At 68.5% G+C, this 57,671-nt stretch carries 48 protein-coding genes (2 of these 48 only partly in view); 31 read left to right on the forward strand and 17 right to left on the reverse strand.

Annotated elements, in window-relative coordinates; translation table 11 throughout:
* From M8A51_RS17635 to M8A51_RS17645, 3 genes are all read right to left on the reverse strand, one after another.
* Positions 1–715: the 5' portion of a FecR family protein gene (locus M8A51_RS17635; protein ID WP_251779838.1), read on the reverse strand. The gene continues 683 nt to the left of window position 1, outside the view; only the first 715 of its 1,398 coding nucleotides appear in the window; its start codon is at positions 713–715; its stop codon lies beyond the left edge, outside the window.
* Positions 702–5,540, reverse strand: coding sequence for a two-partner secretion domain-containing protein (locus M8A51_RS17640; protein ID WP_251779839.1), 4,839 nt, complete (start codon positions 5,538–5,540; stop codon positions 702–704). Before M8A51_RS17640 ends, M8A51_RS17635 begins: the two co-directional genes overlap by 14 nt.
* A 169-nt stretch (positions 5,541–5,709) precedes the next feature.
* Entirely contained in the window at positions 5,710–6,213 is a 504-nt protein-coding gene (locus M8A51_RS17645) for an HIT family protein (protein ID WP_251779840.1), read from the reverse strand.
* Here M8A51_RS17645 and M8A51_RS17650 point away from each other — a divergent pair.
* A complete protein-coding gene (locus M8A51_RS17650) occupies positions 6,203–7,954 on the forward strand; it encodes an O-linked N-acetylglucosamine transferase family protein (RefSeq protein WP_251779841.1) in 1,752 nt (583 codons plus the stop codon). The two genes, M8A51_RS17645 and M8A51_RS17650, sit on opposite strands and share 11 nt — an antisense overlap.
* 147 nt (positions 7,955–8,101) lie before the next feature.
* Here M8A51_RS17650 and M8A51_RS17655 read toward each other — a convergent pair whose 3' ends face one another.
* Complete coding sequence (locus M8A51_RS17655) at positions 8,102–11,995, reverse strand: DUF3683 domain-containing protein (RefSeq protein ID WP_251779842.1); 3,894 nt, start codon at positions 11,993–11,995, stop codon at positions 8,102–8,104.
* A 259-nt stretch (positions 11,996–12,254) separates the two neighbouring features.
* Here M8A51_RS17655 and ugpB point away from each other — a divergent pair, with 259 nt between their 5' ends.
* The 7 genes from ugpB (at position 12,255) to M8A51_RS17690 (ending at position 19,847) form a co-directional block, all read left to right on the forward strand.
* On the forward strand, positions 12,255–13,568 hold the full coding sequence (gene ugpB, locus M8A51_RS17660; RefSeq protein ID WP_251779843.1) for a sn-glycerol-3-phosphate ABC transporter substrate-binding protein UgpB: 1,314 nt from the start codon (positions 12,255–12,257) through the stop codon (positions 13,566–13,568).
* 89 nt (positions 13,569–13,657) lie between these two features.
* Complete coding sequence (ugpA, locus tag M8A51_RS17665) at positions 13,658–14,539, forward strand: sn-glycerol-3-phosphate ABC transporter permease UgpA (RefSeq protein ID WP_251779844.1); 882 nt, start codon at positions 13,658–13,660, stop codon at positions 14,537–14,539.
* 211 nt (positions 14,540–14,750) lie between these two features.
* A complete protein-coding gene (ugpE, locus tag M8A51_RS17670) occupies positions 14,751–15,605 on the forward strand; it encodes a sn-glycerol-3-phosphate ABC transporter permease UgpE (protein WP_251779845.1) in 855 nt (284 codons plus the stop codon).
* Positions 15,606–15,621: 16 nt separating this feature from the next.
* Positions 15,622–16,695 (forward strand): sn-glycerol-3-phosphate import ATP-binding protein UgpC, encoded by a 1,074-nt coding sequence (locus tag M8A51_RS17675; protein WP_251779846.1) that lies wholly within the window; start codon positions 15,622–15,624, stop codon positions 16,693–16,695.
* Complete coding sequence (gene ugpQ, locus M8A51_RS17680; protein WP_251779847.1) at positions 16,692–17,459, forward strand: glycerophosphodiester phosphodiesterase; 768 nt, start codon at positions 16,692–16,694, stop codon at positions 17,457–17,459. Before M8A51_RS17675 ends, ugpQ begins: the two co-directional genes overlap by 4 nt.
* 160 nt (positions 17,460–17,619) lie before the next feature.
* Positions 17,620–19,077: an NfeD family protein gene (locus tag M8A51_RS17685; RefSeq protein WP_251779848.1), complete on the forward strand. Its 1,458-nt coding sequence runs from the start codon at positions 17,620–17,622 to the stop codon at positions 19,075–19,077.
* A gap of 2 nt (positions 19,078–19,079) precedes the next feature.
* Positions 19,080–19,847 (forward strand): slipin family protein, encoded by a 768-nt coding sequence (locus M8A51_RS17690; protein ID WP_251779849.1) that lies wholly within the window; start codon positions 19,080–19,082, stop codon positions 19,845–19,847.
* A 4-nt stretch (positions 19,848–19,851) separates the two neighbouring features.
* Here M8A51_RS17690 and M8A51_RS17695 read toward each other — a convergent pair whose 3' ends face one another.
* Complete coding sequence (locus M8A51_RS17695; RefSeq protein WP_251779850.1) at positions 19,852–20,325, reverse strand: YqaA family protein; 474 nt, start codon at positions 20,323–20,325, stop codon at positions 19,852–19,854.
* Between the two features lie 178 nt (positions 20,326–20,503).
* Here M8A51_RS17695 and dusB point away from each other — a divergent pair, with 178 nt between their 5' ends.
* The 6 genes from dusB (at position 20,504) to ruvC (ending at position 25,919) form a co-directional block, all read left to right on the forward strand.
* On the forward strand, positions 20,504–21,544 hold the full coding sequence (gene dusB / locus M8A51_RS17700; RefSeq protein WP_251779851.1) for a tRNA dihydrouridine synthase DusB: 1,041 nt from the start codon (positions 20,504–20,506) through the stop codon (positions 21,542–21,544).
* Entirely contained in the window at positions 21,541–21,777 is a 237-nt protein-coding gene (locus M8A51_RS17705; RefSeq protein WP_251779852.1) for a Fis family transcriptional regulator, read from the forward strand. Before dusB ends, M8A51_RS17705 begins: the two co-directional genes overlap by 4 nt.
* A gap of 170 nt (positions 21,778–21,947) precedes the next feature.
* A complete protein-coding gene (gene purH, locus M8A51_RS17710) occupies positions 21,948–23,516 on the forward strand; it encodes a bifunctional phosphoribosylaminoimidazolecarboxamide formyltransferase/IMP cyclohydrolase (RefSeq protein ID WP_251779853.1) in 1,569 nt (522 codons plus the stop codon).
* A 132-nt stretch (positions 23,517–23,648) separates the two neighbouring features.
* Positions 23,649–24,275: a lysophospholipid acyltransferase family protein gene (locus M8A51_RS17715; protein WP_251779854.1), complete on the forward strand. Its 627-nt coding sequence runs from the start codon at positions 23,649–23,651 to the stop codon at positions 24,273–24,275.
* A complete protein-coding gene (locus M8A51_RS17720; protein ID WP_251779855.1) occupies positions 24,275–25,249 on the forward strand; it encodes a phosphatidate cytidylyltransferase in 975 nt (324 codons plus the stop codon). The genes M8A51_RS17715 and M8A51_RS17720 overlap by 1 nt, the downstream gene beginning before the upstream one ends.
* A gap of 118 nt (positions 25,250–25,367) precedes the next feature.
* Positions 25,368–25,919, forward strand: a complete 552-nt coding sequence (gene ruvC / locus M8A51_RS17725; protein ID WP_251779856.1) for a crossover junction endodeoxyribonuclease RuvC — start codon at positions 25,368–25,370, stop codon at positions 25,917–25,919.
* A gap of 5 nt (positions 25,920–25,924) precedes the next feature.
* Here the strand turns inward: ruvC and M8A51_RS17730 are convergent, their stop codons facing one another.
* The gene (locus M8A51_RS17730) at positions 25,925–27,127 is read right to left on the reverse strand and encodes a urate hydroxylase PuuD (RefSeq protein WP_251779857.1); all 1,203 of its coding nucleotides are present in this window, start codon (positions 27,125–27,127) and stop codon (positions 25,925–25,927) included.
* A gap of 114 nt (positions 27,128–27,241) precedes the next feature.
* A complete protein-coding gene (uraH, locus tag M8A51_RS17735) occupies positions 27,242–27,598 on the reverse strand; it encodes a hydroxyisourate hydrolase (protein ID WP_251779858.1) in 357 nt (118 codons plus the stop codon).
* A gap of 98 nt (positions 27,599–27,696) precedes the next feature.
* Here uraH and M8A51_RS17740 point away from each other — a divergent pair, with 98 nt between their 5' ends.
* The 16 genes from M8A51_RS17740 to M8A51_RS17815 all read left to right on the forward strand — a co-directional run bounded on the left by M8A51_RS17740 (position 27,697) and on the right by M8A51_RS17815 (position 45,029).
* Positions 27,697–28,419 (forward strand): GntR family transcriptional regulator, encoded by a 723-nt coding sequence (locus tag M8A51_RS17740; RefSeq protein WP_407062250.1) that lies wholly within the window; start codon positions 27,697–27,699, stop codon positions 28,417–28,419.
* A gap of 7 nt (positions 28,420–28,426) precedes the next feature.
* Complete coding sequence (puuE, locus tag M8A51_RS17745) at positions 28,427–29,368, forward strand: allantoinase PuuE (RefSeq protein WP_251779860.1); 942 nt, start codon at positions 28,427–28,429, stop codon at positions 29,366–29,368.
* Positions 29,369–29,370: 2 nt separating this feature from the next.
* Complete coding sequence (gene uraD / locus M8A51_RS17750; protein ID WP_251779861.1) at positions 29,371–31,143, forward strand: 2-oxo-4-hydroxy-4-carboxy-5-ureidoimidazoline decarboxylase; 1,773 nt, start codon at positions 29,371–29,373, stop codon at positions 31,141–31,143.
* Entirely contained in the window at positions 31,140–32,363 is a 1,224-nt protein-coding gene (locus M8A51_RS17755; RefSeq protein WP_251779862.1) for a M20 family metallopeptidase, read from the forward strand. The genes uraD and M8A51_RS17755 overlap by 4 nt, the downstream gene beginning before the upstream one ends.
* A 70-nt stretch (positions 32,364–32,433) precedes the next feature.
* A complete protein-coding gene (locus tag M8A51_RS17760; protein WP_251779863.1) occupies positions 32,434–33,480 on the forward strand; it encodes an ABC transporter substrate-binding protein in 1,047 nt (348 codons plus the stop codon).
* A 45-nt stretch (positions 33,481–33,525) separates the two neighbouring features.
* Entirely contained in the window at positions 33,526–34,320 is a 795-nt protein-coding gene (locus M8A51_RS17765) for an ABC transporter ATP-binding protein (RefSeq protein ID WP_251779864.1), read from the forward strand.
* Positions 34,317–35,084, forward strand: a complete 768-nt coding sequence (locus M8A51_RS17770; RefSeq protein WP_251779865.1) for an ABC transporter permease — start codon at positions 34,317–34,319, stop codon at positions 35,082–35,084. Before M8A51_RS17765 ends, M8A51_RS17770 begins: the two co-directional genes overlap by 4 nt.
* A 231-nt stretch (positions 35,085–35,315) precedes the next feature.
* Entirely contained in the window at positions 35,316–36,362 is a 1,047-nt protein-coding gene (locus M8A51_RS17775; protein WP_251779866.1) for a hypothetical protein, read from the forward strand.
* 11 nt (positions 36,363–36,373) lie between these two features.
* Entirely contained in the window at positions 36,374–38,329 is a 1,956-nt protein-coding gene (gene asnB / locus M8A51_RS17780; RefSeq protein WP_251779867.1) for an asparagine synthase (glutamine-hydrolyzing), read from the forward strand.
* Positions 38,326–39,891 carry a class I adenylate-forming enzyme family protein gene (locus M8A51_RS17785; protein WP_251779868.1) on the forward strand — a complete coding sequence of 522 codons (1,566 nt, stop codon included), beginning with the start codon at positions 38,326–38,328 and terminating at the stop codon, positions 39,889–39,891. Before asnB ends, M8A51_RS17785 begins: the two co-directional genes overlap by 4 nt.
* Positions 39,892–39,913: 22 nt before the next feature.
* Positions 39,914–40,168: an acyl carrier protein gene (locus M8A51_RS17790; protein WP_251779869.1), complete on the forward strand. Its 255-nt coding sequence runs from the start codon at positions 39,914–39,916 to the stop codon at positions 40,166–40,168.
* A 5-nt stretch (positions 40,169–40,173) separates the two neighbouring features.
* Positions 40,174–41,175 (forward strand): NAD(+) synthase, encoded by a 1,002-nt coding sequence (nadE, locus tag M8A51_RS17795; protein WP_251779870.1) that lies wholly within the window; start codon positions 40,174–40,176, stop codon positions 41,173–41,175.
* A gap of 179 nt (positions 41,176–41,354) precedes the next feature.
* The gene (locus tag M8A51_RS17800; protein WP_251779871.1) at positions 41,355–42,752 is read left to right on the forward strand and encodes an MATE family efflux transporter; all 1,398 of its coding nucleotides are present in this window, start codon (positions 41,355–41,357) and stop codon (positions 42,750–42,752) included.
* Positions 42,749–43,195: a glyoxalase superfamily protein gene (locus M8A51_RS17805; protein WP_251779872.1), complete on the forward strand. Its 447-nt coding sequence runs from the start codon at positions 42,749–42,751 to the stop codon at positions 43,193–43,195. The genes M8A51_RS17800 and M8A51_RS17805 overlap by 4 nt, the downstream gene beginning before the upstream one ends.
* Before the next feature lie 246 nt (positions 43,196–43,441).
* A complete protein-coding gene (locus tag M8A51_RS17810) occupies positions 43,442–44,122 on the forward strand; it encodes a Crp/Fnr family transcriptional regulator (protein ID WP_251779873.1) in 681 nt (226 codons plus the stop codon).
* A gap of 67 nt (positions 44,123–44,189) precedes the next feature.
* Entirely contained in the window at positions 44,190–45,029 is an 840-nt protein-coding gene (locus tag M8A51_RS17815; RefSeq protein WP_251779874.1) for an urease accessory protein UreD, read from the forward strand.
* A gap of 9 nt (positions 45,030–45,038) precedes the next feature.
* Here M8A51_RS17815 and M8A51_RS17820 read toward each other — a convergent pair whose 3' ends face one another.
* The 5 genes from M8A51_RS17820 to M8A51_RS17840 form a co-directional block, all read right to left on the reverse strand.
* Entirely contained in the window at positions 45,039–47,645 is a 2,607-nt protein-coding gene (locus tag M8A51_RS17820) for a TRAP transporter permease (protein WP_251779875.1), read from the reverse strand.
* Positions 47,646–47,768: 123 nt separating this feature from the next.
* Positions 47,769–48,731 carry a TAXI family TRAP transporter solute-binding subunit gene (locus M8A51_RS17825; protein WP_368408567.1) on the reverse strand — a complete coding sequence of 321 codons (963 nt, stop codon included), beginning with the start codon at positions 48,729–48,731 and terminating at the stop codon, positions 47,769–47,771.
* A gap of 62 nt (positions 48,732–48,793) precedes the next feature.
* On the reverse strand, positions 48,794–49,654 hold the full coding sequence (locus M8A51_RS17830; RefSeq protein WP_251779876.1) for a BKACE family enzyme: 861 nt from the start codon (positions 49,652–49,654) through the stop codon (positions 48,794–48,796).
* Positions 49,651–50,997, reverse strand: a complete 1,347-nt coding sequence (locus tag M8A51_RS17835) for an aspartate aminotransferase family protein (RefSeq protein WP_251779877.1) — start codon at positions 50,995–50,997, stop codon at positions 49,651–49,653. Before M8A51_RS17835 ends, M8A51_RS17830 begins: the two co-directional genes overlap by 4 nt.
* Positions 50,994–51,923, reverse strand: a complete 930-nt coding sequence (locus M8A51_RS17840) for a MurR/RpiR family transcriptional regulator (protein ID WP_251779878.1) — start codon at positions 51,921–51,923, stop codon at positions 50,994–50,996. Before M8A51_RS17840 ends, M8A51_RS17835 begins: the two co-directional genes overlap by 4 nt.
* Positions 51,924–51,982: 59 nt before the next feature.
* Between M8A51_RS17840 and M8A51_RS17845 the strand changes: the two genes are divergently transcribed.
* Positions 51,983–53,020 (forward strand): LysR family transcriptional regulator, encoded by a 1,038-nt coding sequence (locus tag M8A51_RS17845; RefSeq protein ID WP_251779879.1) that lies wholly within the window; start codon positions 51,983–51,985, stop codon positions 53,018–53,020.
* On the opposite strand, the gene M8A51_RS17850 is transcribed toward M8A51_RS17845, so the two are convergent.
* The 5 genes from M8A51_RS17850 to urtC form a co-directional block, all read right to left on the reverse strand.
* Positions 52,914–54,209 carry an FAD-dependent oxidoreductase gene (locus tag M8A51_RS17850; protein WP_251779880.1) on the reverse strand — a complete coding sequence of 432 codons (1,296 nt, stop codon included), beginning with the start codon at positions 54,207–54,209 and terminating at the stop codon, positions 52,914–52,916. The genes M8A51_RS17845 and M8A51_RS17850 overlap by 107 nt on opposite strands.
* A 108-nt stretch (positions 54,210–54,317) precedes the next feature.
* The gene (locus M8A51_RS17855; RefSeq protein WP_251779881.1) at positions 54,318–54,986 is read right to left on the reverse strand and encodes a glutathione S-transferase; all 669 of its coding nucleotides are present in this window, start codon (positions 54,984–54,986) and stop codon (positions 54,318–54,320) included.
* Positions 54,987–55,054: 68 nt separating this feature from the next.
* Complete coding sequence (gene urtE / locus M8A51_RS17860; protein ID WP_251779882.1) at positions 55,055–55,747, reverse strand: urea ABC transporter ATP-binding subunit UrtE; 693 nt, start codon at positions 55,745–55,747, stop codon at positions 55,055–55,057.
* Between the two features lie 5 nt (positions 55,748–55,752).
* Entirely contained in the window at positions 55,753–56,646 is an 894-nt protein-coding gene (urtD, locus tag M8A51_RS17865; protein WP_251779883.1) for an urea ABC transporter ATP-binding protein UrtD, read from the reverse strand.
* Positions 56,643–57,671: the 3' portion of an urea ABC transporter permease subunit UrtC gene (gene urtC, locus M8A51_RS17870; protein WP_251779884.1), read on the reverse strand. Its footprint extends 105 nt past the window's final position; 1,029 of the gene's 1,134 nt are visible here — the last part of the coding sequence; its start codon lies beyond the right edge, outside the window; its stop codon occupies positions 56,643–56,645. The genes urtD and urtC overlap by 4 nt, the downstream gene beginning before the upstream one ends.

Below are 57,671 nucleotides of genomic sequence, written 5' to 3' on the forward strand. Positions count from 1 at the left end.
CGAGTGCCGTGCGGCTCTGGTCGCGGAAGGCGAGCAACGCGAAAGTGCCAGGGCCGGTCCCGACCAGATCGCCCGGATACACCGCACCGCCGACGCTCAGCGGCCGGCGAGCGCCGGCCGCATCCTCGGCAAACACGTCGCCCCGCATCACGGCGACCTTGGCGCTCGCCTGCACGGCGTTCGGTTTGGTGGGTTGGGCCACCTGCGAAGACTCCTGCGCACAGTCGCGTTCGCACAGGCGGGCGTCGAAATTGGTCCCCCGGATGCCGATGGTCGCCGTGGCGGTCTGCACCTGGGCCGCGTTGGGCGCGTTCTTGTTGATCAGGCCCGTGATGGCACGGAAGCCGCCTCGAAACAGCTGCATCACCATCGAGTTGTCGTTCGCGTTCTCGCGGTAGCGGAAGGTGCGCAGCACCAGCACGGAGTTCGGCCGCAAGGTCATGCGCGTGCCGTCGCTGAGCCGCACGATGGCGAAGGACCCGGCGCCGGTGCTGAGCCGGTCGCCTTCTTGCAGCGGCAACCCCTTGCCGAGCGTGCGCGGCCCCTGGCCCGGCAACTGCGCGAAGCCGACCCCACGGGCGAAATCGACCTGGCCGACCGACGGCTGCGCCCACGCCATCGGCGCAAGCACTGCCAGCAACAGCGCGCCGGCCACCCGCCAAGCCCAGGCTTGGGCCGCACCGCGCCGGCCGGCGCGAGGTTCAACGACAGACATTTTCTGCCTCCACGGCGACCTTGCCGAAACGCTCACCTTCGAGAACGCGCTGCAACTGCACCAGCACCTGGATCACCGGGATGTCGACCCTGGTTTCAGAGCCGCCTTCGGGCGGTACGGCAGCGGCCTGCGTCAAACCGCGGTTGGACTGGCCGTTGCCGACCGGGCCTGCCGTGCTGTGCTGGAAATCGGGCGTGCAGTCGGGCGTGCAGTTCCAGGTCGGGTCGACGCTGACGAAGTTCGGCGTCGCCGAGTTGGTGTAGACGACCGCGTCGGTGTCGGCCGCGCTGCCGGGTGTGAACGTCAGCGCGGCGCCACTCGGCAGGCCGAGCACGATGTCGGTGCCGTACTGGATGGCGGCATAGGCTCCGTCGGCGGTGCCACCGATCAGCGACAGCGACGTCGCGTTGATGTTGACGTGCTCGCCGGCAATGTGCGCCGCCGTCGTGCCGCCTTCGAGGGTCAGGGCGCCCCCGGCGTTGAGCGTCAGCGTGTCGGTCGCGACGATCGCGGCACTGCCGGTGGGTGCCGGCACGACTGCGGCCGGGACTTCGAGCGGGCCGGTGCTGGACGCTCCGGCCACCGTGATGCCTCCCTGTGCCGTGAGCTTGACGTTCTGCGCCTGAACCAACGCTCCGCCCGACAGGGCGCGAACCTCCAACGCACCCGCCGTCTCCAGCTCGAAATCACCGCCGAGGTTCAAACCGTTCAGGATCGACAGGGTCCCAGACCCGGTGTTGGTGAGTTGCACGCTGCCACCGCTGGATTGGCTCTCCACGTTGAGCACCGACGCGTCGAACGTCGCAGCGATGTCGCCGGCAGCTTCAAGAGAGACGAACTGCGCATCGAGTTGGGGATTGGCGAGCCCCGCCGCACCGTTGATGTCGCCTTGCAGCGCCTCGACGCTGATGGATGACAGCGCCGAGACCGTGCCCAAAGCGAAACCAACATTGCCCGAAACGGAAGCGAGCCCGACCCGGGTAAAGCCGGCCAGACTGCGATCGACAGTGAGGTCGCCGTCCGCAATCAGCGCCAGCTGTCCGTCAGTGGTCGCGCCCCCGAAGTCGACCTGTGCGGTGCGGCCGTCGCCCTGAATGTGCAGGCCCACGGGCGACAAGCTGCCTGCCTGCACCAGGATCTGGTCGTCCGTGGAGACATCTGCCAGCTGCACACGGATGGCCTGCGCGATCGAATCGGCGCCGCCGATGTTGCCGTCAGCCTCTAGCGTGACGGCATGGGTGCCCGCAGCCGTCGCCTGGATGCGCCCCTGCGGCGTACCGTTCTCGATGGCAGCACCGGCCACCCGCACGGCCGGCCCGATGACGGCCTCGCTCAGCGTGAAGGTGCCCACGCCGGCGTCGAGGTCGACGAAGGAGCTGCCGGAGGCCGAGGTGGCGGCCGTGGCTTGGCCGCCCGCCAGCGCGCCATCGATCGCGTTCGTCACGGTACCGACGGTCATGCCGTCGGCGCTCGCGATCACGGCGGTGCCATGAACGCCAGCGCTGCCGGTGGCGCGGAAGGCCACGGTATCGATCTGGTTGCCCGTGTTGGCAAGGTCGATGGTGCGGGCTTGCACACGCAACGCGTCGGCCTGGATGCCGGTGGAACCTTGCGACACGGTTCCCGCCGTGCGCAGCACGACCTGGCCGATGTTGCCCCCCGCCGTCAGGTCGAGCGTGGCCGGCGTGCCGCTGGCGTTGTCTTCGATGAAGAGACCGGCCGACGCACCACCGGCCGTGTTGTCGATGCGCAAGACCGGCGCGGTGATACGCGCGATCTCGTCGCTGTTGAGCGTGAGTTGCTCGTTGCTGGAATCGGATGAATCGGCGTGCGTTTCGGGGCTGAGCAGGATGTCTCCCTGCGCGACGAAGCTCACCGCCGTGCCGGCGTTCAACGAGCCGCTCGACCCCATGCTGAACGTGCCGAGGTCGTTGAAGGTCGCCTGCTGGCCGACCTGTACCGCTGCGGCGATGTGTACCGGCACGAAGGCCGACGCACCGGAAGTGACCGTCAGGTTGCCGCCGACGTCCAGCCCGAGCGATGTGCTCGTGCTGCCTGAACCGAGTACGGCTCCGAGAGAAAGGTCCTGCGGATCGTCGGCATTGAAGCTGAACGCGAGGGAGAGATCCCCCGTCACCGACCCGTGCATCTGGCCCAACGCGTGGGCACCGTCGAGCGTGACGTCGCCGCCGACCTGCCACGCCAGCGTGGGGGTGACGATGAGCTCGCTGCCGCTCTGTTGCGTGACGCCACCCGCGCCGGCCTGGATCGACAACTCGCAATCCGGGCACTGCGCAGCGCTCACGGTCGAGCCCCCGGGATCATGGCCGGCCACCACCAGCGTCGCGCCGTTGCGCAGCTGCACAGCGCCGTCGTCGGCATCGGCCGAAATGCTCATGCCCGCGCTCGTGGCCCGCGTCAGGCTGGCGTAGATGCCGCCGTCAAGCGTGACGTCGGCACCCTGGATGTCGATCAGCCCGGCATTGCCGCCGACGCCCAGGACACCCAGCGACCCGGAGGCATCGCTGCCGCCCTCGCCGGCGTCCGAGACGACCTGCGCGCCGGAGGCGGCGTCGATACGTATCGCCGTGGCCGCCGTGCCGCCCCGGATGGTGATGTTGCCGCCGTTGCCGCCGCTGCCGGCCGCGGTGCCGAAGGTGTCGCCGCCGGTGCCGCCCAGCGATTGCAGGCCGTTGCTGCCGGACACGGGCACGAACGCGAAGAGCGCGGGCGACCCGTTCTCGAGTTGCAGGACGCCGGCGCTGCCGTCCGTCGCTGCGTTCAGCACGACCGTGATGTCGCCGGCGTCGCCGCCGTCTTGCTCGAAGCTGCCCGCGCCGCCGGCCGTCACCACCGAGCCCTGCACGACGACGGCAGAACCGCCGCCCACCTGCTGCGTTCCTTCGAGAGTGATGTCGCCGCCGCGGCCGGCGGTGGCACCCGGTGCCGACGCGCCCCGTGCGCTGATGTCGCCGATGTCGAGCGAGCCGGTGTTGCTGCGCACCTGCACGTTGCCGGCGGCCCAGGTGCCGCCTGCTCCGGTAGCGTCGGTGTCGATCGAGTCGACGACGATGTTGCCGTGTGCGGCGAGCGAGACCGCGCCACCGGTGGAGTTGCGCACCGAGTTGACCCGGACTTCGGCCTGGAACGCATCACCGGCTACCGCGGGGTTCGTCATCCCGGCGCTGAAGTCAAGCGACACGGCGGACGTGGAGACGGAGCTGGCCAGCGCGCGGATCAGCGAGGGCCCGTTGCTGACGAGGTCGATGCCGCAGGGGCTGGTGGGACAGCTGGCGTCGGTGGTCTCCAGACGCAGCCCGCCGTTGACGGGCGCGTCGAGGATGCCGTCGGAGCCCGACGCACCGCCCCAGTCGGCGCCGGTGATCGCTCGCCGGGCCTGGATGGTGAGATTGCCCGAGTAGCCCTCGATCTCGTTCTCGAAGACCTCGGTCGGTGCCACGTCGCCGGCGGCCACGTCGCCGGTAAAACCGCCGGAGCCGAAGCCGGCCCGGATCACGACCTGATCCGGGTCGAGCAGCCAGGTGCCGGCCTGCCCGCTCGGAGCGCTCACGTCCGGCAGGCCGCTGCGGGCTAGCGTCTTGCCCGAGGTCTCGACCTGGCCGCCGTTGCCGCCTTGTGCGCCGCCGCGGGCGCTGATCGCGCCGTGCGACGCGGTGTGCCCGTCCGACCACACGACCACGGTACCGCCGTCGCCGACCTCGATCGCGTCGGCCTTCAGTTGCGCGCCGCGATCGACCCGCGTGGCCAGGGCGTTCTCGATCGCCGCGTCCCGGCCCTGCCAGCCGCCGCCGACGTAGACCTGGCCGCCACCGTGCACACCGGAGGCATCGAGCGACGCGGTCGACGCGACCCGGGTGCTGGCGCCGGTGACGACGATCTCGCCACCTTTCGTGCCCCGGCGTGCCGCCACACTGCCGGAGACGTCCACGCTGTCCCTGGCCTTCAGCCAGACCTTGCCGCCCACCGTTTCGACCGCGTTGGCCTGCACGGTGCCGCTGTGGCGCAGCGTGCCGGCGAACATGCCAACCGCACCGGCTTCCACCGAGCCCAGGTTCAGCACCTGGTCACCGGCGTTGACCACTTCGAGCTGGATGCCTTCCAGGCCGCGGCCCGTGATCGACACCGACTGGCCGGCCGCCAGCACGGCCTGGCCGCCGTGCACCTTCAATGCACCGGCGTTGGTGATCTGCGGCGCGATCAAGTAGAGGTCGCCGTGCACCTGCACGACGTCGGTGATCGAGATGCCGCCCGGTACACCGTCGGCCTGCAGCCGGACCTTGCCGGCCTTCCAGTCGGCGTCGCTGATGTTGAGCGTCGACGCGGTGAAGCCCGCCGTGTCGATCACGGCCCCCTTGCCGAACACGATGCCGGCGCCGTTGACCAGGAACACCCGGCCGTTGGAACTCAGGGTGCCGAGAATCTCGCTCGCACTGCCGCCCGTGACGCGATTGAGGACCGTGCTCCTCGAACTCTGCTGCTGGAATCGCACGCTCTGGCCGGAGCCGATGCCGAAGCTCTGCCAGTGGATGACCGCGCCCGGCGTGTTCGTGACCTGCAGGTGCGAGCCCTGCTGCGACATCTGTGCCGAGCCTTGAACGACCTTCGCGCCCTGAGGCAGCGCGTCGGACGACGGCGCTGCGAAGCCGAGTGCGAGCGCCGCAGCCAGCGGCTGGAACGGGAAGCTGCGAGCGGGCCTCGCCCGTCCTGCGACCGGACGCTTCAGCGGCGCAACCGCAGACGACGCGGCGTCCCGTGGCATCGGGGACACGGTGGGCACGGTGGTAAAGGACATGCGAGCAGTCATGAAGATCTCCCATCCGCGTCCCGGGCGCCTGCCGCGGGCCGACGCGGCACACCGCCGCTCGGCGGCTGCGCCGGCACCCGCATGGACAGGGCCGGACCGTGACGCAGTTCACCCCTTTTTGGAGCCTGGCGATTACAACATCGATGCCACCGGCTGCGTAACCCTCGTCCTAGGGATTTTTGGCGGCTGCCGCACCCGGCTGCCCCCCTCCGATGGGGGGCAGCGCCGAGCGAACGGCATCGTCGAGCAGGAGCAGGTCGCATGCCAGCCGGGTTGCGGCGCCCTCCGGCACCTCGCGCTGGCGTGTGCCCCACACCGGCTGCGGGAAGTGGCTGTCCCAGTCGAAACGGGCGACCACATGCCAATGCAGATGAGGCACGACATTGCCGAACGATGCCAGGTTGATCTTCGTCGGTGCCAAGATGGCGCGCAGCGTCCGCTCGATCGCCGACACCACGCCCAAGCATTCGTGCTGCTGCGCGACGTCGAGATCGGTCCATTCGGCGACGTGCGCTTGCCAGATCACCCGGTAGAAGGCGGGAAAGTCCGCATCCTCGACCCGCACCACGCGCCAGGCCCCGTGCTGCGCGATCAGCCGGCCGCCGGGCGAACGGCACAGTTCACAATCGGGACGCGCATCGGACGAGGGGACGAAGGAGGGCATGACGGACATGGCAGCACCGGCGGGCAGCAGCGGCAACGGGCCGCCATTATCGGCGCCGCCGGGCGTCGACGGCGACGAGTTCTGGCAGGCGCGGCTGCAGCTCGCACGCAGCGCACTCGCAAGCGCCGACTTCGGCGTTGCGGCCCATCACCTGGACGCCGTGACGCGGTCGCTGCCCGCGGAGCGCCTCGGTGCGTCGATCCGGCTGGGGCACGCGTGCGCCCTGGCGGCAACGGGAGCCCTGCGCGCATCGACCGACGCCGTGCGCAGCATTGCGGCTCCGGCACGCCATGCGCTGGTCCAGGACGAACGCACCGACCGCGCCCTGGCGGAAGTGCTGGCCGTGGGCTGGGACGCACACCAGGTACAGGCCTTGTTGTCGGCCTACGCGATGCGTCAGGGGCGCTGGGAATACCGAGCGCGCTTCATCGAGGCACTGCGCACCGTGGCCGGGCTGCGGGCCGGCGTCCCGCTGCACCGCTCGCTGGTCTTCGACGCGTTCGCCTTCGGCCTGCCCGACGCCCTGATCTCGGCGCTGACCGAACGCTTCGCCGACGATCAGCGCCCGTCCGTCGCCCAGCCTGCAGCGCAAAACACTGCCGAGGCCGGCCGCGGCGAGCGCCGGCTGCGCATCGCCTTGCTGTCCGGCGAATGGCGGCGCCACCCGACCTACTTCCTGCACCGCGACCTGCTGGCCGCGCTCGATCGGCGTCGGCTGCATCTGACCGGCATCTACCTGCACCCGCTGGCCGATCACTACACCGAAGACCTGCGCCGCCTGTGCGACGACTGGCTGCACTGGCCAGGGCAGGATGCCGCCAGCGTGGCCGCCGCCATGCGCGCGCGTGGCTTCGACATCGTCTGGGTGCTCGGCAGCTTCCAGCAGACGCCGGTGGCCGAGGTGCTGGCCCACCGCCCGGCGCCGCTGGCAGTCAATGGTCTGGCGTCCTACTACCCGCACGGTCCGGCGCTGGTCGACTACACCGTGGTCGACCCGATCACCGTGCCGCCCGCGGTGCGACCGCACTGGCACGAGGCCTTGATCGAGCTGCCGGCATCGCCTTTCGTGCTGGGGCCGGTGCTGTCCGAGCAGGCAGCGCCGGTCAGCCGTGCCACGCTCGGTTGGCCCGAGGACCGGCTCATCCTCGCGGCCACGCACCAGCCCTACAAGCTCTCGCCGGAGTGCGCCGACCTGTGGGCCGCGGTGCTGCAGCGCTGCCCGGACGCCATGTTGTGGCGCCTGCAGGCACCGCCGGTCGCCGAAGCGAACTGGCAGCAGGCACTGCACGAGCGCGGCATCGGCTCCGAACGGCAACTGGTGACGCGGCACACGACATGGGTCGAGCACCAGGCACGGCTGGCGCTGGCCGACCTGTTCCTCGACGCCACGCCGATGGGCGGACACACGACGTTGCTCGAGGCCCTGGCGCAAGGTGTCCCGGCCATCACCACGCCAGGCCCCGGGCCCGCCGGCCGGATCGGCCAGGCGCTGCTGGACACGGTCGGGCTGCAAGAAGCCTGCTGCCCCGACAAGGACACCTACGTGGACACCGCAGTCCGCTGGGCCTCGACCCCCTCGATGCGCCAGCGCTGGCGCCAAGTGCTGCAGGCGCACCGCGCCGGCGGCCCCCGGCCCAGCCCGTGCTTCGACCCCGCGCGCCACGCCCGCTGGTGGGAGGCCTTGCTCTTGCACGCATGGCAGCGCCACAGCAGCGGCCTGCCCCCTCGGTCTTTCCAGGTCACTGACTGACCACCAGTGCAAGACCGCATTCGCGCCTCGCAGCGCACAGTCCCGCCCGGGGGCACGAACCAAACAGCGAGTGACGCCGCGGATCCGGCTCCGCCGGTCCGCCAGCGTCGCCCCTTGAGGGGCGGCCGAAGGCCGTAGGGATGGTCCCTACACCAGCACCCGCTCGATGCCGCCGTCGTTCGCCTTCGCGACGTACTGCGGCATCCAGTTTTCGCCGAGGATCTTGCGTGCCATCTCGACCACGATGTAGTCGGCCTCGAGCAGGCCGTTGTCCAGGTCGTTGCCGTAGCGGCTCAGGCCTTGCAGGCAGCTCGGGCAGGACGTGAGGATCTTCACGTTGCCCTGCTCGGGCACCGCGCCGGCCGCGCGCAGCGCCGCTTCGCCTTTGCGCAGTTCTTCTTCCTTGCGGAAGCGCACCTGGGTCGAGATGTCGGGCCGCGTGACGCCCAGCGTGCCCGACTCGCCGCAGCAACGCTCGTTCTTGAGCACCTGCTCACCGACCAGCGCCTTGACGGTCTTCATCGGATCCTGCTGCTTCATCGGGCTGTGGCAGGGGTCGTGGTACAGGTACGCGCCTTTCGTGTCGAGCTTGATGCCCTTTTCGAGCAGGAATTCGTGGATGTCGATGATGCGGCAGCCGGGAAAGATCTTCTCGAACTCGTAACCCTGCAGCTGGTCGTAGCAGGTGCCGCAGCTGACCACCACGGTCTTGATGTCGAGGTAGTTCAGCGTGTTGGCGACACGGTGGAACAGCACCCGGTTGTCGGTGATGATCTTCTCGGCCTTGTCGTACTGGCCGGAGCCGCGCTGCGGGTAGCCGCAGCACAGGTAGCCGGGCGGCAGCACGGTCTGCACGCCGGCATGCCACAGCATCGCCTGCGTCGCCAGCCCCACTTGGGAGAACAGGCGTTCCGAGCCGCAGCCGGGGAAGTAGAACACCGCCTCCGTGTCGCCACTGGTCGTCTTCGGGTTGCGGATGATCGGGACGTAGTTCTTGTCCTCGATGTCGAGCAGCGCGCGCGCCGTCTTCTTGGGAAGCCCGCCCGGCAGCTTCTTGTTGACGAAGTGGATCACCTGCTCCTTGACCGGAGCGGTACCTACCGTGGCGCGCGGCTTCGCCGTCTGCTTTTTCGCCAGCCCGCGCAGCAGGTCGTTCGCCATGCGCTGGGCCTTGAAGCCGATGTCGACCATCGCGGTGCGCGCCAGCTTGATGGTCTGCGGGTTGGTCGCGTTGAGCATCAGCATCGCGGCCTTGTTGCCGGGGCGGAAGCTCTTCTTGCCCATCTTGCGCAGCAGGTTGCGCATGTTCATCGACACGTCGCCGAAGTCGATCTTCACCGGGCAGGGCGTGGCGCACTTGTGGCACACCGTGCAGTGGTCGCCGACGTCCTCGAACTCTTCCCAGTGCTTGATCGACACGCCGCGGCGCGTCTGTTCTTCATAAAGGAAGGCCTCGACCAGCAGCGACGTGGCAAGGATCTTGTTGCGCGGGCTGTACAGCAGGTTGGCGCGCGGCACGTGCGTCGCGCACACCGGCTTGCACTTGCCGCAGCGCAGGCAGTCCTTGATCGAGTCCGAGATCGCGCCGATGTCCGACTGCTGCATGATGATCGACTCATGCCCCATCAGCCCGAAGCTCGGCGTGTAGGCGTTGGTCAGGTCGGCGTACATGCCGGGCTCGCGCATCAGCTTGCCCTTGTTGAAGCGGCCCTGCGGGTCGACCTTGTTCTTGTAGTCGGTGAAGTCGCGGATCTCGTCGTCGGTCAGGAACTCCAGCTTGGTGATGCCGATGCCATGCTCGCCCGAGATCACGCCGTCGAGGTTGCGCGCCAGCTTCATGATGCGGCCGACTGCTTCGTGGGCGGTCTGCAGCATTTCGTAGTTGTCGCTGTTGACCGGGATGTTGGTGTGCACGTTGCCGTCGCCGGCGTGCATGTGCAGCGCCACCCACACGCGGCCGCGCAGCACCTCCTTGTGGATGCGCTTGCACTCGTCGATGATGGGCAGGAAGGACGCGCCGGCGAAGATGCCTTGCAGCGCTTTCAGGATCTGGGTCTTCCACGAGGCGCGCAGGCTGTGGTCCTGCAGCTGGGCGAAGAAGCTGCGGCCCTCGGGCTGCGGCAGGTCGAGCTGCGTCATCCAGCGGTGCCACAGCTCGCGTGTGTCGCGGATCAACGCGATGGCCTGCTGCACACGGTCTTCGAGCAGCTCGGCGCTCGGGATCTCGTTGGCGTCGTCGGACTTGCCCAGCGGCAGGTGGCCGGCGGCGAAGAAGGCTTCCAGCGCGTCGAGCAGCTGCAGCTTGTTGCGCAGCGACAGCTCGATGTTGATGCGCTCGATGCCCTCGGTGTATTCGCCCATGCGCGGCAGCGGAATCACCACGTCTTCGTTGATCTTGAAGGCGTTGGTGTGCTTGGAGATCGCCGCGGTGCGCTTGCGGTCGAGCCAGAACTTCTTGCGGGCGTCGGGCGAGACCGCCACGAAACCCTCGCCGGCGCGGCCGTTGGCCAGGCGCACGACTTCCGAGGTGGCCCGGGCGACGGCGTCCGGGTCGTCGCCAACGATGTCGCCGATCAGCACCATCTTGGGCAGGGTGCCGCGCTTCGACTTGGTCGCGTAGCCGACGGCCTTGAGGTAGCGGTCGTCCAAATGCTCGAGGCCGGCCAGGACGGCACCACCGCGGCGTTGATCGGCGAACATGAAGTCCTTGATCTCGACGATGCTCGGCACCGCGTCCTTGGCGTTGCCGAAAAACTCCAGGCACACGGTTCGCACGTGCGCCGGCATGCGGTGCACGACCCAACGCGCCGACGTGATCAGGCCGTCGCAGCCTTCCTTCTGGATGCCCGGCAGGCCGGCCAGGAACTTGTCGGTCACGTCCTTGCCGAGGCCTTCCTTGCGGAAGGTGCGGCCCGGAATGTCGAGGCGCTCGGTGCGGATCGGCGTCTTGCCGTCGGCCTGGAAGTAGCGCAGCTCGAAGCTCGCCACGTCGACGTCATGGATCTTGCCGAGGTTGTGGTTCAGGCGCACCACTTCCAGCCACTGCGCGTCGGGCGTCACCATCCGCCAGGACGCGAGGTTGTCGAGCGCAGTGCCCCACAGCACCGCCTTCTTGCCACCGGCGTTCATCGCGATGTTGCCGCCGATGCACGAAGCCTCGGCCGAGGTCGGGTCGACCGCGAACACGTGCCCGCCGCGCTCGGCGGCGTCGGCCACGCGCTGCGTCACGACGCCGGCCTCGGTCCAGATCGTCGGCACCGGCTTGTCGAGGCCGGGCAGCGCGACGAACTCGACCTCGGTCATGGTCTCGAGTTTTTCGGTGTTGATGACCGCCGACTGCCACACCAGCGGCACGGCGCCGCCGGTGTAGCCGGTGCCGCCGCCGCGCGGAATGATGGTCAGCCCGAGCTCGATGCAGCCTTTCACCAGCGCGGCCATCTCGGCCTCGCTGTCGGGCGTCAGCACGACGAAGGGGTATTCGACCCGCCAGTCGGTCGCGTCGGTCACATGCGAGACGCGGCTGAGGCCATCGAACTTGATGTTGTCGCGCGCCGTGTGGCGGCCCAGCACCTTGACGGCACGGCGGCGCAGCTCGGCGACCTGGTCGAACTGCTCGGCAAACGCGCGCACCGCGCCGCGGGCTGCGGCCAACAGCTCGCCGACCAGCCCGTCGCGGGTCGAGTCGGTGCCGGGCGTGCGGCGGCGCTCGACCTCGTTGAGCCGGTGGTGCAGCGCGTCGATCAGCAGGCGGCGGCGCTTGGGGTTGTCGAGCAGGTCGTCCTGCAGGTAAGGGTTGCGCTGCACGACCCAGACGTCGCCCAGCACCTCGTAGAGCATGCGCGCGGAGCGACCGGTCTGGCGCTCTTCGCGCAGGCGGTTCAGCACTTCCCAGGCCCGGGGGCCCAGGATGCGGATGACGATCTCGCGGTCGGAAAACGAGGTGTAGTTGTAGGGGATCTCGCGCAGCCGGGGCGCTGCGTGCGCTGCCTGGACGCCGTTCGGGTCGGCAGCGATGTCCTTCAAGGGGAGCGGTGCGTTCATGGGCGCCGGGCGCGGGGGGCCTGTAGGTTTGTAACTGCGCTTAAAACGTGATGGTATCGCAGCGCGTCTCCGCCCCGCCGGCAGGGGGCATCGCCAGGAAAGCGAACGACCGTGCGTATGCCGCCCCTTTGTCCCCTCCAAGTGGGACTAACCCGGTTGTTCCCGGGCCCTCATTTGTGTGAGAAACGGCGCTGTCACAAAACGCCCATAGGCTGCGCGGGTTCTGTTTGTATCAACCCGCGTTTTTCACGGAGTCGTCATGAAACTCAAATCCGTTGCGATGGCCTCGGGCCTCGCTGTCGCCGCCTGGTGCGCCCCCGCTCATGCCCAGACCGAAATCCAGTGGTGGCATGCGATGGGCGGCGCCCTCGGCGAATGGGTCAACGACCTGGCCAAGCAGTTCAACGAGAGCCAGACCGAATACCGCATCGTGCCAACCTTCAAGGGCAGCTACGACGAATCGATGACCGCGGCGGTGGCCGCCTTCCGCGCCGGCAACGCGCCGCACATCCTGCAGGTGTTCGAAGTCGGCACGGCAACGATGATGGCGTCCAAGGGCGCGATCAAGCCGGTCGGCGAAGTGATGAAGGAAGCCGGCCAGAAGTTCGACCCGGCGGCCTACATCCCGGCCGTCGCCGGCTACTACACGGCCCCCAACGGGCAGATGCTGAGCTTCCCGTTCAACAGCTCCACCACCGTCTTCCACTACAACAAGGACGCCTTCAAGGCGGCCGGCCTCGACCCCGAGGCGCCGCCGAAGAGCTGGCCCGAAGTGGCGCTGGCCGCTGCCAAACTCAAGGCCGCCGGCCACAAGTGCCCGTTCACGACCAGCTGGATCAGCTGGACCCAGCTCGAAAGCTTTTCGACCTGGCACAACGTCGAGTTCGCGACCCAGAAGAACGGCTTCGGCGGCACCGGCGCGCGCCTGTCGTTCAACTCGCCGCTGCACGTGCGCCACTTCGAGAACCTGGCCAACATGGCCAAGCAGGGGCTGTTCGTCTACAAGGGCCGCGGCAACGCGGCCGACGGCACCTTCGTCTCGGGCGAGTGCGCCATGATCACCGGTTCCTCGGGTCTGTACGGCAACATCAAGCGCAACGCGAAGTTCGCCGCCGCCACCTCGGCACTGCCCTACTACCCGGACGTGCCCGGCTCGCCGCAGAACACCATCATCGGCGGCGCCAGCTTGTGGGTGATGGGCGGCAAGAAGCCGGCCGAGTACAAGGGCGTCGCGCAGTTCTTCGCCTTCCTGTCCAAGCCTGAAGTCGCCGCGGCCAGCCACCAGCGCACCGGCTATCTGCCGGTCACGCTCGGCTCGTACGAGCTGACCGAGAAGAGCGGCTTCTACAAGCAGAACCCGGGCACCGACGTCGCCGTCACGCAGATGATCCGCAAGACCACCGACAGGTCGCGCGGCATCCGCCTGGGCAACTTCGTGCAGATCCGCACCATCATCGACGAGGAGACCGAGCAGATCTGGGGGGGGCGCAAGTCGGCCCAGGAAGCGCTGGACGCTGCGGTGAAGCGCGGCAACGAACAGCTCGAACGTTTCCAGAAGTCGGCCAAGCTCTGACCTCGGCCCCCTGACCCGCGCCGCCCTCCCCTTACCCCGGGGAGGGTGTTCGCCTTTCTGACGAGACCGCGATCCGGTCTGTCGCACACATGGAAAAACGCGTCCGTTTCCGCTCGACCTGGCTGCCCTGGGTGCTGATCGCGCCACAGATGGCCATCGTGCTGGTGTTCTTCTTCTGGCCCGCTGCACAGGCGCTCTACCAGAGCGTGCTGCAACAGGACGCCTTCGGCATCTCGGTCGAATACGTCGGCGCCGAGAATTTCGAGCGCCTGTTCGCCGACTCCACCTATGTCGAGTCGTTCAAGACCACCGCGCTGTTCTCGGTGCTGGTGGCCGTGTGCGGGCTGTCGGTGGCGCTGCTGCTGGCGGTGATGGCCGATCGCGTCGTGCGCGGGGCATCTTTCTACAAGACGCTGCTGATCTGGCCGTATGCAGTTGCGCCAGCGGTCGCGGGCGTGCTGTGGCTGTTCCTGTTCGCGCCGTCGATCGGTGTGGTCAGCCACGCACTGCAGGCGTTCGGCGTCGAGTGGAACCACCTGCTCGATGGCGGCGATGCCATGGCGCTGATCGTCATTGCCGCCGTGTGGAAGCAGATCTCATACAACTTCCTGTTCTTCCTGGCGGGGCTGCAGGCCATCCCGCGATCGCTGGTCGAGGCCGCGGCGATCGACGGCGCGCGGCCCTGGCGGCGTTTCTGGACCATCGTGTTCCCGCTGCTGTCGCCCACCACCTTCTTCCTGCTGGTGATCAACGTGGTGTATGCCTTCTTCGACACCTTCGCGATCGTCGACGCGGCAACCCAGGGCGGCCCCGGCAAGGACACCGCCATCCTGGTCTACAAGCTGTACTACGACGGCTTCAAGGCGCTCGACATGGGCGGCTCGGCGGCGCAATCGGTGGTGCTGATGCTCATCGTCATCGCGTTGACGGTCGTGCAGTTCCGCTATATCGAGAAGAAGGTGAACTATTGACCCCCCCTACGGCCTGCGGCCGCCCCCCCAGGGGGCGACGCTGGTGGACCGGCAAAGCCGGATCCACGGCGTCACTCGGCAAAGCCGCTCGTGGTAGCGCGGCCTGCAAGGCACACCGATGGACCGGCGGAGCCGGATCCATGGTGTCACTCGAGAAAGCGCTTGCGGCGGCGCGGCAGTGAAGGCATGGATGAAATGACTGGAGTCTTACGTGGTTGAACGGCGTCCTGCATTGACGGTGCTGTCGCACCTGGTCCTGATCCTGGGGGTGCTGATCGTCGCCTTTCCGGTCTACGTGACCTTCGTCGCGTCGACGCAGACCGCCGAGCAGATCGCGCAGAGCCGGCCACTGTCGCTGGTGCCGGGCGATCACATGGTGGACACCTATACCCGCGCCTTCTTCGGCGGCAAGGGCGACTACGGCAGCACCAAGGCGCCGGTGGGCCGCATGCTGTGGGTCAGTTTCGTGATGGCCATCGCCATTGCGCTCGGCAAGATCGCGATCTCGCTGCTGTCGGCCTTCGCGGTGGTGTACTTCCGCTTCCCGCTGCGCACGCTGTGCTTCTGGATGATCTTCATCACGCTGATGCTGCCGGTGGAGGTGCGCATCGGGCCCACCTACGAGGTGGTCAGCGACCTCGGCATGCTGAACACCTACGCCGGCCTGACCGTGCCGTTGATCGCCTCGGCCACCGCGACCTTCCTGTTCCGGCAGTTCTTCCTGACGGTGCCCGACGAACTGGTGGAAGCGGCGCGCATCGACGGCGCCGGGCCGATGCGCTTCTTCAAGGATGTGCTGGTGCCGCTGTCGGCGACGTCGATCGCGGCGTTGTTCGTGATCCAGTTCATCTACGGCTGGAACCAGTACCTGTGGCCGCTGCTGGTGACGACCAGCGAAGACATGACGCCGATCGTGATGGGCATCAAGCGCCTGGTCGCCGGCGAGTCGTACACCGAATGGAACGTGGTCATGGCGACCGCGATGCTGGCCATGGTGCCGCCTGCGCTGGTGGTGCTGTTGATGCAGAAGTGGTTCGTCAAGGGCCTCGTCGATTCCGAAAAATAAACCTCCTACTTCTTCCATGGCATCCATCTCCCTGCGCAAGGTCGTCAAGCGCTACGGCACCGGCCCGAAGGCCAACCCCGTCATCCACGGCGTCGACGCCGAGATCGCCGACGGCGAGTTCATCGTGATCGTCGGCCCGTCGGGCTGCGGCAAGTCGACCCTGCTGCGCATGGTGGCCGGGCTCGAAGAGATCAGCGACGGCGAGATCGCGATCGGCCCGCGCGTCGTCAACGAGCTGGAGCCGTCGGAGCGAGACATCGCGATGGTGTTCCAGAACTACGCGCTCTATCCGCACATGAGCGTGTACGACAACATGGCCTACGGCCTGAAGATCCAGCGGCTGCCGCTCGAGCAGATCCGCCAGCGCGTCGAGAAGGCGGCCGGCATCCTGGAGCTGGGCCACCTGCTCGAACGCAAGCCGCGGCAGTTGTCGGGCGGCCAGCGCCAGCGGGTCGCGATGGGGCGTGCCATCGTGCGCGAGCCGCAGGTCTTCCTGTTCGACGAGCCGCTGTCCAACCTGGATGCCAAGCTGCGCGTGCAGACCCGGCTGGAGATCCAGAAGCTGCACCGCGAGCTGGGCATCACGTCGCTGTTCGTCACGCACGACCAGGTCGAGGCGATGACGCTGGCGCAACGCATGATCGTGATGAACGCCGGCCGCATGGAGCAGTTCGGCACGCCGGATGAGGTCTACGCGCGCCCAGCCACCACCTTCGTCGCCGGCTTCATCGGCTCGCCACCGATGAACCTGCTCGAAGGCGCGCTCGAGGGCCACCGATTCATCAGCGGGACGACCTCGCTCGAGCTGCCGGCCGACGCCGCAGGGCCGTCGGGCCCGGCAATCCTCGGCATACGCCCCGAACACCTGTCGCTGCACGAAGGAGGCTGGCCGCTGACGGTCGAAATGGTCGAGGTGCTCGGCGCCGAACGGCTCGTTTATGCCAAGCTCGGCCCCTGGACACTGATCCTGCGCACCGACGACTCGCAACTGCGCCCCGAGATCGGCCAGACGCTGCACGTGCGTCCGCATGCGGGCAAACTGCACTGGTTCGACGCCCAAACACATGCCCGCATCGAGCCGGCCCGATGAACGCTGCGCCCTGGCCGTACCCCTTGTGGATCGCCCACCGCGGCGCCGGCAAGCTGGCGCCGGAGAACACGCTGGCCGCCTTCCGGGAAGGTGCTGCGTACGGCTATCGCATGTTCGAATGCGACGTGAAGCTCAGCGCCGACGGCCAGCTGTTCCTGCTGCACGATGCCACGCTGCAGCGCACCACCGACGCGCAAGGCATCGCCGGTGAACGGCCCTGGAGCGAGTTGTGCCGCCTGGATGCCGGCAGCTGGCACAGCCGGCGCTATGCCGGTGAGCCGCTGCCGACGTTCGACGCCGTGGCACGCTACGTGCTGCGCAACGGCTTTCACCTGAACATCGAGATCAAGCCCACGCCCGGGCAGGAAGCCGCCACCGGCGCCGCCGTCGCACAGGCCTGCACGCGCCTGTGGCAGGGCCATCCCACCACGCCGGCCAGCTGGCCGCTGCTGACGTCGTTCAAACCCGCCGCACTGCACGCCGCGCGGGCTGCCGGGCCGGATCTGCCGCGCGGGTTGCTGCTCGACCACTGGTGGGACGGCTGGCGCGACGAAGCACGGGCACTGGGCTGCACTGCCGTCGTTGCGCACTGGGCCATGCTCGACGCTACCTCCATTGCAGAGGTGCACGCGCTCGGCTGCCGGGCCCTGGCCTACACCGTCAACGACCCCTGCGAAGCCGATCGCCTGCTGCGCGCAGGCATCGACGGGCTGATCACCGACGCGGTCGATCGTTTCTCGCCTGGCGAGACGATGCTCGACTGACCACACCGGCAGGGGTCGTTTTAGCGCATCGCAGGAGCACGGGCGCGGGCCTATACCCGCGCGCCACGGTGTCGTCAATGCGCCGCGGCTGGACGAGCGCTGCAGCCCATGTCTTAATCGACCTTCGTGAGGGATTTCGCGGTGGGCCGACAAGCCGCAGATGCAGCTGCCCGCAGCCAAGGCGATCGACATGCGCATGACGGCCCGGCCCGCCCTGCACGCCCACTTCGACCCGCGCCGTGCCGCCCTGTGGCTCGCGGTGTGCTGGTGGGTCCTGGTGGCGGCCTGGCCCGCCAACGGCCGGGCAGCGCCCGGCACGGTGAGCGTCGTCACCATCGAAGGCGCCATCGGCCCGGCCACCGCCGAACACGTGCGCCGCGGGCTCGACCATGCCGCGCGCGACCGCCATCGCCTGGTCGTGCTGGCCATGGACACCCCCGGCGGGCTCGACACCTCGATGCGGCAGATCATCAAGGCCATCCTCGCCTCGGAAGTACCGGTCGCCGGCTACGTGTCGCCCAGCGGCGCCCGCGCCGCCAGCGCCGGCACCTACATCCTGTATGCCAGCCATGTGGCCGCGATGGCCCCCGGCACCAACCTCGGCGCGGCCACGCCGGTGCAGATCGGCGGCTCGCCGCAGCGCGACGAGGGCCCGGTGCCGGGCCGCGATCCCGCCCCCTCGGGCAGCGCAGCGGAGAAGCCGCCGGCCGGCTCCGCCAGCACACGCAAGCAGGTCAACGACGCCGTGGCCTACATCCGGGGCCTGGCCGACATGCGCGGGCGCAATGCCGAATGGGCCGAGCGCGCAGTGCGCGAAGCGGTCAGCCTGCCGGCGACCGAGGCGCAGCAGCTCAAGGTGATCGACCTCGTCGCGCGCGACCTGCAGGCGCTGCTCGAACAACTGGACGGCCGCACCGTCAATGTGCTGGGCCACGACACCCGGCTCGAGACCGCCGGCGCCGCCATCGTGCAACACGAGGCCGATTGGCGCGTGCGCCTGCTCTCCGCGATCACCGACCCAAGCGTTGCGCTAATGCTGATGATGATCGGCATCTACGGCCTGTTCTTCGAGTTCTACAACCCCGGCGTCGGCGTGCCCGGCGTGCTGGGCGGCATCTGCCTGCTGCTGGCGCTGTATGCGCTGCAGTTGCTGCCCGTCAACTACGCCGGGTTGGCGCTCATCGCGCTGGGCGTCGCCTTCATGGCGGCAGAGGCCTTCGCGCCGAGCTTCGGGGTGCTCGGCATCGGCGGGGCGGTGGCCTTCACGATCGGCGCGGTGATCCTGATCGACACCGAAGCGCCGGGCTTCGGCATCCCGTTCGGGCTGATCGTCGGGCTGGCCGGCGTCAGCGCCCTGTTCGTCGCAGCCCTCACCGGCATGGCGTTGAAAGCACGGCGGCGTGCGGTGGTCAGCGGCGACGAGGCGCTGCCCGGCAGCGTGATCGAAGTGCTGCAAGCCGGCGAGGACGGCGCGTGGGCGTTGTACGCCGGCGAGCGCTGGCGCGTGTGCAGCGACGCCCGGCTGCAGCCGGGCCAGAAGGTGCGCGTGCTCTCGCGGCAAGGACTGGTGCTGCACGTCGCTCCTCTCGACACCCCCCCTCAACCCCCAGGAGGCTGAACATGTTCATGAACTTCGGTTTCGGCGGCATCGTGATCCTCGCGCTGATCGCCTTGCTGGTCTCGGCGCTGCGCATCCTGCGCGAGTACGAGCGCGGTGTCGTGTTCCAACTCGGCCGGTTCTGGAAGGTCAAGGGCCCGGGCCTGATCTTCGTGATCCCCGGCATCCAGCAGATGGTGCGCGTGGACCTGCGTACGCTGGTGCTCGACGTGCCCAAGCAGGACGTGATCTCGCGCGACAACGTCTCGGTGCAGGTCAATGCGGTCGTCTATTTCCGCGTCGTCGACCCGCAGAAGGCCATCATCCAGGTCGAGAACTACGGCGTTGCCACCAGCCAGCTCGCGCAGACCACCTTGCGCGCCGTGCTCGGCAAGCACGAACTCGACGAGATGCTGGCCGAGCGGGAGCGGCTCAACGTCGACATCCAGCAGGTGCTCGACGCGCAGACCGACGCCTGGGGCATCAAGGTCGCCAACGTCGAGATCAAGCACGTCGACCTCGACGAGTCGATGGTGCGCGCCATCGCGCGCCAGGCCGAGGCCGAGCGGGAACGGCGCGCCAAGGTGATCCACGCGGAAGGCGAGCTGCAGGCGTCGGAAAAGCTGATGCAGGCGGCCGAGATGCTGGGGCGTCAGTCCGGCGCGATGCAGCTGCGCTACATGCAGACGCTGGGCACCATCGCGCACGACAAGACCAATACCATCGTGTTCCCGATGCCGGTGGACCTGCTGGCCGGGCTGGTGGAGGCGATCAAGCCCAAGGCACCGTAGGCGCTCACCCGGGAAACGCCCAGACCAGCGCCAACGTCAGCACGAGGTAGCGCAGCCACTTGCCGATCGCCATGTAGAGCACGCAGGGCCAGAACGGCAGCTTGAGCCAGCCGGCCACCGCGCACAGCGGGTCGCCGACGAGGGGTAGCCACGACAGCAGGCACGCACGCGGGCCGAAGCGTTCCAGCCAGCCGAGCAGCCGGTGCTGCATAGGGCGCTGGTGGGTGATCCGCTCGTAGGCGAGTTCGGCGCCGTAGCCCATCCACCACGAGATCGCGCCGCCCAACGTGTTGCCGGCGGTGGCCACCAAGACGCCGGGCCATAGCATCGACGGGTTCAAGGTCACCAGCCCGTACAGCGCCGGCTCCGACCCCAGCGGCAGCAAGGTGGCCGAGACCAGCGCAACGACGAACAGCGTGCTCAAGCCCACTTCCGGCAGCGCCAGCAGATCGAGCAGTTCGTGCAGCCAGACGTCCATGGCCGGGCATTATCGCGATGCGCCGCCGGGCCGGATGGCAAGCCGCGGCATGGGCTGAGCAGCTACCACAACCACACCATCGGTACCCCTGAACGAGGGTCACCGCATTTCGCTGGCTGAAAGATGCAGCCGCTATACTCTGCCTCCTTTTTCAGCACACCCGCTCCCCAGGTTTTCCATGCGCATCGGCCCGTTCGAACTGCCGAACCCGCTTTTCGTCGCGCCCATGGCCGGGGTGACGGACCGCCCGTTCCGCCAGCTGTGCAAGCGGCTCGGCGCGGGCTATGCGGTCAGCGAGATGGTGACCTCGCGCCGCGAGCTGTGGAACAGCCTGAAGACGTCGCGCCGCGCCAACCACGAAGGCGAGTCGGCCCCCATCGCCGTGCAGATCGCCGGCACCGAGCCCATCATGATGGCCGAAGCCGCCGCCTACAACATCGACCGCGGCGCGCAGATCATCGACATCAACATGGGCTGCCCGGCCAAGAAGGTGTGCAACAAGTGGGCCGGCTCGGCACTGATGCAGGACGAGGCACTCGCCACGCGCATCGTCGAGGCGGTGGTCACCGCCTGCGCGCCGCACCGCGTGCCGGTCACGCTGAAGATGCGCACCGGCTGGTGCCAGCAGCACAAGAATGCCCTGACGATCGCGCGCGCGGCCGAAGCGGCGGGCGTGGCCATGGTGACCGTGCACGGGCGCACGCGCGAGCAGGGCTACAAGGGCCAGGCCGAATACGACACCATCGCCGCGGTCAAGGCCGCGTTGCGCATCCCCGTGGTCGCCAACGGCGACATCGCGTCGCCCGAGCAGGCGCGCGAGGTGCTGCAGCGCACCGGCGCCGACGCGCTGATGATCGGCCGCGCCGCGCAGGGCCGGCCGTGGATCTTCCGTGAAATTGCGCACTACCTCGCCACCGGCACCTATCTGGAGGCACCGCTGGTGCGCGACGTGCGCGGCTGGCTGGTCGAGCACCTGCACGACCATTACGCGCTGTACGGCGAATTCACCGGCGTGCGCACCGCGCGCAAGCACATCGGCTGGTACGTGCGCGGCCTGCCCGGCGGCGAGGACTTTCGCCGCACGATGAACACCCTGGAAAGCAGCGAGCAGCAGCTGCTCGCCGTCAACGACTACTTCGATCAACTGGCCGCGTCGCATGCCCGCCTGCCCGAGCCGCAGGCCGCTGCCGACGACGCCCTGACCCTGGAAGCCGCATGAGCAAGAAGAACATCGAAGAGTGCATCCGCACGAGCCTGGAGACCTACTTCAAGGACTTGCGCGGCGAGGAACCGCACTCGATGTACGACATGATCATCCACGTCGTCGAGAAGCCGCTGCTGGAAACCGTGATGCAGCACGCCGACGGCAACCAGTCGCGCGCTGCCGAATGGCTGGGCATCAACCGCAACACGCTGCGACGCAAGCTGGTGGAGCACAAACTGATCAAATGAGACCACCCCCTACGGCCTTCGGCCGCCCCCTCGAGGGGGCGACGCTGGCGGACCGGCGGAGCCGGATCCGCGGCGTCACTCGGATTGGATCGCGTCATGCCAAACCGGGTTGCGTGTCGAAAAGCGCCGAGGACGGATTGAACAGATTTTTGAGAACCGAGGCCACGAACATGCAAGCCCTGCTTTCCGTTTCCGACAAGACCGGTGTGGTCGAACTCGCCCAGTCGCTCCATGCGCTGGGCATCAAGCTGCTGTCCACCGGGGGCACGGCCAAGCTGCTGGCTGAAAAAGGCCTGCCGGTGACGGAAGTGGCCGAGGTGACCGGCTTTCCGGAAATGCTGGACGGCCGCGTGAAGACGCTGCACCCGCGCATCCACGGCGGCCTGCTGGCGCGGCGTGACCTGCCGGAGCACATGGCGGCGCTGAAAAGCCACGGCATCGGCACCATCGACCTGCTGATCGTCAACCTGTACCCGTTCAGGCAGGCGACCGCACGGCCCGACTGCACGCTGGACGACGCGATCGAGAACATCGACATCGGCGGCCCGGCGATGCTGCGCGCGGCCGCGAAGAACTGGCAGGACGTGGCCGTCGTGATCGACCCGAGCGACTACGAGCGGGTGCTGACCGAGCTGAAGGCCGGCAAGATCGAGCGCAACACCAAGTTCATGCTGGCGAAGAAGGTGTTCGCGCACACCGCCGCCTACGACGGCATGATCACCAACTACCTCACCGCGCTGGAAGCGGGCGCCGAGAACGCGACGGCCGACGTGCCCCAACGCGCCGAGTACCCGGCGGTGTTCAACCTGCAGCTGCACAAGACGCAGGACATGCGCTACGGCGAGAACCCGCACCAGAGCGCCGGCTTCTACCGCGATGCCGCGCCGGTGGCCGGCAGCCTGGCGCATTACCGCCAGCTGCAGGGCAAGGAGCTGTCGTACAACAACATCGCCGACGCCGACGCCGCCTGGGAATGCGTGAAAACCTTCGACGCCCCCGCCTGCGTGATCATCAAGCACGCCAACCCCTGTGGCGTGGCGGTGGCCGGCAACGCGGCCGAAGCGTATGCCAAGGCCTTCAAGACCGACTCCACCTCGGCCTTCGGCGGCATCATCGCCTTCAACCAGACCATGGACCGCGCCGCCGCCGAACTGGTGGCCAAGCAGTTCGTCGAAGTGCTGATCGCCCCGAGCTACACGCCCGAGGCATTGGAGGTCTTCAAGGCCAAGCAGAACGTGCGCCTGCTGCAAGTGCCGCTCGCGCGCGACCCCAACCCGTTCGACCTGAAGCGCGTGGGCGGCGGCGTGCTGCTGCAGTCGGCCGACGCGAAGAACGTGGCGGCCAGCGAGCTGCGCGTGGTCACGAGCAAGCAGCCGACGCACGAACAGATGCAGGACCTGCTGTTCGCGTGGAAGGTGGCCAAGTTCGTCAAGAGCAACGCCATCGTGTTCTGTGCCGGCGGCATGACGCTGGGCGTGGGGGCCGGCCAGATGAGCCGCATCGACTCGGCCCGCATCGCGTCGATCAAGGCCGAGAACGCCGGCCTGACGCTGCAGGGCTCGGCCGTGGCCAGCGACGCCTTCTTCCCATTCCGCGACGGGCTGGACGTCGTGTGCGACGCCGGTGCGACCTGCGTGATCCAGCCGGGCGGCAGCATGCGCGACGACGAGGTGATCGCCGCGGCCAACGAGCGCGGCATTGCCATGGTCTTCACCGGCACGCGCCATTTTCGGCACTGACCACCCCCTACGCGCTTCGCGCGCCCCCTCAAGGGGGCGCCACCGGTGGACCGGCGAAGCCGGATCCACGGTGGCCGCTGGACAACACCATGCCGGTGCCCCCGTGCAGAGGGACCCGCTAACATCGCGCGCATGACGCTGCCCGAGGCCGCCGGCCTGCTCCTTTCGTTCGTCGCCCGCCTGATCACCGGCGCGCAGGGCCACTGGCACGGCTCGGTGCCGAAAGCCGAGCAGCGCATCTACTTCGCCAACCACCAGAGCCACCTCGACTGGGTGCTGATCTGGTGTTCGCTGCCGTCGGAGCTGCGCTCGCAGACGCGGCCGATCGCCGCGAAGGACTACTGGACGTCGACGCCGTTCAAGCACTGGATCACGCGCGAGATCTTCAATGCCGTCTACGTGAACCGCCAGCGCACCGACGACCAAGACCCGCTGGAGCCGCTGGCAGAAGCGCTGAAAAACGGTGACTCGCTGGTGATCTTCCCGGAAGGCACGCGCAGCAACCTCGACGAGCCGCAACCGTTCAAGTCGGGGCTGTACCACCTGGCCCAGCAGTTCCCCGAGGTGCAATTGATTCCCGCCTGGATCGACAACGTGCAGCGCGTGATGCCCAAGGGCGAGGTGGTGCCGGTGCCCATCCTGTGCTCGGTGACTTTCGGCGCGCCCATGCAATTGCAGCCTGGTGAGGACAAGCGCGCCTTCCTGGAACGGGCCCGCGAGGCCGTGGTGGCGCTGCGCCGCATCGAGAGGGCCGCCTGATGTTCAAGCAAATGCGTGCCTGGGACGCCAGCGACCAGATCGCGCTGCTGTTCGTGATCGTGTTCGGCATCCTGAGCCTGGCCACCTTGCTGGGCGTGGTGATGAGCCTGAAGGCCGACGACGAGGCCCGCACCGCGCGCGCCGATCGCTTCAAGAAGCAGCTGCAGACCTCGTGGATCATGGTCACGCTGTTCTGGGTCGCCTGGATCGCCGGCACCGCCGTCTCGGTGCTGCTGTTCGGGCTGGTGTCGTTTCTGGCGCTGCGCGAGTTCATCACGCTGGCCCACACCCGGCGCGGCGACCACCGCGGCCTGATCGTCGCCTTTTTCGTGGTGCTGCCGGTGCAGTACTACCTGGTGGGGTCGCGTCACTTCGACCTGTTCTCGGTGTTCGTGCCGGTCTACGTGTTCTTCGCGATCCCCGTCATCAGCGCGCTGGCCAACGACCCCGAGCGCTTTCTCGAGCGCAACGCCAAGATCCAGTGGGGGATCATGGTCTGCGTGTACGGCCTGAGCCATGCGCCGGCGCTGCTGCTGCTCGACTTCCCGAAGTACGAAGAGCGCGGCGCCTTTTTGCTGTTCTTTCTGGTGATGGTCGTGCAATCGTGCATGGTGCTGCAGGCCTATGTCGCGCGACACTACGCGCTGAAAGCCGTGGCACCGCGCATCAGCAATTCGTTCTCTTGGCGCGGGGCCCTCAACGGCGTGTTCGGCGGCAGCGTGATCGGCGCCTTCCTGTACTGGATCACGCCGTTCAAGGCCGGCCAGGCCTTCGCGATGGCGCTGATCGCCTGCGCGGCCGGCACCCTGGGCCATTTCGTGATGAAGGCATTGAAGAAGGACGCGGGCGTGCACTCGTTCGGCAACGAAGGCCGGTTGGTGACCGGCGCCGTCGGCCTGCTCGACCGCGTGGCCGCGATCTGCTTCGCCGCGCCGGTCTTCTTCCATTCCGTGCGCTGGTACTTTGAACTGTGAGAGACCACCCCGAAGCGCCTGCGGCGCTCCCCTCAAGGGGCGCCACCAGCGGACCGGCAAAGCCGGATCCGCGGTGGCCGCTCGGATGGCGCCGCATCATGCGAACAGGGGCGGCCACATGCGAGTTCTAGGCATCGACCCCGGCCTGCAGACCACCGGCTTCGGCCTGGTGGACGTGGAAGGGTCGCACCTGCACTACGTCGCCAGCGGCACCATCAGGACGCGCGACGCGGCGCAGGGCGACCTGCCCGGCCGGCTGAAGATCATCTTCGACGGCGTGCGCGAGGTGGTGGGCCGCTACGAGCCCACCGTCGCGTCGGTCGAGATCGTCTTCGTCAACGTCAACCCCCAATCGACGCTGCTGCTGGGCCAGGCGCGCGGTGCTGCCCTGGCGGGGCTGGTGAGCTGCCAGCTTGCCGTCAACGAATACACCGCGCTGCAGATGAAAAAGGCCATCACCGGCCACGGCCTGGCCCGCAAGGAGCAGATCCAGGAGATGGTGGCGCGGCTGCTGAAGCTGCCCGGCCTGCCGAGCAAGGACGCGGCCGACGCGCTGGGCATCGCGATCTGCCATGCGCATGCGGGGACGTCGTTCGCAGCGGTGGCCAAGGCGGGCGGCACACTGAACCGGCGCACGCATGCGCAGTTCAAGGGGGGGCGGTCGTACTGACCTGATCACTTCACCGGCGCACCGTCCTTGAACCAGCGCGCGATCAGCCCGCGCTCCTCGTCCGTCATGCCGGTCGCATTGTTCAGCGGCATGGTGCGCTGAACAACCGACTGCTGAAACACTGCCTGTGCATGCCGCGCCAGCAGCTCCGGCGTGTGCAGCGCCACGTTCTTGTTCTGCAGCTGCGCGTTGTGGCACATCACGCAGCGCTGGTCGATCACGGCACGCACCTGCGTGTAGGTGGGCGCAGCCCCTTCCATCGCCGCTGACGATGGACTGTGCCGCGGCGTCAACCACGCCGCCACACCGGCCAGCAACACCGCCCCAGCGATCGCCGCGCGCCAGGGCGCCCGCACGCCCTGCGCCCGCGCGCGGTGCCGCGCCACGAACGAGTGCCGGATCAACGCACCAGCCAGCATTGCCAGCACCAGCACCAACCAGTTGTGCTGGTGCCCGTAGGCAAAGCCGTAGTGGTTGCTGAGCATCGAGAACAGCACCGGCAGCGTGAAGTAGGTGTTGTGCACGCTGCGCTGCTTGCCGCGCTTGCCGTGGACGGGGTCGACCGGCTGGCCGGCCTTCATTTGCGCGATCACCTTGCGCTGGCCGGGGATGATCCAGAAGAACACGTTGGCGCTCATCGCGGTGGCGATCATGGCGCCGACCAGCAGGAAAGCGGCGCGGCCGGCGAACAGCTGGCAGGCCAGCCACGACGCGAACACGATGGCCGCGAACACGAGCACGCCGACGATGAGGTCGCCACGGACGCGCTGGCCGAAGAGGCGGCAGATGGCGTCGTAGACGAGCCAGAAGGCGACCAGGAAGCCGAGCGCGGCGGCCACCGCGGCACCGGCCGACCAGTCGTGCACGCTCTTGTCGACCAGGAAGCTGCCGGCATTGAACAGGTACAGCACCGTGAACAGGCCGAAACCGGTCAGCCAGGTGGAGTAGCTTTCCCAGTAGAACCAGTGCAGGTGCTCGGGCAGTTGCCTCGGCGCGACCAGGTACTTCTGCGGGTGGTAGAAACCACCGCCGTGCACGGCCCACAGCTCGCCGTCGACGCCCTTGGCCTTCAGGTCGGGCGCGGTGGGCGGCGTGAGGCTGTTGTCGAGGAAAACGAAGTAGAACGAAGAGCCGACCCACGCGATGGCGGTGATCACGTGCGCCCAGCGCAGCAGCAGGTTGGCCCAGTCGAGCAGGTAGGTGTCCATGCATCAACTCTCGAAGTGGCCTGGTTAGGGCCGGTTCACCTTACCACTGCGGGCTCTGTAAGGAGGATCGTCGCAACCGGTGTTGTCACCGGGCGCCGCGGCGACGAATGACGGTCAACTGCCGCGATAGGTGGAATACGACCACGGGCTCGCCAGCAGCGGCACGTGATAGTGCTGCGCGGCGTCTGCGATGCCGAACTCGATGGGCACCTCGTCGAGGAAAGGCGGCTCGGGCAACGCCACCCCGCGCTGGCTGAAGTAAGCCGCGACCGAGAACACCAGGCGGTAGCGCCCCGGCTGCAAGGCCGCGTCTTCGAGCAGCGGCCCGTCGGCCCGGCCGTCGGCATTCAACACCAGCGCCTTCAGCGGCACCGGCGCCGCACCGTCGCCCAGCCGGTACAGCCGCACCGCCATGCCCGCCGCCGGACAACCGTGCATCGTGTCGAGTACGTGTGTGGTGAGCTTGCCCATCGTGAGCCCGGCCGCGCCGAGAAAGGTTTTGCAATCGCCGGCAAAGTGTATACAGTTTCGCGTACACATCAAGCAGCTTGTTGTTCCCACTTCCTGCCATGCCGCGCCCGCCTGCCCGCACGACCGCAAAGCCCGCCCCCGCCGTGTCGGCCGCGGCCGTGGGCAGCACCACGCAGCGCATCGTCGCATCCATCACCACCGCGATCGTCGAGCGCCGACTGATGCCGGGCACCAAGCTGGCCGAGCAGAAGATCGCCGACATCTTCAAGGTGTCGCGCACGGTGGTGCGGCAGGCCCTGAACCAGCTCAGCCGCGACAAGCTGGTGACGCTGGAGCCGGCGCGCGGCGCCTTCGTGGCCCGACCCAGCGTCGAGGAAGCGCGCCAGGTGTTCGAGGTGCGCAACATGCTGGAATCGGTGATGGTGCGGCGGCTCGCCGCCGGCGTCACGCCGGCGCAGGTGGCGCAGCTGCGCGAGCACCTGAAGCGCGAGCAGGCCGCGGTGCAGCGCACCGACGTGTCCGGCCGCACCCGGTTGCTGGCCGACTTTCATGTGGTGCTGGCGCGGCTGCTGGGCAACGAGGTGCTGGCCGACATCCTGCAGGACCTGGTGTCACGCAGTTCGCTGATCTCGCTGATGTACCAGTCGGCCCACTCGGCCGAGCATTCCTTCGAAGAGCATGTCGCCATCGTCGACGCGCTGGAACGCGGCGACGCGCGCGCTGCCGTGCGCCTGATGGCCAGCCACCTCGACCACGTCGAGCGCAACCTGCGCCTCGACCCGCGCGTGCCCGACCTTGAAGCGGCCTTGACCGCGCCATGAGGACGACATGACCCGCTACCCCCGCGACCTGATCGGCTACGGCGAACACCCGCCTCATGCGCAATGGCCCGGCCAGGCGCGCATCGCGGTGCAGTTCGTCCTGAACTACGAAGAAGGCGCCGAGAACTCGGTGCTGCATGGCGACACGGGCAGCGAGCAGTTCCTCAGCGAGATGTTCAACCCGGCCGCCTACCCGGCACGGCACCTGAGCATGGAGTCGATCTACGAATACGGCTCGCGCGTGGGGGTGTGGCGCATCCTGCGCGAATTCGAGCAGCGCGCGCTGCCGCTGACGGTGTTCGGCGTGTCGATGGCGCTGGAGCGTCACCCCGAGGTGACCCAGGCTTTCGTCGAGCTGGGCCACGAGATCGCGTGCCACGGCTGGCGCTGGATCCACTACCAGAACACCGACGAGGCCACCGAGCGCGCGCACCTGCGGCGCGGCGTCGAGATCATCGAGCGACTGACGGGCGAGCTGCCGCTGGGCTGGTACACCGGCCGCGACAGCCCCAACACGCGCCGCCTGGTGGCCGAGCACGGCGGCTTCGAGTACGACAGCGACCACTACGGCGACGACCTGCCGTTCTGGCTGCAGGTGCGCTGCAGCGACGGCACGCTGGCGCCGCACCTGGTGGTGCCCTACACGCTGGACACCAACGACATGCGCTTTTCGCTGCCGCAGGGCTTTGCGCATGGCGACGACTTCTACACCTACCTGCGCGACAGTTTCGACGTGCTGTACGCCGAAGGCGACGAGGCGCCGAAGATGATGTCGATCGGCATGCACTGCCGGCTGCTGGGGCGGCCGGGGCGCTTCAAGGCCCTGCAGCGCTTTCTCGACCATGTCGAGTCGCACGACCGCGTGTGGGTGACGCGGCGCATCGACATCGCCCGGCACTGGAAGCAGGTGCATCCCTACAACGCCGAGACCGCATTTCTTTGGGAGTGAGCGTGCTGACGCTGGACCGACTCAACGCCGCCACACCGGACGACTTCGTCGCGCTGCTGGACGGCATCTATGAACACTCGCCGTGGGTGGCGCAGGGCGCGGTGGCGAAACGACCGCTGCGCACGCTGGCGCAACTGAAGCGTGCGCTGGTCGAATCGGTGCGCGAGGCCGGGCGCGAGCGGCAGCTCGGCCTGGTGCGCGCCCACCCCGAGCTGGCCGGCAAGGCCGCCATCGCCGGCGGCCTGACGGCCGAGTCCACCGGCGAGCAGTCGCGCGCCGGCCTCGCGCAGTGCAGCCCGGAAGAGTTCGCACGGCTGCAGCAGCTGAACGCCGACTACCAGGCGAAGTTCGGCTGGCCGTTCGTCCTGGCGGTGCGCGGGCCGCGAGGCGCCGGCCTCGGCCGCGCCGAGATCATCGCCGCCTTCGAGCGCCGCCTGGCCGGCCACCCCGATTTCGAGCTCGCCGAGTGCCTGCGCAACGTCCACCGCATCGCCGAGATCCGCCTGAACGACAGGCTCGGCGTGGTGCCCGAGCAGGGCCTGCAGGTGTGGGACTGGGCCGAAGCGCTGGCGCAACACAGCGACCCGGGGTATGCCGAGCAGGGCCAGCTCACCGTCACCTACCTGACCGATGCCCACCGCGCGTGCGCGCGGCAACTGCAGCAGTGGATGCACGGCTGCGGCTTCGACGACGTGCACGAGGACGCGGTCGGCAATGTCGTCGGCCGCTATCGCGGCACCGACCCCGGCGCCAAGACGCTGCTGACCGGCTCGCACTACGACACCGTGCGCAACGGCGGCAAATACGACGGCCGGCTGGGCATCCTGGTGCCGATGGCTTGCGTCCAGGCGCTGCACCGCCAAGGCAGGCGGCTGCCGTTCGCGATCGAGGTGGTCGGCTTCGCCGAAGAGGAAGGCCAGCGCTACAAGGCGACCTTCCTCGGCTCGGGTGCACTGATCGGCCAGTTCGACGAGCGCTGGCTGGAGCAGGCCGACGCCGACGGCGTCACGATGCGTGATGCGATGCGCCAGGCGGGCCTGCGCGTCGAGGACATCGCCTCGTTGCAGCGTGACCCGGCACGCTACCTCGGCTTCGTCGAGGTGCACATCGAGCAGGGGCCGGTGCTCGACGAGCTCGACCTGCCGCTGGGCGTCGTCACGTCGATCAACGGCGGCGTGCGCTACCTGGGCGAAGTGACCGGCATGGCCAGCCACGCGGGCACCACACCGATGGACCGGCGGCGCGACGCCGCGGCGGCAGTCGCCGAGTTGTGCCTGTATGTGGAGCAGCGCGCCGCGGCCGACGGCGACTCGGTCGGCACCATCGGCATGCTCGAGGTGCCGAGCGGCTCCATCAATGTCGTGCCGGGCCGCTGCCGCTTCAGCCTCGACCTGCGCGCACCGACCGATGCGCAGCGTGACCGGCTCACGGCCGACGTGCTGGCCGAGCTGGCGCGCCTCTGCGAACGGCGCGGCGTGCAGCACCGCGTCGAGCCGGCGATGCGCGCCGCCGCTGCGCCGAGCGCCCCGGCGTGGCAGGCCCGCTGGGAGCGGGCCGTCGCCGCGCTCGGCCTGCCGGTCCACCGCATGCCCAGCGGCGCCGGGCACGACGCGATGAAGCTGCATGAAGTGATGCCGCAGGCCATGCTGTTCGTGCGCGGCGGCAACTCGGGCATCAGCCACAACCCGCTGGAAACCATCACCGCGGACGACGCGCAGCTGTGCGTCGACGCCTACACCCACCTGCTCGAGCAGTTGGCAGCAGAGCACCCATGACCGAACACGACCAGATCGACGCCTGGATCGACGCCCACTTCGACGAGGAAGTGCGCTTCCTGCAGGAGCTGGTGCGCGTGCCCACCGACACGCCGCCGGGCGACAACGCCCCGCACGCCGAGCACACCGCGGCGTTGCTGCAGGGCATGGGCCTGACGGCCGAGCGGCATGCGGTGCCGGCCGACGCCGTGCGCGCCCACGGGCTGGCATCCATCACCAACCTGATCGTGCGGCGCCGCTACGGCGACGGCCGCACGATCGCGCTCAACGCGCACGGCGACGTGGTGCCGCCCGGGGAAGGCTGGACGCACGACCCGTACGGCGGCGAAGTGGTCGACGGCAAGCTCTACGGGCGCGCTGCCGCCGTCAGCAAGGGCGATTTCGCGACCTACACCTTCGCGTTGCGGGCGCTCGAATCGCTGCAGGCGCCGCTGAAGGGCGGCCTCGAACTGCATTTCACCTACGACGAGGAGTTCGGCGGCGAGCTGGGCCCCGGCTGGCTGCTGGCACAAGGCCTGACGAAACCCGACCTGCTGATCGCCGCGGGTTTCAGCTACGAGGTGGTCACCGCCCACAACGGCTGCCTCCAGATGGAAGTGACGGTACACGGCCGCATGGCCCATGCCGCGATACCGCACACCGGGGTCGACGCACTGCAAGGCGCCGTCGCCTTGTTGAACGCGCTTTATGCGCGCAACGACGTCTATCGCGGTGTGCGCTCGCAGGTGCCGGGCATCACGCACCCCTATCTCAACGTCGGCCGCATCGAGGGCGGCACCCACACCAACGTCGTGCCGGGCAAGGTGAGCTTCAAGCTCGACCGGCGCATGATTCCCGAAGAGGTGCCGGCCGACGTCGAGGCCGAACTGCGCCGGGTGATCGCCGAGACGGCGGCCGGCGTGCCGGGCGTCACGGTCGAGATCCGCCGGCTGCTGCTGGCGCACCCGCTGAAGCCGCTGCCGGGCCACGAGCCGCTCGTCGAAGCCCTGCAGCGCCACGGCAAGGCGGTGTTCGGCAAGGCGCCGCCCACCATGGGCACGCCGCTGTACACCGACGTGCGCCTCTATTGCGAGCGCGGCATCCCGGCGGTGATCTACGGCGCCGGCCCGCGCACGGTGCTCGAATCGAACGCCAAGCGCGCCGACGAGCACCTCGTGCTCGAAGACCTGCGGCGCGCGACCCAGGTGGTCGCGCGCGCCTTGTTCGATCTGCTGCGCTGATCGCACCCTCACACCCCCACCGAGCACAGAACTTGCTCCCGCTCGCCACCGTCTGTTCCAGGAGGTTTTCATGACGTGTTCCCTGCTGCCGCGCCGCGGCTTCATCGCCGCCGCACTCGCTGCCGTCTTCGCGCTGGCCGCACCGCTCGCCCACGCGCAGGAGACCCCGATCAAGTTCCAGCTCGACTGGCGCTTCGAAGGCCCGTCGGCCTTCTTTCTGTTGCCGGCCGCGAAGGGCTACTACAAGGCCGAGAAGCTGAGCGTGTCGGTCGACGCCGGCAACGGCTCGGGCAACGCGGTCAACCGCGTGGCCTCCGGCACCTATGACATGGGCTTCGCCGACCTGGCCGCGCTGATGGAATTCCACGCCAACAACCCGACCGCGCCGAACAAGCCGGTCGCGGTGATGATGGTCTACAACAACACGCCGGCAGCGGTGTTTTCGCTGAAGAAGGCCGGCATCAAGACCCCCGCCGACCTGGCCGGCAAGAAGCTCGGCGCGCCGGTGTTCGACGCCGGCCGCCGTGCTTTTCCGATCTTCCAGAAGGCCAACGGCGTCGGCACCGTGAACTGGGTCAGCATGGACCCGCCGCTGCGCGAAACCATGCTGGCGCGCGGCGACGTCGACGCGATCACCGGCTTCTACTTCACGTCGCTGCTCAACCTGGAGGCGCGCGGCGTCAAGGCGGAAGACGTGGCGGTGATGATGTACCCGCAGCACGGCGTCAAGCTTTACGGCAACGTGATCATCGCGTCCGAGGAGTTCCTGAAGAAGCATCCCGACGCCGTCAAAGCCTTCCTGCGCGCCTTCACGAAAGGCGCCAAGGACGTGATCGCCGACCCGAAGGGCGCCATCGCCGTCGTCAAGGAGCGCGACGGCATCATCAACGCCGCCCTCGAAGAGCGGCGCCTGAAGCTGGCCATCGATTCGGCGATTGCCACGCCCGACGCCAGGGCCGAAGGCTTCGGCGACGTCAACCTGCCGCGGCTGGCGCTGATGGCCAGCCAGGTGACCGATGCGTTCTCGACCAAGTCGCGCATCGACGCGGCTGCCGTGTGGAACGCGGGCTACCTGCCGAGCGCCGCCGAGCGCAACATCTTCGCGGTCAAGAAGTAAGCACGAAAGAACGGGGCGCGGCCCACGGGCCTGCCCTGCCCCTCCATGGACGCATTCGTCGATTTCAACAAGGTCTGGCTTGCCTACAACGACGAGCTGCTGGCACAGCAGCAGTTCGCCGTCGAGGACATCTCTCTTTCGGTGCGCGAAGGCGAGTTCATTGCCATCGTCGGCCCTTCGGGCTGCGGCAAGTCGACCTTCATGAAGCTGGCCACCGGCCTGAAACAGCCCTCGAGGGGCGAAATCCGCATCGGCGGCGAGCGTGTGACCGGCCCGCTGAAGATCACCGGCATGGCCTTCCAGGCGCCGTCGCTGCTGCCCTGGCGCAGCACGGTCGACAACGTGCTGCTGCCGCTGGAAATCGTCGAGCCCTACCGCTCCAGCTTTCGGGCGCGGCGCGCCGAGTACGAAGCCCAGGCCCGGGCCCTGCTGCAAAGGGTGGGGCTCGCTGGCTACGAGGACAAATATCCGTGGCAGTTGTCCGGCGGCATGCAGCAGCGTGCGTCGATCTGCCGCGCGCTGATCCACGAGCCGCGCATGCTGTTGCTCGACGAGCCCTTCGGTGCGCTCGACGCCTTCACGCGCGAGGAGCTGTGGAACACGCTGCGCGACCTGTGGACGCAGCAGCGCTTCAACGTGATCCTGGTCACGCACGACCTGCGCGAGGCGGTCTACCTGGCCGACACGGTGTACGTGATGAGCCGGAGCCCGGGCCGCATCGTGGCGCGCCGCGAGATCGACCTGCCGCGCCCTCGCGACCTGGAGATCACCTACACCGAACCCTTCGTTGAGATCGTCCACGAGCTGCGCTCGCACATCGGCGCCATCAGACACGCATGAACAACAAGCTGCTCGAACGCTGGGCTCCGTGGGTCCTGCTGCTGTCGGTCGTCATCGTCTGGCAGGTCGTCTGCTCGGCCTTCCAGGTGTCGGAGTTCATCTTCCCGAGCCCGCTGCGCATCTGGGAACAGATGGTCGAATTTCGAGGCGAGATCCTGAAGCACTCGTGGCGCACGTTCTGGGTCACGATGGTGGGCTTCGGGCTGGCGATCGTCGTCGGCGTGCTGCTCGGCTTCGTGATCGGCAGCTCGCGCCTCGCCTATGCGGCGATCTACCCGCTGATGACGGCCTTCAACGCGCTGCCCAAGGCGGCCTTCGTGCCCATCCTGGTGGTCTGGTTCGGCATCGGCGCCGGCCCGGCGGTGCTGACGGCCTTCCTGATCTCGTTCTTCCCGATCACCGTGAACATCGCCACCGGCCTGGCGACGCTGGAGCCCGAACTGGAAGACGTGTTGCGCGTGCTGGGCGCGCGGCGCTGGGACGTGCTGGTCAAGGTCGGCCTGCCGCGCTCCATGCCCTACTTCTACGGCTCGCTCAAGGTGGCCATCACGCTGGCGTTCGTCGGCACCACCGTCTCGGAGATGAACGCCTCGAACGAAGGCATCGGGTATCTGCTCGTGTCGGCGGGGTCGGCCATGCAGATGGGTCTGGCCTTCGCCGGGCTGGTGGCCGTGGGGGTCATGGCGATGGCGATGTACGAGCTGTTTGCCTGGATCGAAAAGCGCACGACGGCTTGGGCTCACCGCGGGTCTCACGCCGGCTGAGTCGATCTGGTGTGAGCGCGCACTAGCAAACGCCACTCCCGAACCCCCTGTTCGCGGCCCCTCACCTCAGGGGGGCCCCGCTCCGCGCAGTGCAACGCACGGTTACGATCCGCCGCGAGGAGAAGGAGAACCACGGACGCCGCATCACCTCGTCCCGCCGAGCCGCCTGCAACGACAGCGCCCACCCGGCCGGACCGAAGGAAGTTCCGTGGCACAGAGCCAGCGGCTTCCATGCGTTCCCGATACACCGCGCGCGAATCTGCCTTGTCGGAGCACCAGGACCGGATCCTGTCGTTGTGGTCCCAGAACCTCGACGGCATGACGCCGCCTGCCGCGCACACCAAGCTCCGTCACGGCTACCTCGCCAACCCGGCCGGCCCGGGGCTGGGCGTGCTGCTGCACGACGAAGCCAGCGGCCAGCCGGTGGGCGTGCAGTGCCTGCATGCGCGCACCTTCTGGCAAGACGGCGTCGCGCAGCATGTGGCCGCACTCGCCGACTATGCCGTCGGCCAGGCCCACCGGTCGCTCGGCCCCGCATTGACGCTGATGCGCGCCGGCCTGGGCCTCGGCGCTTCGCGCTTCGGCTTCGTCTATGGTTTTCCCAACGCCAGGTCACAGGCGGTGTGCACCCGCGCGGGCATGCAGCGCGTCGGTGGCACCACACGCTACGGCAAGCTGCTGAGCACCCGGTTTCTGCTGCGCTCTCCGCGGCGCGGCGCGTGGTGGTCCTGGCTGGCAGCTCCGGCCGACATCGTGCTGCGCCTGCTGGATGCCGCACGCACCTTGCAGCATGCACGCGGGTTGCACTGGAGCGATGCCGCACCGGGCGACGCCCGCATCGACGCCCTCTGGCAACAGCGCGACCCGCGGCTGCTGCTGTCCGAGCGAAGCGCACGTGTCCTCGGCTGGCGCTATGCGCCCGAGGGCTTTCCCGGCTGGCACGTGTCGGTCGCCGAAGACGCCGGCGGGCAGCCGCTGGGGTATGTCGCATGGGCCCGCCGCGACGACGTGGTGTTGATCAGCGACTTCTTCTGCAGCCGGCCGGAGCACGACACCTGCCGCCTGCTGACCGCTTTTGCCGGGCACATGCGCCGCGCACGGGCGAGCGCGCTGTCGCTCGAGTTCTACGGCTGCGAAGCGGTGGCAAGGCAGTTGCGGCACGCCGGCTTTTTCGCCAAGCCGGGCGTGTCGCCTCTCTACGTTGCCGCGGGGCAGACGCACGCACCGGCCGACGCGCAGGCCTGGTACGTCACCGGCTTCGACCGCGACGGCGACTGAAGGGCTGGAGCATGTGCGGCATCGCAGGCATCTTTGACGGCCAGGGACAGCGGCCGCCCGGCCGCGCCGAACTGGAGGCGATGATTTCGCGCCTGCACCACCGCGGCCCCGACGGGCGCGGCGTGCTTGCCGAAGGCCCGGTCGGCCTGGCTCATGCGCGGCTCGGCATCATCGACCTCGAAGGCGGCGCGCAGCCGATCCACAACGAAGACCGTTCGGTGTGGGTCGTGTTCAACGGCGAGATCTTCAACTACCTCGAACTGCGCCGGGACCTGGAGGCGCAGGGCCACCGCTTCTACACGCAAAGCGACACCGAGGTGCTCGTCCACCTGTACGAGCAGCACGGCGAGGACTTCGTCGTGCACCTGAACGGCCAGTTCGCAATCGCGCTGTGGGACGGTCGCGCGCAACAGCTCGTGCTCGCCCGCGACCGCACCGGCATCCGGCCGCTGTTCTACACGAACGCCGGCGGGCGCCTGTTGTTCGCCTCGGAGGTGAAGGCGCTGTTCGCCTGCGCCGAGGTGCCGCGCCGCCTGGACCTCGACGCGCTGGGCCAGACCTTCACCTACTGGGCACCCCTGGCCCCGCGTACGGCCTTCGAGGGCGTGTTGTCGCTGCCGCCCGGGCATGTGATGACGGTCAGTCGCGCGCGCAAGACATTGCGGCGCTACTGGGACTGGCAGTTCCCCGCTGCACCGGTGCCACCCCCGGTGTCCGAGCAAGCGTGCGCCGAAGAGCTTCGCGAGCTGCTGATAGACGCCGTGCGCCTGCAACTGCGCGCCGACGTGCCGGTCGGCGCCTACCTGAGCGGCGGGCTGGACTCTTCGGTCATCACGTCGCTGATCCACCACCACACCGACACGCCGCTGCGCAGCTTCTCGGTCACCTTCGAGGACGACGAGTTCGACGAGAGCCGGCATCAGCAGGCGCTGGCGGCCTGGCTGGGCACGCGCCACACGGCCGTACAGTGCCGCCGCAGCGACATCGCGGCGGCCTTTGCGCGCGTGGTGCGGCACGCCGAAACGCCGGTGCTGCGCACCGCGCCCGCGCCGTTGATGCTGCTCGCCGACCAGGTGCGCCAGGCCGGCTACAAGGTGGTGTTGACCGGCGAAGGCGCCGACGAGGTGTTCGGCGGCTACGACCTTTTCAAGGAAGCGAAGGTGCGCCGCTTCATGGCGCGCCAACCCGATTCGGCCTGGCGCGCGCGCATCCTCGACCGGCTGTACCCGTACCTGCGGCACTCGCCGGCCACGGGCCGGGCCTTCGCGCAGCGCTTCTTCGGCGAAGGCCGCGAGCATCTCGGCCGCCCGTTCTTTGCGCACCTGCCGCGCTGGACGACCACACGCCGTGCCTGGCAGTTCTTCTCGGCCGACGTGCTGCAACGGCTTTCCACATCAGACCCGCTGCAAGCCGTCGAAGCCACGCTGCCCGCAGGCATCGGTCGCTGGGAGCCGCTGGCGCAGGACCAGTACCTCGAAGCGCACACGCTGCTGTCGGGCTACCTGCTCAGCTCGCAAGGCGACCGCATGGCGATGGCTGCGTCGATCGAGGCGCGCTTCCCGTTTCTCGACCACCGGGTGATCGAGTTCGCCAACCGCCTGCCAGCAGGCTACAAGCTCAGGGGCCTGGTCGAGAAGCACATCCTGAAGCAGTCGATAACAGGCCTGCTGCCGGAGTCGATTCGCCGGCGCACCAAGCAACCCTACCGTGCCCCCGACAGCCAGAGCTTTTTTGTCGACGGGCGGCCGGTGGACTACGTCGAAGACCTGCTCAGCCCCTCCCGGATCGCCGAGGGGGGGTACTTCGACGCGCGCGCGGTCGGCAAGCTGTTCGAGAAGTGCCGCAGCGGCCGTGCGATCGGCTTCGGCGACAACATGGCCTTCGTCGGCATCGTCTCGACGATGCTGCTGCACGAGCAGATGGTGCGGGCCCCTGCCGACGCTCCGGCGCCAGAGGTGGCGGCATGACGATGCTCGACGACGCCGGCCTGCTTCACCACCCGCTGCAGTCGGCAGCCCGCCGCTGGCCCGACAAGACCGCGCTGGTGTGCGGGAAGCGGCGTGCGACGTTTGCCGATGTTCTGCACGAAGCCGGCGTTGTCGCCGCCGCCTTGCGGGAGCACGCGCTGCAGCCGGGCGATCGTGTCGCGCTGTTCCTCGACAACGGCATCGAGGCGGCGTCTGCACTGTATGCGGTGTGGATGGTCGGGGCCGTCGCCGTGCCGGTCCACCCGCTGACCAAAGCAGCCAAACTGGCGCAGCTGATCGACGATGCCGGTGCCGCCTTGCTGCTGACGCAAGCGACGCTGCGCCCGGCCTGGGACGGCGCCATCACCCGATGCACCAGCCTGCGGGCCTGTTTCGTCACCGGCATGCAGCCACCGGGCGGCGATGCCCGGGTGCTGCCCTGGCCGGCGGCCGCTGGGCAGGCGGCCAAGCCGGCCGCAGCCACCCGGCCCGACGACCTCGCTGCCATCATCTACACGTCGGGGACCACCGGCACGCCCAAAGGCGTGATGCTGACGCATCACAACATGCTCAGTGCAGCCCGCTCGGTGCAGGCCTACCTCGGCCTGCACGAGCACGACGTGATCCTGAGCGCCCTGCCGCTCGCCTTCAGCTACGGGCTCTACCAGGTGCTGCTCGGCCTGGCCGTCGGGGCGACGGTCGTGCTGGAACGCAACTTCAGCTTTCCCGCCAAGGTGCTCGACACGATGGCCGTTGAGCGCGTCACCGTGTTTCCCGGCGTGCCGACGATGTTCGCGCAGTGGATGGGCATGAAGAACCTCGATCGCTACGACCTGGACGCGCTGCGGCTGGTCACCAGTGCCGCGGCGCCGCTGCCGCTCGCGCAGATCCGGTGGCTGCGCGCGACCTTTCCGCAGATGCGGCTGTACTCGATGTACGGCCAGACCGAGTGCAAGCGCATCAGCTACCTGCCGCCCGAGCAGCTCGACGTCCGTCCCGACAGCGTGGGCCGCGGCATGCCGAACCAGGCCTGCTGGCTCGTCGACGAGCAGGGCCGCCGGCTGCCGAACGGCAGCACCGGGGAGCTGGTGGTGCAGGGCCCGCACGTGATGCAGGGCTACTGGCGCAAGCCGACCGAAACCGCGCAGCGCTTGAAGGCCTGCCCTGCCGTCAACGACACGGCGCTGTACACCGGCGACATCTTCCGCACCGATGCCGAAGGCTACCTGTATTTCGTTGCGCGCCGCGACGACATCATCAAGAGCCGCGGCGAGAAGGTCAGCCCGCGCGAGGTGGAAGACGCACTGCATGCCATCGAAGGCGTGTGCGAAGCGGCGGTGATCGGCGTGCCCGACGCGCTGCTCGGCGAAGCGGTCAAGGCCTACGTCACGCTGCATCCCGGCGTGCAGCTGACCGAACGCGAGCTGATCAAGCACTGCCTGGCCCGGCTCGAAAGCTACATGGTGCCCAAGCACGTCGAGATCGTCGACGCGTTGCCCCGGACCGACAACGGCAAGATCACCAAGGCGGGGCTGCGCACCGCCGTCTCTCCCACGCCATAACGACTCACAACAGGAACCCCACATGGCCGACATCAAGCAGCAGGTTCGCAGTTACATCCTCGACAACTTCCTGATGGGCGCCCAGGGCGCCGCTTTCAGCGATGCCGACTCCTTCATGGAGCAGCACGTACTCGACTCGACCGGCTTCCTGGAGCTGATCACCTTTCTCGAGGAAACCTACGCCATCAAGGTCGACGACGAGGAGATGGTGCCTGAGAACCTCGACAGCATGAACAACGTCGAGGCCTTCGTGCAGCGCAAGCTGGCGGGCCGGTGAGCGCGATGAACGGCCCTGCCTTGACGCCCGCCGTGCTCGCGCTCGACCTCGAGCGCGAAGCCGAACGCATCGCCCGCTGGATGGTCGAGACCGTGGCGACCCGGTTGCACCGGCGCGGCGTGATCATCGCGATATCGGGCGGCATCGACAGCTCGACCTGCGCGGCGCTTGCCGTGCGCGCGCTCGGCCCGAAGAAGGTGTTCGGTCTGCTGCTGCCCGAACAGGACTCGAGCGCCTTCAGCGGCGACCGGGGCCGGCAGGTGGCCGAACACCTGGGCATTGCCTACGAGGTGCACGACATCGCGCCCGCACTCGAGGCGCTGGGGTGCTACCGCCAGCGCGACGCGGCCATCCGGGCCCTGTTCCCGGCTTATGGAGCCGGCTGGAAGAACAAGATCGTGATTGCCGGCGGCACGGCAGGCGGTATCAACTTCTTCAAGCTGGTGGTGCGCTCGCCCGACGGCGCGCTGCACGAAGCCCGCCTGCCAGTGCGCGAATACCTGCAGATCGTCGCCGCGACCAACTTCAAGCAACGCGTGCGCAAGACGATGGAGTATTTCCACGCGGACCGGCTCAACTATGCGGTGATCGGCACGCCGAACCGGCTGGAGTACGACCAGGGCTTCTTCGTCAAGAACGGCGACGGCGCGGCCGACCTGAAACCCATTGCGCACCTCTACAAGACGCAGGTCTACGCGATGGCTCGGCATCTCGGCCTGCCCGAGGCGGTGTGCGCGGCCGAGCCGACCACCGACACCTACAGCCTGCCTCAGGGCCAGGACGAGTTCTACTTCGCGCTGCCGTATGCACAGATGGACCTGGCCCTGTGGGCGCGCAACCACGACGTGCCCGCCGAGGAGCTGGCGCACGCACTCGGTGTCAGCGACAGCCGGGCGCAGGCCATCTTCCGCGACATCGATGCCAAGCGGCGGGGGACCCGCTACCTGCATGCGCCTGCCGAGCTGGTGGAGCCGGTCGGAGCCGCCCTCGGCCTGAAAGTTGGTTGACACCGTCCGTTGGCCCGGCGATCATCGCGGCGGGCTTCAGACGCCTGCCGCTCGCGGACCCTATCGGTCTCGGTGAAGTTCTGGCTTTGACGATTTCCCTCACTCTTCACGCATTTCGTGCGGGTGGCAATGCGAGCTCCCATCCTCCATGACGAGATGCGAGAGAAGAGGAGACCGGGATGTCGTCAGACACCGCGACCGTCAATGCGTTCACGCACGGCCCGCTCGGCGCCGTCTTTGCCAAGACCGCGCTGCCCATCATCTTCGTAATGGGCATGAACGGGCTGCTCGCCGTCGTCGACGCCGTGTTCCTTGGCGTCTTCGTCGGCCCGGAGGCGCTGGGCGCCGTCACGCTGATGTTCCCGCTCTACATGCTGATCGTGGCGCTCGCCACTTTGGTGGCAAGCGGCATGTCGAGCCTTCTCGCCCGGCACCTGGGCGCAGGGCGGTTCGACGAGGCGCGCGCCGTGTTTGCTGGCGCGCATGGGCTGGCGCTTGCCATCGGTGCCGGCTTCATCCTGCTGTTTCTGGGTTTCGGCCGGCCGGTGACGCTACTGGTCGCCGGCGGTTCGGCGCCGCTTGCCGAAATGGGGCATGTCTATCTCGGCATCACGGTGCTGTTCTCGCCGATCCTGTTCGTGCTTTCAGTGAACTCCGACGCGCTGCGCAACGAGGGCCGCGCCGGCTTCATGGCGTTGGCAAGCCTTCTGGTGTCGCTTTCCAACATCGGCTTCAACTATCTGCTGATCGCAGTCTTTCACCTCGGCGTGGCGGGCTCAGCTTACGGAACCGTCATGGCGCAGGGGCTTGCCTTTGCAACCATCCTGGCTTTTCGCCTGCGTGGGCAAACGGAACTCAGACCAAGCGCTCTCTTGCACCACAACCTCGCCATGGCGTGGCCGCGCATCCTGGCGCTCGGCGCACCCCAGAGTCTGAACTTCATCGGCCTGGCGCTGGGCTCGGCGGCAATCATCGCGGCGCTGCAATGGCAAGCTGACAACACCTATGAGGTGACGGTTGCGGCCTACGGCATCATCACCCGCGTCATGACCTTCGTCTTCCTGCCGCTGTTGGGGTTGAGCCATGCATTGCAGTCCATCACCGGCAACAATTACGGGGCGGAGCTGTGGCGCCGTTCCGACGACTGCCTGCGGCTGGGCATGACGATTGCATTCATCTATTGCCTCGTCGCCGAGGTCGCCCTGATCGGCTTCGCGCAGCCGATCGGCCTTCTATTCGTTGACGACGGCGAAGTTGTCTCCGAGGTCGCCCACATCATGCCGGTGATGGTGGCAATGTTCTTCGCCGCCGGCCCACTGATGATGATCGCCAGCTATTTCCAGGCAATCGGCGATGCCGGTCGCGCGGCGATCCTCAGCCTGTCGAAGCCCTATCTCTTCGCCATGCCGCTGACCTTCGCGTTCGCCTTCGCCTTCGGCGAAGAGGGCATATGGATGGCCGGCCCGGCCGCCGAGATCCTGTTGCTTGCCCTCACAGCCATCGTGCTTGGCCAGGCCGCCCGGCGCGAGGAGCTCAGATGGGGCTTGTTCAAGGCGACCCGGGAGGTGCGGCCATGAAAACACGCCCCGCCTCCCAATTGCCCTCGATCACCGCGGCCAAGGAACAGGCGAAGCGCCTGCGCGAGAGGCTGGAAGCAGAAGGCGCCAGCCTCAGCCATTCCAAATCGCTGGAACTGATCGCCCACCAATTGGGCCACCGTGACTGGAACACGCTCCACGCCGCGATCGGCGATCGGCCGGCAGTCCAATGGACTGTGGGGGATCGGGTGCGCGGATCCTATCTGTCGCAGCCCTTCGAAGCCGAGATTCTCGCCGTTGAAACGGTGCGGCCGGGCTGGTTCCGGCTCACGCTTGATTTCGACGAGGCCGTCGATGTTGTCACCTTCGACAGCTTCTCCAATTTCCGCAAGCGGGTGACGGGGGTCGTCGGCCCCGCCGGTACTTCACGAGAAAAGACCTCGAACGGAAGGCCGCAGCTCGAACTGGATATGCGGGACTGACGTTGGCGGGACCTCCGTTTGCCGGCCTTGAGGCTTTCGACCACGACGTCGAGGAACAGGCGCGCGAGCCTGGAAAGACCGGGACGCTTCGGACAGCATGGACCGCGATCTCGGGGAAGCGCCACTGCGGGAGCGCCTCGGTGAGGCGACCGGCTTCGATGTCCTTCCGGCACCAAAGGCCCGAAACTCTGAACTGACGCCGCAAAGCGGGCTCCCTACAATCGTTGCGCTGCAACGAAGGACGCCATGGCCCGCCTCATCGACATGCTGCGCAACTCGACCTGGGGGCGCAACCTCACGCCCTCGGAGTTCGACCGCGTCGCGCGCGAGACGCGAGAGGCGCAGGTGATCGCGGGCGGCTACGTGGCGCGCAACGGCGAACTCGTCGAGCACTGGATCGGTATCGTCGAAGGGCTGGCGAAGATGTCGGTCACCTCGGCCGAAGGCAAGGTCTCCACGCTCACCGGCGTCACGGCCGGCGGCTGGTTCGGCGAGGGCTCGGTGCTGAAGAAGGAAGCGCGGCGCTACGACGTCGTCGCGCTGCGCGACACCCGCATCGCGATGATGCCGCGCGTAACCTTCGATTGGTTGCGCACCACCAGCATTCCGTTCAACCACTACCTGCTGAACCTGCTCAACGCACGTCTCGGGCTCTTCATCGGCCTGCTCGAATACGACCGCCTGCTGGGCCCCGATGCCCGTGTGGCCCGCTGCCTGGCAAGCCTGTTCAACCCCGATCTCTACCCCCAGCCGGGGCCCTACGTCGATCTGCTGCAGGGCGAGGTCGGGTTGCTGTCCGGCGTGTCGCGCCAGCGCGCCAACGTCGCGCTGCAAAGGCTGCAGGAAGCGGGGCTGCTGCGCATCGACCCGCGCGGCCTGACGGTGCTCGACCTCGACGGCCTGCGCCGCTTTGCCGGCGGCCGCTGAACGCAGGCCGTCGCTACACTGCAGGCTTCCCGATCCGACGTCACGGCCTCGTGCCGGCAGTACATGCATGGGCTGGCACGGCCACCTCGATCTCCGCTACCGCAGCGACAACGGCCGCACCGTCGGCCATGACCGCCACGACGGGCCGCTGCGCGTGCTCGCCAGCCTGCATCCCGAGGGCCCGGGCGTGTGCCACCACGTGCTGGTGCACCCCCCGGGCGGCATCGTCGGCGGCGACGAGCTGGCGATCGGCGTCGATATCGCACCCGGCGCGCACGCCCTGATCACCACCCCTGGGGCCACCCGCTTCTACCGCAGCGCCGGCGCGCAGGCGGCGCAATCGCTCCACGCCCGCGTCGACGGCGGCGCGCGCTTCGAGTGGCTGCCGCTGGAGACGATCGCCTACAACGGCTGCCATGCCGCCAACCGCATGCGGTTCGATCTGGCCGAGGGCGCCGAGATGATCGGCTGGGACGTGCTCGCCCTGGGCCTGCCGGCTGCCGGCGAGCCCTACGCGCAGGGCCGTTTCGAGCAGACGATCGAGCTGCCCGGGGCCTGGCTGGAGCGGGGCGTGCTGGACATGCAGGACGCTCTCACCGCCCGGCTGCTGGCGAGCCCGCTGGGCTGGAACGGCCGCGGCGTATTGGCGACGATGTGGTTCGCGACAGGCGTGCCGCTGGAGGAGGCCCGGCGCGAACGCTTGCTGGAGTGGGCCCGGGCACAGGCCGCGAGCCATGTGCTGTCGGACACCGCGGGCGCCACCTCGCCGGAGCGGCGTGTGGTGGTGCTGCGCGTGCTCGCGGAACGCACCGAGCCGGCCCTGGCACTGCTCGGTGCCGTCTGGGCCGGCTGGCGCGATGTGGCGTGGCAGCTGCCTGCCTGCCCGCCGCGCGTCTGGCGGACCTGAGGCGCTGCCTCAGGCCGGCGTCGGCGACGCGGCCGTTCCCTCCGGCGAGGGCTTTAGCCGCCGCCGCTGCAGCAGCACGACAAGGCCCAGCAGCGCCAGCGCCGGCAGGAACACCCACTCCTTCGCAGGCCGTTCGGCGGGCACCTCCATCGAGGTGATGCGCCAGCCCTGGTCGATGCCCAGCTTCGCGGCCTGGCTGCCGAACTGCACGGTCAGGATCTGCAACTCGTCGCCCTGCGGCAGCACGCGCACGCCGGCACGCGCCAGCCGCTCGCGGGCCGTCCCGGGCTCGCCGAGCGGCAGCAGCACGCCCTTGCGCACCTGATCGCCTTCCAGCGTTTCGCCCTCGATCCAGATGCGTTTCTGCGCGTTCTTCGGCGCCGTGTCGGCGAATTCCATCAGCTTCACGCCCGGCACCTCGTCATACGGCGGGTAGACCATGTCCCACCAGAAACCGGGCCGGAACAGCGTGAAGGTCACCAGCAGCAGTGCCACCGTCTCGTACCAGCGTGAACGCACCAGGAAGTAGCCCTGCGTGCCGGCCGCGAAGACCAGCATCGCGACGATCGCACTGGCGACCGTGACGGCGAAATGCCATGGGCTGTTGATGCCGATCATCAGCAACTGCGTGTTGAAGATGAACAGGAAGGGCAGCACCGCCGTGCGCATGCTGTAGAAGAAGGCGGTGACGCCGGTCTTCAGCGGGTCGGTGCGTGCGATCGCGGCCGCCGCGAACGACGCGAGCCCTACCGGCGGCGTCACGTCGGCCATCAGGCCGAAGTAGAAGACGAACAGGTGCACCGCGATCAACGGCACGATCAGTCCGCTTTGCGCGCCCAGCTCGACGATCACCGGTGCCATCAGCGTCGACACCACGATGTAGTTCGCGGTGGTGGGCAGGCCCATGCCGAGGATCAGGCTGATCAGCGCAACCAGGAACAGCATCACCATGAGGTTGCCGCCCGACACCAGCTCGACCAGCTCGGTCATCACCAGGCCGATGCCGGTGAGCGACACCGTGCCGACGATGATGCCCGCCGACGCGGTAGCGACGCCGATGCCGATCATGTTGCGTGCGCCGGTGGCCAGGCCGTCGACCAGCTCGAGGAAACCCTGCTTCACGGCTGCCGCGTAGCCGCCGTGGCCGCGGAAGGCGGCAATGATGGGCCGCTGCGTCAACAGCACGAAGATCATGAACACCGTCGCCCAGAACGCGGACAGCCCCGGCGACATCTGCTCGACCATCAGGCACCAGATCAGCACCACGACCGACAGCAGGTAGTGCAGCCCGGACTTCAGCGTCGGGCCGGTCTCGGGCAGCTCGAACACCGGCGCGTTGGGGTCGTCCAGCGCCAGTTCGGGCTGGCGCGCGCCGAACCACAGCAGGCCGACGTAGGCCGCGATCAGCAGCGGCCCGACCGCCCACATCACCGAGTCGCCCAGGACACCCTTCATCCAGCCGATGCCGTAGTAGACGACGCCCGCAAGCACCACGAAGCCGGCCACCGTCATCACGAACGACGTCAGCCGCTGCATGGCACCCGCCTGCGAACGGCGCGGCAGTCCGGTGAGGTTGGATTTCAGCGCCTCGAGGTGCACGATGTAGAACAGCGCGATGTAGGAGATCACGGCCGGCAGGAAGGCGTGCTTGATGACCTCGGTGTACGGTATGCCGACGTACTCGACCATCAGGAACGCGGCCGCGCCCATCACCGGCGGCATGATCTGCCCGTTGACCGAGCTCGACACCTCGACCGCGCCTGCCTGGTCGGGCCGGTAGCCGACGCGCTTCATCAGCGGGATGGTGAAGGTGCCGGTGGTGACCACGTTGGCGATCGACGAGCCGGAAATGACCCCTGTGGCCGCAGACGACACCACGGCGGCCTTGGCCGGCCCGCCGCGCATGTGGCCGAGCAGCGCGAAGGCCGACTTGATGAAATAGTTGCCGGCGCCCGCCTTGTCGAGCAGCGAGCCGAACAGCACGAACAGGAAGATGAAACTGCTGGACACGCCGAGCGCGATGCCGAACACGCCTTCGGTGGTCAGCCAGTAGTGCGACACCGCGCGATTGAGCGACGCGCCCCGGTGCGCGATCATGTCGGGCATGTACCGCCCGCCGAAGGTGTAGACGAGGAACACCACCGCCACCACCACCATCGGCAACCCGAGCACGCGACGGGTGGCTTCGAGCAGCAGCACCATGCCGGCGACCGCGACGTAGACGTCCATCTGCGTCGGCTGCCCGGGACGCTGCGACAGCTCCCTGTAAAACAGGAACAGGTAGGCCGCGCAAAAGGCCGCGACGAGTGCGAACACCCAGTCGGTGACCGGAACATGCCGGCGCGGAGAACGCTTGAAGGCCGGATAGGCCAGGTAGGCCAGGAAGACGGAAAACGCCAGGTGGATCGAGCGCGACTCGGTGTCGTTGAGCACGAACACGCCGAACGCGAACGGCAGCGGCGAGGCGATCCACAACTGGAATAGCGACCACGCGATCGCGACGCCGAGGATCAGCTTGCCGACCACGGGCCCTGGGTTGCGCCCACCGGCGTCGTTGTCGTTGACGAGCTGCTGGACGTCGACGCCGGCAGCTTGATCGGTATTGCTAGCAGACATGAGGCTTGCACCTTCTGTGAATCGGCCCGCTGCACCAGCAGCGGGCCGAGGCGTGGCGGCCCTGCGGACAAGGCTCTCCAGAGGCGGTCGCGGCCGGCGCGAGGCCGGCCGGGGCGGGCCGGATTACATCCAGCCCTTCTCCTTGTAGTACTTCACCGCACCGGGATGCAAGGGCGCCGAGTTGCCGTCCTTGATCATGCGCTTGGGATCGAGGTTGCTGAAGGCCGGGTGCAGCTTCTTGAACTCGTCGAAGTTCTCGAACACCGCCTTGGTCAGCTCGTAGACGGTCGCCTCCGGCACCTTGGCCGACGTGACGAAGGTGGCGAGCACGCCGTAGGTCGGCGTCGGGTTCGGGTTGCCGGCGTACAGGCCGCCGGGGATCTCGACCGCGGCGTAGTACGGGTTTTCCTTCACGAGCTTGTCCACGGCCGGGCCGGTCAGCGGCACCAGCTTGGCGCCGCAGGTGGTGGTCGGGTCCTGGATGTTGGCCGACGGGTGCCCCACGCCGTAGAAGAAGCCGTCGATCTTGTTGTCGCACAGCGCCGCGCCGTGCTCGTCGGCCTTCAGCTCGGCAGCCAGCGAGAAGTCGCTGAGCTTCCAGCCCATCGCGCTCAGCAGTTCCTCCATCGAGGCGCGCGTACCGGAGCCGGGGTTGCCGACGTTGAAGCGCTTGCCCTTCAGGTCGGAAAAGTTCTTCACGTTGGCTTCCTTGCGAGCCACGACCGTGAACGGCTCGGGGTGCAGCGAGAACACCGCGCGCAGGTCGCCGTAGGCGCCGTCCTTCTCGAACACCTTGCTGCCCTTGATGGCGTGGTATTGCCAGTCGGACTGGGTCACGCCGAAGTCGAGCTCACCGGCGCGGATGGTGTTGATGTTGACCACCGAGCCCCCGGTGCTTTCGACCGAGCAGCGAATGCCGTGGCGCGAGCGCTCCTTGTTCACCAGGCGGCAGATCGCACCGCCCGCGGCGTAGTACACGCCGGTCACGCCGCCGGTGCCGATGGTCATGAACTTTTGCTGCGCGACGGCGCCGCTCCAGGGCATCGACAGCGAGGCCAGGGCCACGGCTGCTAGGGCGGCGCGCACAGGGGTCTTCTTGAGTTGATGAGTCACTTCTTCTGTCTCCAGGTTGAGTCGGGGAGGGGAATTCAGGCGCGAAAGAACCGCTCTCGCGTCTGACGGCAGGACGAACGGGGTATCCCCATGACGTCGAGCGTGTGGGCCATGCGGATCACCTGCACGGCATTGTCGGGCGCCGGGCTGCCGTCGGGAAGATGCACGTTGTTCTCGAAGCCCAGCCGCACCCCGCCGCCCAGCGTGGCCGCCGCACTGAGGCAGGCCAGTTCGGTCGGACCGAAGGCACAGGCCGACCAGCTCCAGTGTGGCGGCAGCACGCCGAGCATCGGCAGCAAGTCGAGCGGGTGACCGGCACGCCGGGAAGCATACGAGCCCAGCACGAACAGGACCTCCGGGCAACCCCGGAGCGGGCCGCCGACGGCATGCAGCGAGACCAGCCGCTGCAGGTCGGCCGGGTCGTAGACGATGAACTGCACCGCCGTGCCGGCCTGGCGCAGGCCTTCGAGGAAAGCGGCCACCCGCGGCAGCAGGGCCTCGTCAGCCAGCAGCTCGCGCACCGCGATCGACACGGCCTCGGGTTGCACCGCGTCGACCGCGTCCATCTGTTCCTGGGGGCTGTATCGCCCCACTGCCTCGGTGGTCATCTGCAGCACGAGGTCCGTGCCGACGCGCTGGCGGATGGCCGCGAAGGCGGCGCGATAGCGGCCCGGGTCGAGCGTGTGCCCGCCCTGGTCGTCACGCACGTGGACATGGAACCAGCTGGCGCCGGCGGCGACGCAGGCTTCGGCACACGCAGCGAGTTCGTCCGGGGTGATCGGCAGCGCCTGGTGGTCGCGCTGCGTGCGCCGTGCCCCGTTGGGCGCCACGCCGATCGGCACCGGCTTGAGGGCACGCTCGCTGCTCGGCCAGGCGGTGGACTCGACCGGCTTCATGCGCGGCTCCCGGCCGGCAGCCCTTCGAGCGCGCCCGCAACGGCGCGTGCCAGCCGTTCGACGATCGCGTCGAGTTCGCCGTCGGTGACGATGAAGGGGGGGGCCAGCAGCACGTGGTCGCCGCGCTGGCCGTCGATCGTGCCGCCCATCGGGTAGACCATCAAGCCGCACTGCATGGCCTGCCGCTTGATGCGCGCATGCAGCTTCAGCCCGGCGTCGAAAGGCGTCTTGTCGGCGCGGTCCCGCACCAGCTCGATGGCCTGGAACAGGCCGCGACCGCGGATGTCGCCGACGTGCGGATGGTCCCCGAAGGTCGCCTGCAGGCGAGACGTCAGCGCCTGGCCCTGGCGGCGCACCGCCGCCAGCAGCCCGTCGCGCCGGATCACGCGCTGCACCGCGAGCGCTGCGGCACACGCGACCGGGTGGCCGATGTAGGTGTGGCCGTGCTGGAACAGGCCGCTGCCGCGCGCGAAGGTGTCGACGATGCGCCCTTGCGCGAGCACCGCACCGATCGGTTGGTAACCGCCGCCCAGGCCCTTGGCGATGGTCATCAGGTCGGGCACCACGTGCTCCTGTTCGCAGGCGTGCAGCGTGCCGGTGCGACCCATGCCGGACATCACCTCGTCGAGGACCAGCAGGATGCCGTGGCGGTCGCACAGCTCACGCACGCCGCGCAGGTAGCCCGGCACCGGCGTGAGTGCACCGGCCGTGGCGCCGACCACCGTCTCGGCGACGAAGGCGATCACCGAGTCGGCCCCCAGCGTCTCGATCACACCGGCCAGTTCCTGCACCAGCCGCGCGCCGTATTGCTCGGGCGTCTCGCCGGGCTGGCGGTCGCGATATTCGTAGCACGGCGAGACGTGGGTGACCGCCATCAGCAATGGCGCGAACTGCGCGCGCCGCCACTGGTTGCCGCCCACCGCGAGCGCACCGAGCGTGTTGCCGTGATAGCTCTGACGCCGCGCGATGAAGTGCCTGCGCTGCAGCTGGCCGATCTCGACGAAGTACTGGCGTGCCATCTTGAGCGCGGCCTCCACGGCCTCGGAGCCCCCCGAGACGAAGTAGGCGTGGCTCATGCCGGCCGGCGCGTGCTCGATGAGGTCCGCGGCCAGTTCCTCCGCCACGTCTGTCGTGAAGAAGCTGGTGTGCGCGTAGGCCACGCGGTCGATCTGCTCGTGCATGGCGGCCAGCACGTCCGGGTGCGCGTGGCCGAGGCACGAGACGGCGGCACCGCCGCTCGCGTCGAGGTAGGACTTGCCGTCGGCATCGGTGATGCTGATGCCGCGGGCCGAGACGGCCCGCGGCAGCGTGGTGTTCAACTGGCGATGGAAAACGTGAGTCATGGCTCTGCCTTCTTGATGGGACGCTCCCAGTAGGCGCGACTGGCCTTCAGCTGCGCCTGCCTTTCGGCGAGGCGCTGCCGGACCTGCTCGCCGCCGCGTACCGCGACGGCGGCGACCAGGGATTCGGCCATGGCCTGCGCGCCGGTCATCGACTGGAAGAACGAGGGGGATTCAGCCTGGAACAGCAGCACGTGCTGCGCGGAACGCGCGATCGGCGACAGCGTGCTGTCGGTGACGGCCACCACCGGCACGCCGGCCGCACGCGCCAACGCGACCGCCTCCACCGTCTGCCGGGTGTAGGGCATCTGCCCGACCGCGACGAGCACGTCGTCGCCAGCGAGCTGGGCGACCTGGTCGACGAGCGTGCCGCCGAGGTCGGTGGCGAGCACGCCGTTGCGCACCAGCATCGCGTAGGTGTAGTACATGTGATAGGCCACGCCCATGCTGCCGCGCAAGCCGACGAACAGCACCCGGCGCGCGGCGAGCAAGGCGTCGGCCGCAGCGTCGACCTTGGCGGCCGAGTTGGCGGCAGCCACCGATTCGACGTTGGCGCGCTGCGCCGCGTTGAGGCGCGACAGGCGGTCCTGCTCGGCGCCTTCGCGCTGCTGCACCGTCAACCGTTCGACGTAGGTTTCGCGTCCGGCGCGTGCGAGCGCCCGCTGGTAGGGCTCGCGCAGTGCCTCGAAACCCTCGAAGCCGAGCGTCTGCGCCAGCCGGGTCATGGTGGCCGGCGCGACACCCGCGTGCTTGGCCGAAGCGCGCATCGACTGCAGCCCCAGCTCGGTGGGGTGCTGGCGTGCCCACCGGGCGGCGCGCTGCAGCTCGGGGCTCAGCGCATCGAAATGGCGGTCGATGAGTCGGGTGATGTCGCGGGGAGTCACAACGGGATGGAGCAGCGCATGCGGCGCTTGAAACGTCTGTTTCATGTTATCAAGCGTGAACCACTCGTTTCAATCACGATCGGGCGGGTTTTCCCTGCACCCGCATGCAAAGTTCGCATGACACCCCGTATGAGTGGCCGGCCGCTACCATCGCCGCCATGCGCATCCGCTCCATCGAGATCTTCTATGCGGTGATGCAGTGCGGGACCGTCAAGGCAGCGGCGGACATGCTGCACATCACCCAACCCGCTGCCACCCGTTTGCTGCAGCAGGCCGAACGCCACGCCGGCTTCGCGCTGTTCCAGCGCGTCAAGGGTCGGCTGGTGCCGACCCACGAGGCCCGCGCGCTCTACCCCGACGTCGAGCAGCTCTACCTGAAGCTCGACGGCATCCGCCGGCTGGTCGACAACCTGGCCCACGGCGAGGGCGGCGTGCTGCGCGTGCTGTGCGTGCCCAGCCTGGCGCAGGACTGGCTGCCACGCGCGCTGTCGCCCGTGATGCGCCGGCACCCGGACCTGCGACTGTCGGTGCGCACGCTGCATTCGCGCCAGATCGTCGACAGCCTGGTGCTGCGTGAAGCCGACATCGGCTTCGCGTTCGAAGCGCCTGAACACCCGGCGCTGGTCGCCGAGCCGCTCGCGCAAGGACGCCTGGTGTGCGTCGGGCCCGGTCTGGCACGCGCTCGCGTGACGCTGGAAGAGCTGGCATCGCTGCCGGTGATCGATCTGGACGCGTCGGACCCGCTCGGCCGGCTGCTGCACAACGCACGCACCGTGCAGGGCATCGAGTTCAGCACGCGAGCCTTGGCGCACAGCCACCACACGGCGATCGCCTTGGCGCGCGAGGGCCTCGGCCTCGCGCTGGTCGACTCCTTCACCGGGCTCGCGGCCCAAGGCACGCTGCAGCTCGACGCCGTGCCGGTCGAACCCGAGATACCGATCACCGTGCATGCCATGCGGCTGCACGATGCGCCAGGCAGTGCGCTGGTGCGTCATCTGGTCGACTCCATGGCGCGCGTGCTGACGTCGGGCGGTGTCACACCGACACCAGCGGCCCGCGTGCAAACGGCTGCAGGGCCTGCGCCGGCGCGCGCGTCGCCAGCGCGCCCGCCAGCAGCGCGGCGGAGCCGAAAGCCAGCGTGAAACCGAGCGCGCCGTGCCCGGCGTTCGCGTACACGTTGCTCCAGCGACGCACGCGGCCGATGCACGGCAGCCCGGTCGGCGTCATCGGGCGCAGGCCGGCCCAGGGCTGCAGCCGCTCGAACCGGAGCGTCGGGTCGAGGCCGAACACCGTGTCCGCCGCGTTGCGCAGCCGGGCGAGATGGGTCTCGTCGAGCCGCAGGTCGCTGCGGCCCAGCTCGGCTATGCCGGCCACCCGCAGCCGCGCCGTGGCACCGGCGCCCAGCGGCGCGAACACCACCTTGCGGGCACTGTCGGTCACGCTGCAGGACGGGAAGCGCTGCAGCGCCGCGCGCGGGATCTCCAGGCTGTAGCCCTTCAACGATTCGATCGGCAAGCGCACGCCCAGTGGCGCCAGCAGTGCGTTGCTGCCGATGCCGGCGGCTGCGACCACGGCATCCGCACGCACCTCGTGCTCTTCGCCATCGGTGCGCAGCGTCAACGCCTCGACGGCATCGCCCTTGGCATGCCAGCGATCGATGCGGGCGTTCATGTGCACGCGGCAGCGCGGGTGCCGACGCAGTTCTTCGAACAGCGCCAGGCACAGCCGCCGGCAGTCGGCCACTTCTTCGTCCGGGGTGTAGATGCCGCCGGCGAGCGCCTGGCCATCCAGTGAGGGCTCTCGCTCGACGCAGCGGGCCGCATCGAGCGCCTGCTGCCGGCTGCCCAGGCGCGCCTGCAGCGCCATCTGCCGCCGTGCCGCGTCGTATGCAGCCGCCGACCGGTACACCACCAGCTTGCCGTTGCGCCGGTGTTCGATCGCCGCGGCCACGCCCCCGTGGTGCATCCAGCCATGCAGGCGGTCGCGACTCAGCTCGGCCAGTTTCAGCAGCGCCTGCGTCGTGCGTTCGACTTGCGCCCCGCGGCAGGCCCACAGGAAACGAGCGCCCCATGCCAGGAAGCCGGGCGCCAGCGACGGCCGCACCCGCAGCGGAGATTCGGCATCGAACAGCAGCGCCGGCAGCTCGCGCAGCACCGCCGGTGTCGCCAGCGGCGCCACGTAGGCATAGCTCAGCTGCGCGCCGTTCTGCCCGCTGGCACCGCCGGCCGGCTCGCCGGCGCGGTCCACCAGCGTCACCTCGTGGCCCGCGTCGAGCAGCGTGCGCGCCGTCGCGAGGCCGACGACACCGGCCCCGATCACCACCACGTGCATGCGCAACTCCCCTACCTGTTGGACAGAGGCAGTCTATGCAGGTCGACGGTATGGGTCGATTGCCGAAACCGGGACGGGGTATGCCGTTCGGGCATGCCCGCCGGGCCCTCAGGCGTAGTCGTACGGCCCGCCCACCTCGAGCGCGCGCCGGTAGGCGGGCCGCGCATGAATGCGCTGCAGCCAGGCCCACAGGCGCGGCCGGCTCGGGTCCAGCCCCGCGCGCGAGGCCGCCGCCTCGACCGGGAAGCTCATCTGGATGTCGGCCGCGGTGAACTGGTCACCCGCGAACCATTCGCCGCGGCCGAGTTCGGCTTCCATGAAGTCGAGGTGCGTCTTGAGCTGCGGGCTGATGAAGCCCTTCATCGCCTTGTCGACGACCGCACGCACGATCGGCTTGGCGAAGAACGGCATCGGCGCCGTGCCGATGCGGTCGAACACCAGTTTCAGCAGCAGCGGCGGCATCGCCGAACCTTCGGCGTAGTGCATCCAGTAGGTGTAGCGCAGTTGCTCGGGCGTGCCGCGCGCCGGCGCCAGGCGGCCCTGGCCGTAGCGGTCGACGAGATATTCGACGACGGCCCCCGACTCGGCCAGCGTCGCGCCGCCGTCCGTGAGCACCGGCGACTTGCCCAGCGGGTGCACCGCCTTCAACTCGGGCGGCGCGAGCATGGTCTTGCGGTCGCGCTGGTAGCGCTTCACCTCGTAGGGCAGGCCGAGTTCTTCGAGCAGCCACAGCACGCGCTGCGAGCGGGAATTGTTCAGGTGATGGACGGTCAGCATGGCCGGGCCTGCAGGGTGACGATCGGTGGATTGTCGCGTGGAGCGGGTGGCCGTGCAGGGAGCCCGCCTCAGATCGACATCAGCCGCCGCACGCCGTCGGCCTCCATGTCGTGACCACGACCGCGCCGGATCACCTCGCCGCGCTCCATCACGAGATATTGATCGGCCAGTTCCGCCGCGAAGTCGTAGTACTGCTCGACGAGGATGATGGCCATGTCGCCGCGGTCGGCCAGCATACGGATCACCCGGCCGATGTCCTTGATGATGGACGGCTGGATGCCTTCCGTCGGTTCGTCGAGGATCAGCAGCTTCGGGCCCGCCGCCAACGCACGTGCAATCGCGAGCTGCTGCTGTTGACCGCCGGACAGGTCGCCGCCGCGCCGGTGCAGCATCTGCTTCAGCACCGGGAACAGCTCGAACAGCTGCGCCGGCACCGGCGTGCGCGCCGGCTTGTAGGCCAGGCCCATGCGCAGGTTCTCCTCCACCGTGAGCCGGCCGAAGATCTCGCGCCCCTGCGGCACGTAGCCCATGCCCTTGCGCACTCGCTCGTAAGGCGTGTCGCGGGTGATCGCCTGTCCGTCGAGCGAGACGCTGCCGGTCTTCACCGGCACCACGCCCATCAGGCTCTTCAGCAACGTCGTCTTGCCGACCCCGTTGCGGCCGAGCACGACCGTCACCTCGCCCTGCTTGGCTTCGAAGCCCACGTCGCGCAGGATGTGCGAGCCGCCGTAGTACTGGTTGATGCCTTCGACCTTCAGCATGGCGTTCACCTGCCCAGATAGACTTCAACGACCTTGTCGTTGGCCTGCACGTCGGCGAGCGTGCCTTCCGACAGCACGCTGCCTTCGTGCAGCACCGTCACGCGCTTGCCGTTGCGCCCGCCCTGTGTCAGCTCGCCGATGAACTTCATGTCGTGCTCCACCACCACCAGCGAGTGGCTGCCCTCGAGCGACAGGAACAGCTCGGCGGTGCGCTCGGTCTCCTCGTCGGTCATGCCGGCCACCGGCTCGTCGAGCAGCAGCAGCTTGGGGTCCTGCATCAGCAGCATGCCGATCTCCAGCCATTGCTTCTGCCCATGCGACAGGTTGCCAGCGGTGCGCTGCGCACTGTCCTTCAGGTGGATCAGCGTCAGCACCTCGCCGATACGGTCGAGCTGTTCGCCGGTGAGCCGGAAGAACATCGACGCGCGCACGCGGCGGTCGGCCTTGAGTGCGAGCTCGAGGTTCTCGAAGACAGTGAGCTGCTCGTAGACGGTGGGCTTCTGGAACTTGCGGCCGATGCCGATCTGCGCGATCTGGCTTTCGCGCAGGCGCAGCAGGTCGATCGTCGAGCCGAAGTAGGCCTTGCCCTCGTCGGGCCGGGTCTTGCCGGTGATGACGTCCATCATCGTCGTCTTGCCGGCGCCGTTGGGCCCGATGATGCAGCGCAGCTCGCCGGCACTGATGCTCAACGAGAGCCTGTTCAGCGCCCGAAAGCCGTCGAAGCTGACGGTGATGTCGTCGAGATAGAGGATGGCGCCGTGGGTGACATCGACCTCGCCCGGCTGCACCACGCGGCTGTAGCTGGCACCGCGGTCGCCGGACTCGGTGGCCTTGGCCGGCGGTCGGGCATCGTGAGCGGCACGCAGCCTCGCGCCGGCTTCCATCAGGTCGGGCGTCATGGGCGCACCTCCGGGTCGTTCTTCTTGCGGCCCTTGAACAGACCGACGATGCCTTGCGGCAGGAACAGCGTCACCGCGATGAACAGCGCGCCCAGGAAGTAGAGCCAGAACTCCGGAAACGCCACCGTGAACCAGCTCTTCGCGCCGTTGACGAAAAACGCGCCGACGATCGGCCCGATCAGCGTCGCGCGCCCGCCGACCGCGGCCCAGATCGCGATCTCGATGCTGGCCGCGGGCGACATCTCGCTCGGGTTGATGATGCCCACCTGCGGCACGTAGAGCGCGCCCGCGACACCGCACATCACCGCCGAGATCACCCAGATGCTCAGCTTGTACCAAAGCGGGTCGTAGCCCGAGAACATCACGCGCGACTCCGCGTCGCGGATGGCCTGCAGCACGCGGCCGTACTTGCTGCCCACGATCCAGCGTGCCAGCAGATAACAGCCGATCAGCGTCAGCCCGGTGACCACGAACAGCGCCATGCGCGTGGTCGGCGTCGCGATCGGGATGTCGAGAATGCGCTTGAAGTCGGTGAAGCCGTTGTTGCCGCCGAAGCCCGTCTCGTTGCGGAAGAACAGCAGCATGGCCGCAAACGTCATCGCCTGCGTGATGATCGAGAAGTACACGCCCTTGATGCGCGACCGGAACGCGAAGTAGCCGAACACGAAGGCCAGCAGCCCCGGCACCAGCACGACCAGCAGCATCTGCGCCATGAAGGAGTCGCTGAGCGCCCAGTGCCAGGGCAGCTCTTTCCAGTCGAGGAAGACCATGAAGTCCGGCAGCTCCGACCGGTAGTTGCCGTCGCGCCCGATCTGCCGCATCAGGTACATGCCCATGCCGTAGCCGCCGAGCGCGAAGAACACGCCGTGGCCGAGCGACAGGATGCCGGTGTAGCCCCAGATCAGGTCCATCGCCAGCGCGGCGATGGCGTAGCACATGATCTTTCCGATCAGGCTGACGTAGTAGTCGGGCAGGTGAAAGGCGCTGCCGGGCTGCACGGCCAGATTGAGCACCGGGACGAGGAC

The organism is Caldimonas mangrovi (assembly GCF_023721835.1).
GTDB classification, from domain to species: domain Bacteria; phylum Pseudomonadota; class Gammaproteobacteria; order Burkholderiales; family Burkholderiaceae_C; genus Caldimonas; species Caldimonas mangrovi.

What these genes read in the sequence shown, in the direction of transcription:
- M8A51_RS17640 (WP_251779839.1), bottom strand. Translation starts at nt 5,540, where the DNA reads ATGACTGCTCGCATGTCCTTTACCACCGTGCCCACCGTGTCCCCGATG.
- M8A51_RS17650 (WP_251779841.1), top strand. Translation starts at nt 6,203, where the DNA reads ATGACGGACATGGCAGCACCGGCGGGCAGCAGCGGCAACGGGCCGCCA.
- M8A51_RS17645 (WP_251779840.1), bottom strand. Translation starts at nt 6,213, where the DNA reads ATGTCCGTCATGCCCTCCTTCGTCCCCTCGTCCGATGCGCGTCCCGAT.
- M8A51_RS17655 (WP_251779842.1), bottom strand. Translation starts at nt 11,995, where the DNA reads ATGAACGCACCGCTCCCCTTGAAGGACATCGCTGCCGACCCGAACGGC.
- ugpB (WP_251779843.1), top strand. Translation starts at nt 12,255, where the DNA reads ATGAAACTCAAATCCGTTGCGATGGCCTCGGGCCTCGCTGTCGCCGCC.
- ugpA (WP_251779844.1), top strand. Translation starts at nt 13,658, where the DNA reads ATGGAAAAACGCGTCCGTTTCCGCTCGACCTGGCTGCCCTGGGTGCTG.
- M8A51_RS17675 (WP_251779846.1), top strand. Translation starts at nt 15,622, where the DNA reads ATGGCATCCATCTCCCTGCGCAAGGTCGTCAAGCGCTACGGCACCGGC.
- ugpQ (WP_251779847.1), top strand. Translation starts at nt 16,692, where the DNA reads ATGAACGCTGCGCCCTGGCCGTACCCCTTGTGGATCGCCCACCGCGGC.
- M8A51_RS17685 (WP_251779848.1), top strand. Translation starts at nt 17,620, where the DNA reads ATGCAGCTGCCCGCAGCCAAGGCGATCGACATGCGCATGACGGCCCGG.
- M8A51_RS17690 (WP_251779849.1), top strand. Translation starts at nt 19,080, where the DNA reads ATGTTCATGAACTTCGGTTTCGGCGGCATCGTGATCCTCGCGCTGATC.
- M8A51_RS17695 (WP_251779850.1), bottom strand. Translation starts at nt 20,325, where the DNA reads ATGGACGTCTGGCTGCACGAACTGCTCGATCTGCTGGCGCTGCCGGAA.
- dusB (WP_251779851.1), top strand. Translation starts at nt 20,504, where the DNA reads ATGCGCATCGGCCCGTTCGAACTGCCGAACCCGCTTTTCGTCGCGCCC.
- M8A51_RS17705 (WP_251779852.1), top strand. Translation starts at nt 21,541, where the DNA reads ATGAGCAAGAAGAACATCGAAGAGTGCATCCGCACGAGCCTGGAGACC.
- purH (WP_251779853.1), top strand. Translation starts at nt 21,948, where the DNA reads ATGCAAGCCCTGCTTTCCGTTTCCGACAAGACCGGTGTGGTCGAACTC.
- M8A51_RS17715 (WP_251779854.1), top strand. Translation starts at nt 23,649, where the DNA reads ATGACGCTGCCCGAGGCCGCCGGCCTGCTCCTTTCGTTCGTCGCCCGC.
- M8A51_RS17720 (WP_251779855.1), top strand. Translation starts at nt 24,275, where the DNA reads ATGTTCAAGCAAATGCGTGCCTGGGACGCCAGCGACCAGATCGCGCTG.
- ruvC (WP_251779856.1), top strand. Translation starts at nt 25,368, where the DNA reads ATGCGAGTTCTAGGCATCGACCCCGGCCTGCAGACCACCGGCTTCGGC.
- M8A51_RS17730 (WP_251779857.1), bottom strand. Translation starts at nt 27,127, where the DNA reads ATGGACACCTACCTGCTCGACTGGGCCAACCTGCTGCTGCGCTGGGCG.
- uraH (WP_251779858.1), bottom strand. Translation starts at nt 27,598, where the DNA reads ATGGGCAAGCTCACCACACACGTACTCGACACGATGCACGGTTGTCCG.
- M8A51_RS17740 (WP_407062250.1), top strand. Translation starts at nt 27,697, where the DNA reads ATGCCGCGCCCGCCTGCCCGCACGACCGCAAAGCCCGCCCCCGCCGTG.
- puuE (WP_251779860.1), top strand. Translation starts at nt 28,427, where the DNA reads ATGACCCGCTACCCCCGCGACCTGATCGGCTACGGCGAACACCCGCCT.
- M8A51_RS17755 (WP_251779862.1), top strand. Translation starts at nt 31,140, where the DNA reads ATGACCGAACACGACCAGATCGACGCCTGGATCGACGCCCACTTCGAC.
- M8A51_RS17760 (WP_251779863.1), top strand. Translation starts at nt 32,434, where the DNA reads ATGACGTGTTCCCTGCTGCCGCGCCGCGGCTTCATCGCCGCCGCACTC.
- M8A51_RS17765 (WP_251779864.1), top strand. Translation starts at nt 33,526, where the DNA reads ATGGACGCATTCGTCGATTTCAACAAGGTCTGGCTTGCCTACAACGAC.
- M8A51_RS17770 (WP_251779865.1), top strand. Translation starts at nt 34,317, where the DNA reads ATGAACAACAAGCTGCTCGAACGCTGGGCTCCGTGGGTCCTGCTGCTG.
- M8A51_RS17775 (WP_251779866.1), top strand. Translation starts at nt 35,316, where the DNA reads ATGCGTTCCCGATACACCGCGCGCGAATCTGCCTTGTCGGAGCACCAG.
- asnB (WP_251779867.1), top strand. Translation starts at nt 36,374, where the DNA reads ATGTGCGGCATCGCAGGCATCTTTGACGGCCAGGGACAGCGGCCGCCC.
- M8A51_RS17785 (WP_251779868.1), top strand. Translation starts at nt 38,326, where the DNA reads ATGACGATGCTCGACGACGCCGGCCTGCTTCACCACCCGCTGCAGTCG.
- M8A51_RS17790 (WP_251779869.1), top strand. Translation starts at nt 39,914, where the DNA reads ATGGCCGACATCAAGCAGCAGGTTCGCAGTTACATCCTCGACAACTTC.
- nadE (WP_251779870.1), top strand. Translation starts at nt 40,174, where the DNA reads ATGAACGGCCCTGCCTTGACGCCCGCCGTGCTCGCGCTCGACCTCGAG.
- M8A51_RS17800 (WP_251779871.1), top strand. Translation starts at nt 41,355, where the DNA reads ATGTCGTCAGACACCGCGACCGTCAATGCGTTCACGCACGGCCCGCTC.
- M8A51_RS17805 (WP_251779872.1), top strand. Translation starts at nt 42,749, where the DNA reads ATGAAAACACGCCCCGCCTCCCAATTGCCCTCGATCACCGCGGCCAAG.
- M8A51_RS17810 (WP_251779873.1), top strand. Translation starts at nt 43,442, where the DNA reads ATGGCCCGCCTCATCGACATGCTGCGCAACTCGACCTGGGGGCGCAAC.
- M8A51_RS17815 (WP_251779874.1), top strand. Translation starts at nt 44,190, where the DNA reads ATGGGCTGGCACGGCCACCTCGATCTCCGCTACCGCAGCGACAACGGC.
- M8A51_RS17820 (WP_251779875.1), bottom strand. Translation starts at nt 47,645, where the DNA reads ATGTCTGCTAGCAATACCGATCAAGCTGCCGGCGTCGACGTCCAGCAG.
- M8A51_RS17830 (WP_251779876.1), bottom strand. Translation starts at nt 49,654, where the DNA reads ATGAAGCCGGTCGAGTCCACCGCCTGGCCGAGCAGCGAGCGTGCCCTC.
- M8A51_RS17835 (WP_251779877.1), bottom strand. Translation starts at nt 50,997, where the DNA reads ATGACTCACGTTTTCCATCGCCAGTTGAACACCACGCTGCCGCGGGCC.
- M8A51_RS17840 (WP_251779878.1), bottom strand. Translation starts at nt 51,923, where the DNA reads ATGAAACAGACGTTTCAAGCGCCGCATGCGCTGCTCCATCCCGTTGTG.
- M8A51_RS17845 (WP_251779879.1), top strand. Translation starts at nt 51,983, where the DNA reads ATGCAAAGTTCGCATGACACCCCGTATGAGTGGCCGGCCGCTACCATC.
- M8A51_RS17850 (WP_251779880.1), bottom strand. Translation starts at nt 54,209, where the DNA reads ATGCACGTGGTGGTGATCGGGGCCGGTGTCGTCGGCCTCGCGACGGCG.
- M8A51_RS17855 (WP_251779881.1), bottom strand. Translation starts at nt 54,986, where the DNA reads ATGCTGACCGTCCATCACCTGAACAATTCCCGCTCGCAGCGCGTGCTG.
- urtE (WP_251779882.1), bottom strand. Translation starts at nt 55,747, where the DNA reads ATGCTGAAGGTCGAAGGCATCAACCAGTACTACGGCGGCTCGCACATC.
- urtD (WP_251779883.1), bottom strand. Translation starts at nt 56,646, where the DNA reads ATGACGCCCGACCTGATGGAAGCCGGCGCGAGGCTGCGTGCCGCTCAC.